Source organism: Achromobacter sp. HZ34, assembly GCF_002209485.1.
Taxonomy (GTDB): Bacteria; Pseudomonadota; Gammaproteobacteria; order Burkholderiales; family Burkholderiaceae_B; genus Bordetella_C.
Genome location: NZ_NJIX01000009.1, coordinates 230,687 through 286,157, shown reverse-complemented (window position 1 = coordinate 286,157; position 55,471 = coordinate 230,687). Strand labels below are relative to the sequence as shown.

The following is a 55,471-nucleotide window of genomic DNA, read 5'->3' as shown; positions in this document are numbered from 1 at the left end:
GCAGGCCGGGCGGGCCGTTGCCGAATGGTTCCAGGGTGCCGACCAAGCATCCAAGGATCTGCTGAAGACCATCGCCCTACTCGCTGCCGGATGGCGCACCTTCAGCCTGCTCGTATCCATGTCGCCCGTCGGGCGCATCCTGGCGCTAGCCGGCGCGCTGGCCCTGCTGTTCGACGACTACCAGGTCTGGAAGAACGGCGGGAAATCGCTTATCGATTGGGGGAACTGGACCAAGGAGATCGACGAGGCCGTCGCTGCGATCGATAAGCTGGCCAGCGCACTTGAGAAGCTGGCGAAGTTCCTTGGGTTCAACGACACGAAGAAGTACGTCGACAGCTCGATCCAGGAAGCGAAGGACATCGCCAACATCGTCGAGCGGTTCCTATCGGGAGATGGGCCCGGCGCGATGCAGATCATCCGCGAGCGTCGTGCCCGAAACGGCGCCGCGCCCGAGGGAGAGAACACTACCGCTCCGGCATCCGGTGACGCGCGGGGCATCCGGAACAACAACCCGGGAAACCTCAATTACATCGGACAGCCTGGCGCCTCGCTGGAGGATCACGACAAAGCCAGGTTTGCCAAGTGGAAGACAGCGCGCGAAGGTCTACAGGCCCTCGCCAACCAGCTTCGCCTGGATGGCTCACGCGGGCTGGACACCATCCGAGGCTTGATGGAAAAGTATGCGCCTCGGAGCGAAAACGACACCGACGGCTATATCCAATTCCTCTCTGGATTTATGGGGATTGACCCGAACGAGCACTTCGACGTCAAGACCGACCCGGCTGCTCTCTCGATGCTGATGCGGGGCATCATCCAGAAGGAGAACGGATACAACCCCTACAGCCGCGGGCAGATCGACGACGCCATCGGCTCCTCAGGCCTGATTGGCGGGGGCGCCGGAGCGCAGATCAGCCAGAAAACCGAGATCAATATCCACGGAGTCGACGACCCGCAGGCAGCCGGCCAGGCGGTGGCGCGCGAGCAAAACACGGTGAATGAGCGCTTGGTGCGCAACCTCAAGGGAGCGGTGCAATGATCGGTGACGTTCTGCTGGTCGGCGATATCCTCTCCGACATTTTCCTGCGCACGCCGCGCGCGCTGGGCCCGGTCATCCCGCAGGTTGCCGTCGAGGAGGTGCATCGCGATCAGGTGGCCATTACGGATCACCCGGTCGAGCAAGGCGCGGCCATCTCGGACCATGCGTTCAAGTTGCCGGCCGAACTGGTCATCCGATACGGGTGGTCCAGTTCCCGCGACATCCTGGATACGGTCCAGGACGCCATCCAGAACGGCACGCTGCTCAGCGTGGATGAGGTGTACCGGCGTCTTCTGGATCTGCAGGCGACGCGCGAGCCCTTCGATGTGATCACGAAGCGGCGGGCCTACAAGAACATGCTGATTCAGTCGATGCAGGTCACGACCGACGAGAAGACCAACGGCTCGCTGATGGTCCAGGCAGCGCTGCGGCAGGTCATCATCGTTCAGGTGACCTCCGTCAAGGTGCCCCCGAAGGTGACGCAGGCCTATCCCGTCGACACGGCGCCGCCGATAGATTCGGGCGTCAAGCAGCCCCAGCCAGCGAACGAGAGCATTCTGTACAAAGCCGGCTCGATCGGCGCAGCGATTGGACTATGACCGCTTACGAGATCCCCCTCTCCTCTGACTCCCAGCGGTTCACCATCACCCTGGCGGGCGTGGTGTACAGCATGGCGCTGACTTGGCGAAGCGGCACGGGCTGGGTGCTGGATATCGCTGATGCGACATCCCTGCCCCTGGTGTCCGGAATTCCCCTGGTCACCGGCGTAGATCTGCTGGGCCAGTACAGCTACTTGGGCATCGGCGGCCGCCTGATCGTCCTTGTAGACGGCGATATTGCGGCGGTGCCTGACTATGACGGCCTCGGCACCGAGGGGAAACTGTATTTCGTGACGGAGTAGCGCATGACCGCTCAGTGGTTGCGCCAAGTGTCGCTGATCGTGGCAGACGACGCTGGTAATGGCTTGGACCTATCCCAAATGCGGGTGCGGTTCACCGTTACCCGAGGCGACATCAGGACGCCCCACAGTGCAGTCATCAGGGTCAACAACCTGGCGGCGAAGACGGCGCAACGGATCGAGAAGGAGTTCACGCGGGTTCAACTGCAGGCTGGATACCCAGGGACGATGAGTTCAATCTTCCAGGGCGAAATCGTGCAGAAGCGAGTGGGCCGGGAAGATCCGTTATCGACATACCTGGATGTGGTAGCCGCGGACGGCGACCAGGCGTTCAATTTCGGCGTGATCAACACCACGCTGGCGGCAGGTTGGACGCAGCAGGATGTCTATCAGGCGCTCCTCAAGGCCATGAAGCCGTATGGCATCGTCGCTGGCTTCGCCCCGCCATTCCCCAGTGTGCAGGGGGCGCGCGGCAAGCCCATGTTTGGCATGGTTCGCGACCAACTGCAGATCCTGGCGCAGGCGCTGAACAGCAGTTGGTATGTGCAGGATGGCAAGCTGAACATCGTGCCGCTGTACGGGTACATCGACGGCGATGCCACCGTCTTGACGTCCAAGACCGGCATGGTCGGCATGCCTCAGAAGAACCTCAATGGCGGCATCGGCGTCCGGTGCCTCCTCAACCCCGCTATCGCGCCGGGCCGGCTCATTCAGTTGGATAACGCATCCATCCAGGACGCGGCGATATCGGTCGACTACACGGCGATCAATTTCGTGCCGGAAACGGACGCCGACGGCTTTTACCGCGTGCTGGCCGTGAACCACATCGGCGACACGCGCGGGCAGGAATGGTATTCGGAGATCGTCTGCCTGGCGCGGGACGACCCCGGGCCGCCGAATGCCGCACTACTGGGATTTGTGAATGGATAGCCGAGAACGGTACGACGATCCGGAAGAAGCGCTGCGCGCGGCGTTCCGGGGCATGCGCGCGGGCGTCTGGACGTCCTTGCCGGCAATCGTGCAGAGCTACGACCCGGCGAACGGGACCGTAACAGTACAGCCCGCAATCCAAGGCGTACAGCAGGCGCCGGACGGCAGCGTGTCGGCAATCGAATACCCGTTGCTGCCCGACGTGCCGGTGTGCTTTCCGCGTGGCGGCGGTTGCACGCTCACCTTCCCCATCGCCGAGGGCGACGAGTGCATCGTCATCTTCTCCGCGCGCGCGATCGATGCTTGGTGGCAGTCCGGGCACGTGCAGGCGCCGACCGAGCCACGCATGCATGACATGGCGGACGGCTTCGCGCTGGTGGGCCCATTCTCCCAGGCAAAGATGATCGGGAGCGTCCGCACCGACGCAGTTCAGCTTCGCGCGGATGATGGCCTGTCATACGTCGAACTGGTCCCGGCCGCCGGCCAAGTCAATATCGTCGCGCCAGGCGGCTTCAACGTCGTGGCGCCGACCATAGGCCTTATCGCCGCAGAAAGCGGAGCTTCGGACGTTTCCATGACGGGGAACTTCAACCTGACCGGCACGTTGACGGCGAACGGCAAACGCATCGATGACACGCACCGCCACGGGGGCGTGCAGACGGGAAGTTCCAATTCCGGCACCGTCGTATAGGAGCGGCAATGCGATATCGAAAACTGACGGCCGACGGAGACTATTCCTTCGGCCAGCAGCAGGCCGACTTCTACCGCGACGTGCCTGAAGCGGTCGCCCAGGCAGTGCTGACGCGCCTGGAATTGTTCACCGGCCAGTGGTTCCTCGATAACACCGAGGGAACGCCCTGGCGCACCGACGTCCTGGGAAAGTACACGCAGGACAGCTATGACAGCGTCATCCAGGCGCGAATCCTGGATACCCCGGGCGTTACCCAGATCGACGCCTATTCGAGCAGCAGGGACGCCGACAAGCGCTCCGTATCCGTCGCTGCCACCATCAGCACCGCCTACGGGCAAACCACCATCACGACGACACTATGATCACCAGCACCGCCGCGGTCATATCCGCCACCGGCATCACGGCGCCGTCGTACCAGGACATCCTGGATTTCTTGAAGGCGCAGTTCCAAGCGATCTACGGGGCGGACGTGTACCTGGAGCCCGACAGTCAGGATGGCCAGTTCCTGTCGATCATCGCGATGGCGATCAACGACACGAACAACGCCGCCATCCAGGTCTTCACGTCGTTCAGCCCGTCCAGCGGCCAGGGGGCGGCGCTTTCCAGCAACGTCAAGATCAACGGCATCGCGCGGGCGGCGGCGTCCTTCTCGACATGCGATGTCGTGATCGTCGGCCAGGCAGGCACCATCATTACCGACGGCGTTATCCAGGACGCGCAGCTCCTAAACCGCTGGAGCCTGCCGGCGTCTGTGCTGGTCCCGCTATCCGGCGAGATCACCGTCACCGCAACGTGCGACACCATCGGCGCCGTCAGCGCAACCGCTGGCACGCTGACCAAGATCGCCACGCCGACGCGCGGCTGGCAGACCGTCACAAACCCGGCGGCGGCCACTCCCGGCCAGCCGGTGGAGACTGACGCGGTGCTGCGGCAGCGGCAGACCGTATCTGTCGCTCTCCCCTCCCGGACGGTGCTGGATGGTACCGTCGGTGCCGTCGCAGCGGTCGATGGCGTGGCGCGGTACCGGGCGTACGAGAACGACACGAACGCAACGGACTCGAACGGTATCCCGTCGCACAGTATTTCCCTGGTCGTGGACGGCGGCGATGCGCAAGAGATCGCTCAGGCTATCGCGGCGAAGAAGACGCCAGGCACTGGCACTTATGGAACGACGACCGAGACCGTGATCGACATCTACGGCATCGCGCACCCGATTAAATTCTTCCGGCCGACGACCGTAACCATCACGGCAGCCGTGACGATCAAGGCGCTGACGGGCTACACCACGGCCGTGGGCGATGCCATCAAACAGGCGATCGCCGATTATGTGAACGGCGTGGAGATCGGTGGCGGCCAAAGCGGTTCCGTGGAGTGGGGCGATGCCATCACTGCAGCCAACTCGATCGGCGGCGGTGTGACGTTCAAGATGGCGTCCCTCACGCTCAACGGGCCAGGCGGTGCCGGCGCTCCTGATGTGCCGCTTGCGTTCAACCAGGCGGCCACCATGACCGTGGCCGGCGTGACCCTCACGGTGACCTGATATGGCGGACGTTGATAAATACCTCGACCTCATCACGGCGGAGCATCGCGACAAGCCCAACTTCTCGGCCATGGTCGGCGCGGTGTCGCAGTGCTTTGTCGACGCCCAGGCTGTCTTTGGTCAGATGGTCACCGCCTACGACCTCGACTCCGCTATCGGGAAACAACTCGATGCTGTGGGCGAATGGGTCGGTATCTCTCGCAATGTGCAGACGCTGCTGACCGGCGTCTATTTCTCGTTCGACATCGACGGCCTCGGCTTTGATCAAGGCGTCTGGCAAGGGCCATTCGACCCAGATAGCGGCGTCACGTCGCTGGACGACGACACGTACCGCCTCCTCATTCGCGCGAAGATCGGGGCAAATCATTGGGACGGGACGCTCGAAGGGTCGGCCCAGATCCTGAACCTGATCTTCGGAGGGACCGGCACCTACGTGTTCATCCAGGACAACGGCGATATGTCGATCGATATCGGAGTAGCCGGCACGCGGCCGACTGCAATCTTCCTGGCGCTGCTCACCGGCGGCTACATCCCAATCAAGCCCGAAGGCGTGCGCGTTAACTATTACATCGTCCCCAACATTGACGGCCCGCTCTTCGGGTTCGACGTCAGCAACGAGTACATCTCAGGCTTCGACACCGGGGTCTGGGGTGGGCTATATGCAAGCTGAAAGGAGCTTCTGTGGCAACCAATGATTATCTCCCCTTCGGCACCGGGGCTGGCTCGAACGTCATCGCTCAGGCGGATTACGTGGCCCTGGCCGCTCGCGTTGCTGGTTTCTCTGCTGGCGTGGCAAAGTCCAACCAGCTGAACAAGACTTGGCGCCAGTCGTCTGTCATTGCAGCGATGATTGCCCAGTTCACGTCCGACACGCTCGCGCAGGATGTGCTGGACGATGGCGATTTAGCGGCCCTGCAGGCCAAGTTCTCCGCGGCCCTGTTGAGCGCTGCGCCAGGCCGGCTTCTGGCGATTCGCACCTTCACCGCGAACGGCACTTACACGCCCACCGCTGGAACCAAGTCGATCATCGTTGAGGTCGTCGGCGGCGGTGGCGCCGGCGCGGGTGCGATAGCAACGACTGCCTCTACGTCGTCCGGCGGCGGTTCTGGTGGTTCTGGTGCGTATGCGAAAGCGCGCTTCACTTCGGGTTTCAGCGGCGTTGCAATTACGATCGGTGCGGGCGGCACGGCCGCAGCTGGGGCACCCGGGGGAGCGGGTGGTACCACATCGTTCGGGGCTTTGGTCACCTGCCCAGGGGGGCGTGGTGGCTCTATCGGGACCCAGATATCGAGCGGGTCCACAAACATTTCTGGCGCCGGCGGCCTTAACTCAACGGCCCCTTCCGGTGGGAATATCCTTGCCACACCTGGCATAAGCGGACAAGCCTGCCTAATTTCGGCTGCAGGTTCATTCATTGGCGCGGGAGGCAGCAACCCAATTGGATCTGGAGGTCAGGGTTACTCCGCCCCTGGAAGCGCCACCGCTGGGACGAACGGTGGTGGTGGAAGCGGCGGCTTGAACGGGGTGTCCAGTGCGGCCACCCCGGGCGGTGCTGGAGGCGCAGGCCTCGTCGTCGTGTTCGAATTTTCTTGATCTGACAGGAGCGAAATATGCACTACTACGCTTACGTCATTGACGGGGTTGTGATCGAAATAATCACGCCGATGACTGACGAAAACGGTGATGAAATTCCAGTCGAACAGCGGTATCACCCCGATTTCGTCAAGGAACTCGTCGACATCACGAATGTGTCGCCCCGTCCGGAGCAGTCCTGGACCTATGACGGCGCGACCTTCCTTCCGCCCATTACGCCCTGATCAGCGGGCAGCAATTAACGGCGACGTTGGCGTTTGCGTCGACCCACGCAAACGCCGATATAGCGGAACCTCAATGTATCGCGCCAGCAGTTGAGATACCACGAGTGCTACTGCGCAAAATAGCGCGAAACGTGGCCAGAACGGAATCCTGTCCAGGCCTGTCATCTTGAGCGCGCCGAGAAGCGGTAGGTGGATCAGGTAGAGGGAATAGCTTACGGATCCAAGCCAGTTCATGGGCTTGGAAGATAGCGCCGTTGCCACTGCGCTGCCAGAGGTTGCGCATAGGTAGATGAGAATCGGCATACAGGACAATGCGATGATTTCCTGATATCCACGACTACCCCAGATAATCGTCACCAAAATCACAACCAGCAGAAAACCTTCAATGGCTGGGGTCCAAGAGCGCCAGCGCGTGTTGATGCCCGCGGGTGAAGCACTGAGCAAGCGGTACACGGCGACGCCGGCAAGGAGGCCTGCGGCCGTGCTGAGCGCTGCGGAGTTGATATGTGGGGCGATGGGATAGAAAGGACGCTCAAAGGTGCCCACGACCAGGAATGTCGCTGCGTAGGCGCCAATGGATAGCGCCAAGGCCGCCATGCCCGACAGCCGCCGTATGGCGAATGGAAGTATCAACAGGCCGATCCAGAACTCCGTCGAAATGGACCAGCTCACGACGTTCCAACTGAAACTCACCGCTTGGAGAAGGAGCAGGTTCGCAACCGTATCGAAGACGAAATTTCCGCTGGATGGGATCGAGCCGTAGATTTTTCCGATGAACAGCCCGGCCGCAGCCATAGATAGCAGGTGCATCGGATAAAGGCGGGCGAAGCGTTGTCGGGCGAAGGCCCAGAACGGCAATTCGCCCGAGATCATACGATTCCCAAGGCCGCAGCCAAGCGCCACACCCGACAAGATGAAGAAGAATTGGACGGCTAGGGCGAGGTTGAGAAAATATCCAGGCCCATACGGGTAATAGATCAGGAAAAAATGGCCACACATCACGACAGCAGCAAAAATTCCACGTAGGCCGTCGAGCGATCGAATCCGTTGGTTTTCCATAGTCAGCTGTAATAGTTTGCGCAAATTCTAAAACCAAACCCGCTCCGGCGGGTTTTTTTACGCCTGGAGAAAGCATGGCTCGCATTTCAGCAGTAGAGGCCGGCGGCCGAAATGTCCTGGCGTTCCTGGACATGCTGGCGTATTCGGAAGGTACCGACAACGGTCGGCAGCCTACCAATGACCATGGCTATGACGTCGTCGTGGGCGGCCAGACGTTCCTGGGCTATGACGACCACCCGCGCATCTTCGTGAGCCTGCCGCAACTCGGCATCAAGTCCAGTGCGGCCGGCCGGTACCAGTTGCTCGCGCGGTATTGGGATGCATACCGGGTGCAGTTGAAGTTGAAAGGCGGCTTCACTCCCGAGAACCAGGACCGCGTGGCGATACAGCAGATCCGTGAATGCCGCGCGATCCCGGACATTCAAGCGGGGCGCTTCGACGCCGCGGTGGTGAAAGTGAAAAGGATCTGGGCGAGCCTGCCCGGGGCCGGCTATGGCCAGCACGAGCAGGACTTGGCGACGCTGCGCGCGATCTATACGCGCGCCGGCGGCGAACTGGGGGCATAAACGGATGGAAACTGGTGCACAGGAGCTGATCGGGGGATACGGCAGCCTGATCGCTGTCATTGGCTTGGTGCTCAGCAGCGCCTGGACGACCTACAAGAACAACAAGCTGGACAGGAGCGCGAACAGCGCGGTGCAGGAGGGATGGACGCGGCTGAGCAGCCTTCTGGAAAAGGCCGAGGCGCGGGCCCGGCTCGCGGAGGAACGTGCGGACATGTTCGCCAAGGAGCGGAATGACCTAGTTCTGGAGCTGGGCGAGCTGCGAGGCGAGGTTGCCCGGCTGCGCGGCCAGGTGGAATTGCTGACGCGCGAGCTCGCGCAACGGGGGTTGACGAATGTCGCTAACCAGCAGGGCTAAGGCCTACCAGTTTTTTGCGAAGCATCGGCCGACGATCGCCGCCTTCACCAATGGCGTCACCAGCACGCTTATCGCCGTGGCCGGTGGCATCACCGGGTACTCCATCGCCCATATTGAGGCAGTGCACCTGCTCCAGGCTCAGGCGGCGCGCCACACGCAGGAGATCCTGCAGGTGCGCGACCAGTACGGCGCCAAGGCGCAGGACACGCGCGACGCCGTGAAGCAAGCGGCCGATGCCACCAGCGATGCTGCCAAGGCCACGGCCAAGATCGCAGAGCAGATGGCCGCGCCGGCGTCGACAGCAAAAAAGGAAGCGGCCAAGGCGCAACAGGCCGCCTCCGACGCAAAGGACGCGGCCGATCGCGCGCGGGCCGCTGAGCAGAAGGTCCAGCAGATATTCCCGCCCGGCTACAAGCCGCCGATACCTGACCGCGACCCGCGCATACCCGCCGATGGCGACGTGCCCGACTGGCTCAACGTCAACTGATTTCCCCTCGCCGCCTCCGGGCGGCTTTTTCTTTTGGAGTTGTCATGTCCGTGAAAGAGAAATTGCTGGCCTGCGTGCTGGCTGCGTTGTTCGTCCTGGCCATCGTGGCCGTCTACGCCGTGCTGGTGATCGAGGGCAAGACCGACGTCAATCCGCTGCTGGTCCTGCTGTCGTCCCTGGTAACGGCGGTGGTGGGCTGGGTCAGCGGTCTGGCCGGCCATGCATCGGCAACCGCGGCAGCGGCCCAGGCGGCGGGTGGCGCGCCGAGTACGCGTGTCGATCTCCAGGCGCCGCTGGTATCCGTGACTACGCCCCCCGCCCCCGGCCCGGAACCAGCGGCGCCGGCCGCCACGACGAGCCTGCAATGATCCGCGCCGCCTGCGCGCTGGCGCTGGCCATCCTGACGGGGTGCGCCAGCCTGACGGACGCCGGCATCGCGCACTACCAGGTCAGCACGTTCTACGACCAGGGCGCCGGCCGGGTGCTGTGCTGCCGCGCGGATATCCGCAACGGCAAGAACATCGACCGCGTCGAGCTGCACGTCCGCCGCACGGCCGATGACGACTGGACCGTCGACCTCACCGAAGTCCGCATCGACGCATCGACCGGCCAGGGCATTGCCGCCCAGGCTGCCAGCGGTGTCGCCGGTGCAGTCACCAGCGCGGCCACGTCGGCCGCATCCATCCTCAAATAGGGAAATTTTCATGAAGCGCTTTATCCTGGCGGCCCTGGTGGCCGCTTTTGCATTGGCCGGCTGCGCGTCGCAGCAGGCATCCAGCCTGCAGGGCAAGATCGCCGCGGCGTGCCCGGTCGTCCAGGTCGCCGTCGCGGATGTTCAGGCGCTGGGCGCGAGCCTGCCGGCCGACGTCCAGGCGAAGATTGCCACCCAGGCGCCGGTCATTGCCGCTGTGTGCGCCGGCAACGCCACCATCGACACGTCCAGCCTGGCAGCCGTGGTGCAGACCGGCCTGCCGGCCCTGATCGCGGACGTGAATGCGACCACGCTGTCCGCCGCCGACAAGGCCAAGGTGGTGACGGCCCTGGCGCTGGCGCAGATTGCGCTGACGGCGGTGGTTCAGGCTCAGCCTCAGCCGACGGCCAGCGTCGCGCCCGCGCCGCAATGAGCCGGTTCCTGACGCAACTATCGGTGCGTCGGGTGGACGAGCGGGATATCGGCAAATGGGTGTTGAATCAGCCGCTCGTCTACGAGTCTGACGTCGCCGGCGAGACCATCACGGTTCCCGAGGACTTTTCGACCGATTTCGCCTCAGTCCCCCGCTGGTTACCGCTGGCGTTCGCGTGGCTGGGCGGCCACGGGGATTCGGCGGCGACGGTGCACGATTGGCTCTACACCACGAAGCCGGTCTCCCGCCGCATGGCCGACATGGTCTTGCGCGAAGCCCTGCGGGCATCCTACGTCGCGCGCTGGCGCATTCCCCTCTTCTATTGGGGCGTTCGCCTATTTGGCTGGACGCACTGGCGCTGACCCTGGCGTGTCAACTTTCGTTTGGCCGGGCGCGCCGCCTGGGTTTCATCAACAGATCGTCTTTCAGCTCGCCCAGCTCAACAACGCAGGGCTCGACGGCCAAGTTATCCAGAAATTCCTGCCACACACCGTCCAGGCAGCTACCCGGCTTTTTCAGGTTGTCGCGCAACTGATGCGCAGTCAGCGCCAGTGCTCGCAAGCGCTTGATCTCGAACAGCAGCGCGAGCACGTCCTCCCATACGACCGTGTCCTGGTATGCACAGGGCGCACGCTGCGAGCACGCCTCATAGCGCGCGCGGATCTTGGCAAGGTCGTCGGCCGTGAGAGGGGCGCGGAATGGCATGAGGCACGCTGAAAAATACTGTATGGATAAACAGTATATCGCGCAGTTCTCAGGCGGGCGCTTCGTCCTTGGTGACGGGTTCCGCCACCAATTTATCGGCGGGGTATGGCGCCATGAAATCGCCGGCCTCGCCAGGCTTGGCCGTCAGCCATGCATCGAAGGCGCCGAAGGGCAAGATCACGACCATGCGCTTTTCGTCGCCAGGCCGGTGATAGTCCTTGAACAGCGGGTGCTGGTCGGCGTTGATGGTCAGCATGGTGAAGCTGTCGACCAGTTCGCCCGCGGCGTTCCGGTAGCTATCCCACAGCCCTGCGATACCCAGAGGCGCGCCGTCGACGCGCGTGAACCTGGTGGGCACCGCCTTGCCGCTGCGCCAGTCCGGCTCGAACACCGATTCGGCCGGGATGATGCAATGCTGGCCGCGGCGCCACGCGTTCCCGAAGGTGAAGGACTTGGCGGCCGTCTCTGAGCGTGCGTTGAAGGTCGAAAGCTTTTCCGCCTTCGCCAGGCCATCGGCCTTCGTCATCCCTGACACCAGCCCCCAGCGCCCGATGACCGCCTCGCGCTCCGGGACAGCCTCATCACCGGATTCCCATTCAGGGGGCCGGCGCACGAAGATGCCCTGGTACTTCGGCCACATGTCCGCCTTCGGCGGCGGTAGCCCCCGCGCGCGGAAGAACTTCTCCATCTGCTCGGCTTTCTTGACGGCTTGGTAGTGGCTGCACATATCCTAGATCCCAGGCAATTTACCGAGTATATTGCCGAAAAATCTAGGGGATAGGCACGATCACGAGGGAAGAATCCGGGGAAGAATGCGGGGATTTAAGGGGAATGATTGATTCACGATTCCTGATAAATCAATGGCTTAGATCCCCTCTAATCCCCTTCATTCCCGTGCTCTATGGGTTCGAGCCCCATCAGCCACCCCACCGAATTCAAGAAAATCAGGCACTTAGGCGCAAGCCCAAGTGCCTTTTTCTTTTCACGTCTCGCGGTGAAGCCGGCCTTGGCCGCCCCGGCAAACAACGCCGCCGATCAACCACCGCTCAGGAACAGCTTGTCGCAGTAGTCGCCCAGCAACTCGGCGTACACGATGTTCTTGTTGGCGTCGGTCTCGAAAAACATGCGGCAGGTTTCGCCTTGCTGGGTGTAATACCCCGTCGGCGCCGTGTTGTCCTGGTAGACCGGACGTTCCCCCTGGCCGCCGCCGGCCGGCAGTACCGTGACCAGCGTCTTGCCGGTCGACTCCGTGCCGGTCTGCACGAAACGCTGGTGCTGGGTGGAGCCGTAGCGGCTCCAGGTGTGCCCATAGCGCGGGTTTTGCGGGGTGCCGATGTTGGGATTGGTGGCCGAGCCGCCTTGATGATCTTCAGGGCCGAACCGGGAGACGACCTCAGCAAGGTTCTTGCCAACCATGCTGTTCGTGTAACGCTCCATCTTGTCGGCAGGCGGGGTATATACGCACCCAGCCAGCAAGACGAAACCCAGGGCGGCGGAACAGGCGCACATGCTGCGGCGGATCATGAGGTTCTTTTTGCGTAGCCCGAAAGCGCAGATTCTATTTCCCGCCCAACCGTCCAGGAAACCGTAAGCGCAAAAAAATGTAACTTCAATAGCTGACGCCATACCGAAACCTGGATTGGCCAAGCGTAAGAGTTACTCACGGACCCACGTTCCAGGACCGTATTCATGTCACACTTCGGTCCTTTCATGTTCGAGTGTGGCGGTTACAAAGCCATTGCGCTTGCGCTAGCAATATTGCCGGAGTGCAATTTGGAATTGAATATCACCGAGATCATGGCGAAGCTGCCGCATCGCTATCCCATGCTCCTCATAGACAGGGTTCTTGAACTGGTCCCCCAAGAACGCATCGTGGCCATCAAGAACGTCTCCGCGGGCGACAGTTTTACCCACGGCATCGAAGGCGGCGCCGCACCCATGCCAGGCACGTTGATCCTGGAAGCCATGGCACAAGGGGCCGGTCTGTTCTCGTTCGCCGAAGAGGGCGCGGGCAAGGACGACCACGAGCGTCCTGAAGAAGCCGGTACCGTCTATTACTTCCTCGGCGTGGACGACGCCACTTTTCACCAGCCGGTGATCGCAGGCGACTGCCTGCGCCTGGACGTGCGGGCTCTGCGCCTGAGCCGCTCCATCTGCAAATACAAAGGACTGGCCTACGTCGGCGACACCCTGGTCGCCGAAGCTACCCTGCTGTGCGCCATCCGGTCGAGATAGCCCACGGCAACCCCATGCTCCAGGTCAACGGTTAACCAGATGCTTCGGCAACCGATAAGCCAGGACCGCACCCACCACGGCGATACCCGCGATGAAGTAGATGCCGCCCGCCGTGGAGTGCGTTGCGTCTTTGACGATCCCCATCAGGTAGGGGCTGACGAAACCGCCCAGGCCGCCAAGCGAGTTGATGACGCCGATCGCCGCCGCCATGCCCACGCCCCCCAAGAACAGGCTGGGCAACATCCACATCATGGTCGTCGCCATGAAGACACCCGCGGTGCCCACCGTCAATGCGGCAAGCGCGGCAACCGGGTTCGCATGCAGCAAAGCGCTGCCCGCCAGCCCGGTGGCGGACACGATGAAACCGAAGATCAAATGCCAGCGGCGCTCCAGCCGGCGGTCCGATGAACGCGCAATCAGATTCAACGCGATGGCACCGGCAAGAAAGGGAATCGCCGACAACAGGCCGATGATCAAGGGATCCTGATAACCAAGATCCTTCACCAACGTCGGCAGCCAGAAGCTCACGCCATAGTTGCCGATCGCCTGGCAGATGCACAGCGCCACCATGGCCCAGACCCGCGCATCCTTGAGCATCACCAGGATGGTGGGATGAAACCCGCCCATCCCGTCCTTGGCCCTGGCATCGGCATCCAGATCCGCATGCACGCGCTTTTTTTCTTCCTCAGTCAGCCACCTGGCCTGCGCCGGCGTATCGGTGAGCAACCAGGGCACCAGCAGCGCCATCAGCACCGACGGGCAGCCCTCCATGAGGAACAGCCACTGCCATCCCGCCAACCCCGATGAATCGTGCATGCCATGCATGATCCAGCCGGACAACGGCGCGCCGACGACACCCGACAAGGGAATCGCCGCCATGAACAAACCCAGCATGCGGCCACGCACCCGCGACGGAAACCAGAACGTCAGGTACAGCACGATGCCAGGAAAGAAGCCCGCCTCGGCCGCGCCCAGCAGGAAACGCAACACATAGAACTGCGTGGGCGTCTGCACGAAGGCGAAGCACATCGACAGCAAGCCCCACAGCAGCATGATGCGCATGATGGTCTTGCGCGCACCCACCTTCATCATCCAGACATTGCTGGGCGCCTCGAAGATCAGGTAGCCGATGAAGAACAGGCCGGCCCCCAGGCCGTATGCGGTCTCTGAAAAGCCCAGGTCCTGCAGCATCTGCAGCTTGGCGAATCCCACGTTCACGCGGTCGAGATACGCGAACAGGTAGCAGATAATGAGAAAAGGTAGAACCTTCCAGGCGATCTTGCGATACACAGCCTGCGCTGCGGGTTCCATCGCATCGGTTCGCGGCACGGTCGCGGCTTGCGCAACGGCTGCTGCATTCGGCATGTCATTCCCCTTGGTGAAGATCCGTGGTTCCCGCGGCACGCCCATGACGGCGTGCCGCATGACCCGGATGTTGATTCGACGCCACCCCGTGTTGCCGGACATGGCGCATAGCTGACGATGCGTGTTTGATTATGCCGTGCAAGGGGACACGGCACCGACTGTCATTTTTTATCGGCAGGATCAAAAACCTGGATCGTCCCGCCACGATGACGCGCCGCCGCGTCTCGCGCCAGGGCACATATTTCCCGCTTCAACGCATTATTGGAGGTACCTTCCAGGTACACGGCGTGATAGTCGAGCTGCGGCAATACCACCGACGTATCCAGCGCCCGCAAAACGCCGGCGTCGATCGCGTCTTTTACCAACACCGATGACAAAGCACCTATGCCCCGGCCCGCATGCACCATATCGATGATGGTCTGCACGGAAGAAACGCCCCAGATCCGGATATCGGACAGGTCAAGCGCTTCACGTATGGACGCAAGAACATTGGTACTGAGCAGCGTATACGCCGGCCAGGTAATGATGGGGTACCGCGTAAACAGCTCGTCGTCCACCCGCGGCGCGTTATTGTCCCGGCCGCTCGCGCCATCGCCCGCGACACCGCACGCGCCCCCGGCGGCATCGGCGGGATCATGCCCTGCGCCGGCCAGTCCCTGCGCCACCACGAAGCACACCTCGTAACTGCACAGCTTCGTTCCGTGCACGCCATCGTTGGAGATGGCTTCCGTCATCAAGGCCAGGTCGATGTCCTGCGCGAGCAAGCGCTGGCGCAGCTCCGGCGAATTGTCGACGGCGATGTCGATGATGAGGTTGGGATAGCGCCCGTTGATATCCTCGATCAGGCTGGACAGCCAGGTCCGCACCAGCGTCTCGGACGTCCCTATCGTGAACTTGCCGCGCAGGGCCGCGGGTTGCGCGACTGCCGCCAGCAATTCGTCACGAACTTTCAGCAGCCGCTCGGCATACTCGACCAGCAGCGCGCCGCGCGCCGTCAGCGTGGCGCGGCGGCGATTGGCATCGAACAGCTCGACACCCAGTTCCTGTTCCAGCTGGGCGATGCGGGCCGAAATGGCGGGCTGGGTCGTATGCAACTTGGTCGCGGCCGCGCGAAAGCCGCCCAGTTTCGCGACCCAGTAGAACGTTTCGAAAGTCCGCAAGTCCCGCATATCGCCCGCCACCCCCCAAATAAGTAGACGCCGCACGCATGCGCATGCGGCGGCGCCGACTCATTCTAGGTGCAATATTCGCGGGCCTACAACACGGCGAAATCCGAATTGCGTAAATCCGTAACCAGCATGTGGGCAGGCGCATGCGTGATGCAGAAATCCAGCCCGGCGGCTTCGACCACCGCCTGCGGCGTCACGCCGCAAGCCCAGAACACGGGCAGTTCGCCAGCTTCCATCGGCACGGCCGTGCCGTAATCCGGCTTGTCGATGTCGGCAATGCCGATGGATTCCGGCAGGCCGATATGCACGGGCGCGCCGTGGACCGCGGGCATGCGCGAGGTGATCTGGATGGCGCGGATGGCTTCGGCCGGCTTGAACGAACGCATGGATACGACCAGGGGTCCGGCAAAGGGACCGGCGGGGATCGTGGGAATCGACGTGCGGTACACGGGCACATCACAGCCGCGTTCGTGATGGTGCAGCGTCAGGCCGGCCCGCAGCAATTCATCCTCGAAGGAAAAGGAGCAACCCAGCAGGAAGGCCACGAGGTCGTCGCGCCAATAGTCCTTGATGTCCGGCACTTCCCGCTCCAGGGCGCCGTTGCGCCAGATCCTGTACTTAGGCAGATCGGTGCGAATGTCGATGTCCTTGCCCAGTTGCGGCAAGCGCCAGTCACCGGCATCGGAACTTCCCAGCAGCGGGCACGGCTTCGGATTCAAGGAGCAGAACCGCAGGAAATCCGTGGCTTGCGCGGACGGCAGGATTGCCAGGTTGGCCTGCACATACCCGGGCGCCAGGTTCGACGTCTGGGTGGTGTGCTGGCGTGAGCGTATCAGTTGGCGCGCTTCGTAGCCTGTATTTGCAGCGGTGCTCACCGTGCTCCCCTTCATATGGATGAAGAAAAGATTATGGACAGCCCCTCGGCCCTGGCGCCAACTCTCATTTTTGATCGCCGCAATTTGAAAAAATGATCAAGGCGCTGTCTATACTCTGGCATCCAACCGGAGCCAGCCATGATGACCCATGACGTCCTGATTGCTGTCTGCATCTTCGTGTTGATCTCTCTCAGCGCCTGCGCGGGCCTGTACCTGCGCAAGGTGCTTCCCCAGCATCACGTCAGTACGGAATCCACGGACGCCATCAAGCTGGCCACCGGACTGGTGGCGACCTTGGCCGCATTGGTGCTGGGTCTGCTGGTGTCGTCGGCCAAGCACACGCTCGACGAAGTGAATGGCGAGCTGGTGCGCAATGCCGCCCACATCATGCAGCTGGACCAGTTGCTGGAGTCCTACGGCGAGGCTGCGCGGCAAGTGCGGCGCGACCTCATCGGCGACTATGCCGAGGCGGTGAACCTGCTATCGGCCAGCAATAGCGCCGACACCGACCTGCTCGCCGGCCAGATCCGGCTGCGGCGCCTGGCCGATTACGAGACCCGGCTGATGGCGCTGCCCGCCGTCGACGATACGCAGCGGCAGATCCGCGCGCAGGCCGTGCAGTTGCAGGGGCAGATCGTCGCCACGCGTTGGCTGGTGCTGCTGCAGCGGGAGGGGGCGGTGTCCGTGCCGCTCATCGTCGTGCTGGTGGCATGGCTGGTCGTTATCTTCATTGCCTTCGGCTTGCTGTCGCCACCCAATGGCGCCGTCATCTGCGGGCTGATCCTGTGCGCGCTATCGGCCGCCGGGGCCATCTTCCTGATCCTGGAAATGGATCGTCCCCTGGACGGGCTGATCCACATCTCCATCACGCCACTGCAAGACGCGATCACGCACCTGCGGGATTGAGGCGCCCGGCCAGGGGCGCCCGGCGAGGGGCCCCGGCCAGGGACGCCCGACCGCGGCGGCGCCGGAGCGTGGCAACTTCTTATTGCGACGCACCAGCGTGGCGCAGGAGCGTGGGCATGGGCGCACCATCCTGTGGCGCTGCGCCGGCCGGAGGCCGGCGCAGCATCCCCATAAACCAAAATACATAAATAAAAACAGCCACTTATAGCAATACCCACCCCTCCAAAAAAGTTGGCATATCGATTGCTTTAACCAGGGTGATGGCCACAGAACCGGCCATCGCCGCGACCAGTGCGCGGCACATGGAACAAAGGCGTTCCGCAGCTCCAGGGCCAGTCCCGGAGCGCGGGACGCCTTTTTTTTCGCCTGGCAGATGACCCACCCCTGGAGCCCTGGAATGAAGCCCCTAGATTCGAAGACGACCCCGACGCCCTCCACCCCGGCCGCCATCGATGCAGGCCGCCGCGACTGGCTGGGCAAAAGCGCCCGCGGCCTGGCCGGCGCCAGCCTGTTGACGCTGGTCGACCCGCTGGTGCGCGCCGGCGCCTGGGCCGCCGGCTCCGATGCCCCGGAAAAAACCGAGGTCAAGATCGGCTTCATTCCCCTCACCGATTGTGCCTCCGTCGTCATGGCCTCGGTGCTGGGCATAGACAAGAAATACGGCGTCAAGATCACCCCCTCCAAGGAAGCTTCCTGGGCCGGCGTGCGCGACAAGCTGGTCAACGGTGAACTGGACTTCTCGCACGTTCTCTACGGCCTGGTCTACGGCGTACACCTGGGCATAGGCGGCCCGAAGAAAGACATGGCCGTCCTCATGGGCCTGAACCGCAACGGCCAGGCCATCACCCTGTCCGAAAAGCTCAAGGAAGCCGGCGCCACCGACGGCGCCTCGCTGGCCAAGGTCATGCAGACGCAGAAGCGTGAATACACCTTCGCCCAGACCTTCCCCACCGGCACGCACGCCATGTGGCTCTATTACTGGCTGGCCGCCGCCGGCATCAACCCCATGCGCGACGCCAAGGTCATCACCGTGCCGCCGCCACAGATGGTCGCCAACATGCGCGTCGGCAATATGGACGGCTTCTGTGTCGGCGAACCGTGGGGCGCGCGCGCCATCGCCGACAAGATCGGCTTCACCGCCATCACCACGCAACAGATCTGGACCGATCACCCCGAAAAGGTGCTGGGCACCACCGCCGACTTCGTCAAGGCCAACCCCAACACGGCCCGCGCCGTCACCGCGGCCATCATCGAAGCGGGTAAATGGATAGACGCCTCGGTCTCCAACCGCCGCCAGACCGCTGAAACCATCGCCGCCAAGTCCTACGTCAACACCGACATGAACACCATCGTCGACCGCATGCTGGGCCGCTACAGCAATGGCCTGGGCAAGACCTGGGACGATCCCGATGCCATGCACTTCTACCAGGACGGCGCGGTCAACTTCCCCTACCTCAGCGACGGCATGTGGTTCCTGACCCAGCACAAGCGCTGGGGCCTGGTGAAAGAGCACCCTGACTACCTGGCCGCCGCCAGGCAGGTCAACCGCATCGATATCTACAAGCAAGCCGCTACCGCCGCCGGCGCCAGCCTGCCCAAGTCCGAGAACCGTTCCTCCAAGCTGTTCGACGGCGTGGTGTGGGACGGCAGCAACCCGGCCGCCTACGCGGACGGCTTCACCGTCAAAGCCTGAGCCCGGAGCACCTATGAACACGCCCGCCACCACGATAGCCTCCGGCACGCCCCTGTTGCCGCGCCTGCGCGAACGCCTGGACGCCTGCGCCAACGCGCTGTTGCGCGCGGCGGTCGGCCCCGCCGCCGGCTTCGCCATCTTCGTCCTGATCTGGCAGGGTATCGCCCTGCTGGTCCCGGAAATTCCCACGCCCGGCAAGACCTGGGACGCGGCGCGTGAACTGTTCGCCCATCCCTTCTACGACAACGGTCCCAACGACAAGGGCATAGGCTGGAACGTCCTGTCGTCCCTGCAGCGCGTGGCCACCGGCTTCGGCCTGGCCGCGCTGATCGGCATCCCCGTGGGCTTCGCCATCGGCCGCTTCAAGGCCCTGAACGCGATGCTCTCGCCCATCATCAACCTGCTGCGCCCGGTCTCGCCGCTGGCCTGGCTGCCCCTGGGCCTGCTGCTGTTCAAGGCGGCCAACCCGGCGGCCATCTGGGCCATCTTCATCTGTTCGATCTGGCCCATGATCATCAATACGGCCGTGGGCGTGTCGCGTGTGCCGCAGGACTACCTGAACGTAGCGCGGGTGCTGGACCTGTCGGAATGGAAAGTCCTGACCCGCGTGCTGCTGCCCGCCGTGCTGCCCTACGTCCTGACCGGCGTGCGCCTGTCCATCGGCACCGCGTGGCTGGTCATCGTCGCCGCCGAAATGCTGACGGGTGGGTCCGGCATCGGCTTCTGGCTGTGGGACGAATGGAACAACCTGAAGGTCGAGCACATCATCATCGCCATTTTCATCATCGGTATCGTCGGGCTGCTGCTCGAAGTCACGCTGGTGCAGATCGCGCGCCGCTTCACCTATACCGAGGAATGAGACCATGCAGAAATTCGTACGCATCGAAAGCGTGGGCCAGGTATTCAGCACCCGCAAGGGCCCCTTCGTGGCGCTGCGCGACATCGACCTGACCGTGGCGCAAGGCGAGTTCATCACGCTGATCGGCCATTCCGGTTGCGGCAAATCCACACTGCTGAACCTGATTGCCGGCCTGACGCAGCCGACTTCCGGCGTGCTGATCTGCGCGGAAAAGGAAATCACCGGCCCCGGACCGGATCGCGCGGTGGTATTCCAGAACCACTCGCTGCTGCCCTGGATGACGTGCTACCAGAATGTCTACCTGGGCGTGGAACGCGTCTTCGCCAAGACTGAAAGCAAGGCGCAACTGCAAGCCCGCACCCACGCAGCGCTGGAACTGGTCGGCCTGGCGCATGCCCAGGGCAAATTGCCGCGCGAAATCTCCGGCGGCATGAAGCAGCGCGTGGGTATCGCCCGCGCCCTGGCCATGGAGCCCAAGGTGCTGTTGATGGACGAACCCTTCGGGGCGCTGGATGCGCTGACCCGCGCCCACCTGCAGGATGAACTGCTGAAGATCGTCGCCAAAACCCAGAGCACCACCATCATGGTCACGCACGATGTCGACGAAGCGGTGTTGCTGTCGGACCGTATCGTCATGCTCAGCAACGGTCCGGCCGCCACCATCGGCGAAGTGCTGGACGTCCCGCTGGCGCGCCCGCGCGATCGCGTTGAGCTGGCCAACGACGCGCAATACCTGGCTTGCCGCGCCGCCGTCGTCGACTTCCTGCATCGACGCCACGGCAATCCAGCCGCCCAGGCAGGCAGCACGGCCCCGGCCAGCAAAGCCGCTGCATCGACTGCTGCCGCTGCTTCCGATACAGCCGCCGTCACCCCGGCCGCGCCCGCTGTCGGGCTGCACGTCGTCAGCAGCAATCCCGCCGCCGAGCCAATGCGCCGCGTCGGCTAGACCCGGTCCCACGCCCACGGAGACAAGCACATGGACAAGCCGAAACTGGTACTGGTCGGCAATGGCATGGCCGGCGTGCGGGCGCTGGAGGAATTGCTGAAGATCGCCCCCGATCTCTACGACATCACGGTGTTCGGCGCCGAACCCCATCCCAACTACAACCGCATCATGCTGTCGCCCGTGCTGATGGGCGAGCAGACGCTGGACGACATTGTGCTCAACGATGCCAACTGGTATGCCACCCGCGGCATCCGCCTGCTGCTGAACCGCACCGTGACGCGGGTCGACCGGGCGCGCCGTCTGGTGCACGCCGACGATGGCACGGTGGTGCCCTACGATCGCCTGCTGCTGGCCACGGGGTCCACGCCTTTCGTGCTGCCGGTTCCCGGCCATGACCTGCACGGGGTCATCAGCTTTCGCGACATCCAGGACGTGCAACGCATGATCACGGCGTCGGCCCATGGCGGCCATGCCGTGGTGATCGGCGGCGGCCTGCTTGGCCTGGAAGCCGCCAGCGGCCTGGCCAAGCGCGGCATGCACGCCAGCGTGGTGCACCTGGGCGCGACCCTGCTGGACCGCCAGCTCGACGTCACGGCCGCCAACCTGTTGCGCGGCAGCCTGGAAACGCGCGGCCTGCAATTCCTGATGGGGCACCAGACGGCCGCCATCCTGGGCGATGACCAGGGCCGGGTGCGCGCCGTGCGTTTCAAGGATGGTTCGGAAACGCCCGCCGACCTGGTGGTGATGGCGGTGGGCATCCGCCCCAATGTCGCGCTGGCCACTTCCTGCGGCCTGCACGTGGACCGCGGCATCGTCGTCAGCGATACGCTGCAGACCTACGATCCCTGTATTTACGCCGTCGGCGAGTGCGTCAGCCATCGTGGCGTGGCGTATGGACTGGTTGCGCCCCTGTATGAGCAAGCGCGTGTGGCCGCCAATCATCTGGCGCAGGTGGGCATCGGCCGCTATCCGGGCAGCGTGCTGTCGACCAAGCTCAAGGTCACCGGCATCGACGTGTTCTCGGCCGGCGATTTCATCGGCGGGGCCGATACCGAGACCATCACCCTGACCGATCCGCTGGCCGGCGTGTACAAGAAACTGGTCCTCAAGGGAGACCGGTTGGTGGGGGCCTGCCTGTACGGCGACACCGCCGACGGCGCCTGGTATTTCCGCCTGATCCGCGAAGGCCGCGACGTGGCGGCGTTGCGCGACCAGCTGATGGGCGGCGAAGAAGCGGAGAATGACGTCTCGGCGAATGACGTCTCGGCCGTGGCAAAGACGGCGACGGTTAATGCCGGCGGCTATCCGCCGAACCCTGCGCTGCGCGCCGCCTGAACATCATGGACAGCCCATTGATCCGTCATCCGGCATTGCCGGCAGCGTCGCCGCCGACAGGCGGGCCAGGCCACGTGGCCACCACCGCCTCGATCTGCTGCTACTGCGGCACCGGTTGCGGTGTGCGGGTTCATACCGAAGCCGGACGCGTCACGGGCGTGAGCGGCGACAACAACCATCCCTCCAGCCTCGGCAAGCTGTGCAGCAAGGGCCGCAGCCTGGCCGACACCGTACGCGACGATGGCGCCCGCGTCCTGCACGCGCAATGGCGTGATCCGAGCGATCGGGGCAATCAGGGCGATCGGAGCGATGCGGGCGGTAGACGTAATGCGCCGCGCCAAAAGATTGCGCTGGACGCCGCCATGGACCTGGCCGCCGACCGCCTGGCCGACATCATCCGCCGCCATGGCCCGGACGCCGTCGCCTTCTATCTGTCCGGCCAGTTGCTGACCGAGGATTATGCGGTTTTCAACAAACTGGCGCGCGCCCTGGTCGGCACCAATAACGTCGACACCAATTCGCGCCTGTGCATGTCCAGCGCCGTGGCCGGCTACAAGCAGACCCTGGGCGCCGATGCCCCACCCGCCTGCTACGACGACCTGGGTCTGGCCGACACGGTGCTGATCGCCGGCTCCAACGCCGCGCATGCCCATCCCATCCTGTTCCGCCGGCTGGAAGCCGCGAAGCAGGCCAGGCCGGACATGAAAATCATCCTGGTCGACCCGCGCCGCACCGATACCGCCGAACTGGCCGACCTGCATCTGCCCATCCTGCCGGGCAGCGACGTGGCCTTGTTCCACGCCATGCTGCACGTCATGCAGGACGAGGGCCTGCTGGACCACGGCTACATCGAGCGCCACACCACAGGCTACGCAGCGCTGCGCGAACGGATCGCCGCCTATCCGCCGGCCGTGGCGCAGGAACTGTGCGGCGTGCCGGCCGCCGACATCGTCCAGGCCGCGCGCTGGTTCGGCCGTGCCGGCGCGGCCCTGTCGCTCTACACGATGGGGCTGAACCAATCCAGCAGCGGTACCGCCAAGAATGCCACCCTGATACACCTGCATCTGGCGACCGGCCAGATCGGCAAGCCCGGCGCCGGACCGTTCTCGCTGACCGGCCAACCCAATGCCATGGGCGGCCGTGAGGCCGGCGGCATGGCCACGCTGCTGCCCGGCCATCGCGACCCCGCCAACGCCGCGCATCGCGCCGAGGTGGCCGCGCTGTGGGGCGTGCCCCAGTTGCCGGAACAGCCCGGCCTGCCCGCGCTGGAAATGTTCGACGCCCTGCTCGACGGGCGCATCAAGGCCATCTGGATCGCGGCCACCAATCCAGCGCAATCGCTGCCTGACCAGGCGCGGGTGCGCGCCGCGCTCGCCAAAGCCGAACTGGTCATCGTGCAGGAGGCCTTCACGGGCGGCGAGACGCTGGACTATGCGGACCTGGTGCTGCCCGCCGCCACCTGGCCGGAAAAGGAAGGCACGGTCACCAACTCCGAACGCCGTATCAGCCGCGTGCGGGCCGCCATTGCCGCGCCGGGCGATGCCCAGCCCGACTGGCGCCTGGCCAGCGCCATCGCGCGACGCCTGGCCGCGCGGATCGCGCCGGAACGCGCCGACCTGTTCGACTATGCCGACGAGGCCGCCGTCTTCGCCGAGCACGCCGCCACCACGGCGGGCCGCGACCTGGACTACAGCGCCCTCACCTATCGCATCCTGGATGAGCAGGGTCCGCAGCAATGGCCCTATCGTCCCGGCCTGGCGCCTTCGCGGCGGCTTTATACCGACGGCGTCTTCGCCACGGCCGACGGCCGCGCGCGATTCGTCGATGTCGGCTACGTGCCGGTGGCCGAGCCGGTGACGGCGGAATTTCCGCTGCGCCTGACCACCGGACGCCTGCGCGACCACTGGCACACGATGGCGCGCACGGCGCTGTCGCCTGCCCTGGTGCGGCATGTCGAAGCACCGTGGCTGTCTTTGCATCCGGACGATATGCGGGAACTGGGCTTGGTGGATAACGACGCGGCCGGATCAGGTGCGGCTGCTTCAGGTGCGACCGCTTCAGGCGCGGCCGGCCTGGGCCTGGCTACCGTGCGATCGAGGCGCGGAGAGATCGTCCTGCCGGTGCGCGCGGACCCGGCCCTGCGCCGGGGCCATGCCTGGCTGCCGATGCATTGGGGTAGCGCCTTCATGGCCGGCGACGGCATCAATGCGCTGACCAATCCGGCGCGTGACCCGGTGTCGCGGCAGCCGGAGTTGAAGCATTGCGCCATCGCGGTGGCACCGGCCGCCCTGCCCTGGCAGGCCGCCGGTTGGGTGCGCGGTGACGCCGCGGCCTTGCGCCGCGCGCTGGCACCCTGGCTGCGCCGCTTTCCCTACGCGGTGCTGCTGCCCAGCGCCAGCGCCGGCGGCGGCCTGAGCGTCGCCTTCGCGGCCGCGCACGCGCCCGCCGTGGACGTCCTGGCGGCATTGTTCGATGAAATGGGCTTGGCGGTGGACCCTGGCCTTGCGACCGCGCATGAACGTGAATCCGCGCCGCGGCTTGCGCCGCAACACGAACGTGAACCTGCCCATGTTCATGGGCCCGAAGTGCCCCCTCGGTCTGGGCGGGGAAACCCGCCAAGCGGCGTCCGGCTGCGCGCCGACGCCGTCTACGATGATCCGGCGCGCGGGAAGTTGCGTCGCGTGGCCTTGGACCAAGGCCGGCCCCGCGCGTTTCTGCTGGCCGGCGATCTGCTTGCCCACGACGCCCTGATCGCCTGGGCCGACGGCGGCGACGCGCCCGCCAGCGTTGCACGGCTGCTGATGGGGCGAAATACGGCCCCGCCGCGCGCCCGCACGATCTGCGTCTGTGTGGGCGTCACCGATCGCGCCATTGAGGCCGGCATCGCCAACGGGCTGGACCTGGAAGGCTTGAAAAAAACCCTGGGCTGCGCCACCGGCTGCGGCTCCTGCGCTCCTGAAATCTCGCGCATGGTCACCTGCGCACGAACCCTCAAGGCTGTCGAACATGATCCGGCAACCATCGCTTGAATCCCGCGCATGCGCTGAATTCCCCGTGTTGGCAGGCTCCCTTGCGCAGAACGAATCCTGTGCGCTGGCGCAATCCTCGGCATCCGCCGAAACCGCTGCACCGGCTCGCCTCTCCGCCCCAGCACAACCGCGCCCGCGCCAGCCGTCCGCCGCCGGCAAGGTCTGGCTGGTAGGCGCCGGGCCTGGCGATCCCGACCTGTTGACCATCAAGGCCGCGCGCATCCTGGGCCAGGCCGATGTGTGGCTGATCGACGATCTGGTGGGCCCCGGCATCCTGGCGCTGGCCGCGCCGGGCACGCGCATGGTCAAGGTGGGCAAGCGCGGTGGCTGCCGGTCGACCCCGCAGGATTTCATCCTGCGCCTGATGGCGCGCTATGCCCGCCAGGGCCGCAGCGTGGCCCGCGTCAAAGGCGGCGACCCCTTCATTTTCGGGCGCGGCGGCGAGGAAATGGCCTGGCTGGCGGCGCGCGGCATCGCAGCCGAAGCGGTGGGTGGGCAGACCGCCGGCCTGGCCGCGGGCGCGGCGCTGGGACTGCCGTTGACCCATCGCGGCGTCAGCCGTGGCGTGGCGCTTGTCACCGCGCACACCATGGATGGCTCGCGCCCCGATTGGCGCGGACTCGCCGCCAGCGGCCTTACCGTCGTCTGCTACATGGGCATGAACGATGCCGACAGCCTGGCACGCGAGTGCATGGCGGCCGGGTTTGCCGCGGATCTGCCGGTGGCCGTGGTGCATCGCGTGTCCTGTCCCGACCAACGCCACGTGGTCACCACGCTGGCCGAGATGGCTACGGCAATCGTATGCGCAGGCCTGCAAAGCCCCGCCGTGATCGTGCTGGGCGAGGTCGTGGCCTTGATGGAAACGACGCGCCTGCCCGCGGCAATACCGTGCCCGCAGGCCGCGGCGCGCGCGGCATGAGTCCACAACGAATTCATATTCGACAGGACTTGCAACGCACGAAGTAGAGAAAAACCCCTTCCACATAGGCTTTTTGCGCACGATCGCACACGCCCCCAGGCAGAATCATGGCGCGTTGAAATTCAACGTGAGACATCACAGATCGTAAAAAAAGCCCTGTTTTCAGGGCTCGCGGAGGGCGGAACCGTTGTTCTTGCGCCTCTCCGCGCGATTTATCGCGTGAACGCCCGCAAATAATGTACATAGTCGCGTGGCATCCGCTATCATCGCGTTCAGCCGGCACATGGCGTGCGGCACGTAAATTTCAACCCTCACTTTCATCGACCATGGCCACTAAAAAAGCTCCTGCTAAGAAAGTTTCCACCGTTGCCAAGAAGGCTCCGGCCAAGGCGCCCGCTAAGGCCCCCGTCAAGGCTCCGGCCAAGAAAGCCGTAGCCACCAAGGCAGCTCCCGCCAAGAAAGCGGCCGCTCCCGTGTCCGTGATCAAGACCGCTCTGAACAAGAGCCAACTGGTGACCCACCTGGTCGAACAGACCGGCGTCGAAGCCAAGTCGGTCAAGCTGATCCTGGCCAGCCTGGAAGGTGCCGTGCTGGCCTCCGTGAACAAGAAGGGCGCTGGCGAATTCGCGCTGCCCGGCCTGTTCAAGGTGTCGGTGCAGAAGGTTGCCGCCAAGCCGAAGCGTTTCGGCAAGGATCCGTTCTCGGGTGAAGAGCGCTGGTTCCCGGCCAAGCCCGCTTCGGTCAAGGTCAAGGTCCGTCCGCTGAAGAAGCTGAAGGACGCCGCTCAGTAATCACTGAAGCGGTCAGACCACCGGCGCGATCCGTTCGCGGAGCGCGCCGCGTCGTCGGTCCTGACGAAAGCCCACCCTCGTGGTGGGCTTTTTGCTTTCCGCCTTCCGCGTTTACTTATCCGGCGTTTGCTGCCGGCGGAGAGGATTTTTTATTGTGGGGGGTAAACCCCCACGCCCCTCTTCCTGGGCTAGCGCCCCATCGGTCCGAATCCTCGGCTGTCCGGCATGAGGCCGGTGCGGGCCGCGTCGCTTTGCTGTGCTGCAAAAGAATTTCTATATAAATCCAGGCCTTAAGCAAATAACCAGACCAGGGGGTTAGCGGTCATCAGGCCGACATGACGCCAAAAGATTCGCTACGATTACCGTTTTGGCCTTTTTGCGGCCGCTGTCTGGCCCTGCCACGCGTATCGAGGCGCAAGCATCATGTATGTGTATGACCCTATAGACCAACGTCTGGTCGAAGAGCGTGTCGCCCAATTCCGCGACCAGACGCAACGCTTCCTGGCCAACCAGTTGTCAGAGGACGACTTCCGCGTCCTGCGCCTGCAAAACGGCCTGTACATCCAGCGCCATGCGCCCATGCTGCGCGTGGCCATCCCCTACGGCATGCTGGCATCGCGCCAGTTGCGCATGCTGGCCCACATCGCCCGCAAATACGACCGCGGCTACGGCCACTTCAGCACCCGCCAGAACATGCAGTTCAACTGGCCCAAGCTGGAAGAAGTGCCCGATATCCTGGCCGACCTGGCCACCGTGCAGATGCACGCCATCCAGACCAGCGGCAACTGTATCCGCAACACCACCACCGACCACTTCGCCGGCGTGGCCGCCGATGAAGTGACCAATCCGCTGGTGTGGTGCGAGATCATCCGCCAGTGGTCCATGCTGCACCCCGAATTCGCCTTCCTGCCCCGCAAGTTCAAGATCGCCGTCAGCGGCGCGCTGGAAGACCGCGCGGCCGTCGGCGTGCATGACATCGGCCTGCAGGCGGTGGAGCAGGACGGCGTCACCGGCTTCCGCGTCTGGGTCGGCGGCGGCATGGGCCGCACGCCCATCGTCGGCAAGCTGATCCGCCCCTTCGTCGCCTGGTACGACCTGCTGACCTACCTGCAGGCCGCGCTGCGGGTCTACAACCTGCATGGCCGCCGCGACAACAAGTACAAGGCGCGCATCAAGATCCTGGTCAAGGACCTGACGCCCGAGGTGTACGCGCAACAGGTCGAAGAAGAATGGGCCTTCATCAAGGACGGTCCTAACCGCCTGAAGCAGGAAGACCTGGACCGCATCGCCAGCCGCTTCACCTGGCCGCAATACGATGCCGACGCCGCCACGGCCGCCGATCCGACCGCCGCGCAGGCTGCCGCCGACCCCGCGTTCGCGCGCTGGCTGCGCAAGAATACGCATGCGCACCGCGTGGCGGGCTATGCGTCGGTCAGCCTTTCCTTGAAGGCCACCGGCACTCCGCCTGGCGACGTCACCGATGCCCAGATGGATGCCATCGCCGACCTGGCCGACGACTATTCGCACGGCGAACTGCGCGTGTCGCACGAACAGAACCTGATCCTGCCCGACGTGCGGCTCGACCGCCTGCACGCCCTGTGGGAAGCGCTCAAGCCGCTGCAACTGGCCACCCCCAATATCGGCCTGCTGACCAACATCATCGCCTGTCCGGGGGGCGATTTCTGCGCCCTGGCCAATGCGGTGTCGATCCCGGTGGCGCAGGCCATCCAGGCCCGCTTCGACGACCTCGACTACCTGTTCGAGATCGGCGAGCTGGATCTCAACATCTCCGGCTGTATCAACGCCTGCGGCCACCATCACGTCGGCCACATCGGCATCCTGGGCGTGGATAAGGCCGGCGAGGAGTGGTACCAGGTCACCATCGGCGGCCGCCAGCACGGCGGTGAAAACGACCTGAACGACGTCGATCCGAAGCGCGCCGGCGGCGCCGCCATCGGCCGCATCATCGGCCCGTCGTTTGCCCGTGACGAAGTGCCGGGCGTGGTCGAGAAGCTGATCCAGACCTACCTGCGCCTGCGCGACAGCGAAGTGGACCGCTTCGTCGACGTGGTCACCCGCGTCGGCATCGACCCGTTCAAGGCCGACGTCTACAACGAGCCCGCCAAAGACCCAGCCGGCGAACCGGCGCACGCCTGATACCCCGACCATCATGAAAAACCTGATCCGCTACGGCGAGCTTATCGACAACACCACCCAGCGCTTCGTCCCGCCCGAGGACGACGCCACCGCGCTGCCGCCCGACGAGCCGGGCTGGGAAGTGCCGCTGGCCACCTGGCTGGCCGGACGCGACACCTTGCGCGCACGCCAGCATCCGGTGGCCGTGCTGCTGGGCCCGGCAGATGATGCTGCTGACCTGGCGCAAGACGGCAAAGGCCGCATCGATCCCACGGGCATCACCTACATCGCCATCGAATTCCCCGCGTACACCGACGGCCGCGGCTATTCCATCGCGCAGCGCTTGCGCTCCCATTACGGTTGGGAAGGCGAATTGCGCGCGGTAGGCGATATCCTCATCGACACCATCCACTACCAGGCCCGCTGCGGCTTCGACAGCTTCGTCGTCAAGGAAGGCCACGATCCGCGCAAGGCCCTGGAAGCGTTGAGCACGTTCACGGTGCATTACCAGCGCGAGTACCCGCGCCCGCTGGCAGCCTGAAGCGCCAGCTCCCCAACGCCGCCCCCTCCGGGCGGCGTTTTGCTTTGGTATCCTTGGTCGCTTGCTTGCCCTCCCCCGACCCGCGTAATCCTATGTCTTTGCTCAAGCAAGAAAAGTTTCTGGTGCTGGCCCTGCTGCTGGCCTTCGTCGCCCATTCGGGCATCACGGAACGTGCCGTCGACAGCGGCTGGCCCGCCGCGCTGGCGGTGTCCGTGCTCGTGGTGCTGGCCATCCTGGCCGCGTCGATGAGCGTGGCGCACCACGCGGAACTGCTCGCCCACAAGATGGGCGATCCCTACGGCAGCATGCTGCTGACGCTGTCAGCGGTGGGCGTCGAGGTCATCGTCCTGGGCATCATCCTGTTCAACCATGGCACGCCCACCCTGGCGCGCGACAGCATCTACGCCGCCGTCATGCTGGACATCAACGGCACGCTGGGCCTGGCCGCGCTGATCGGCGGTTTCAAGCATGGCGAGCAGTCCTATAACGACGACTCCGGGCGCACCTATACCGCCATGATCCTCACCGCCATGGGCATCGCCATGGTGGTGCCGGAATTCGTGCCGACGCATTCGTGGGCCGTCTACAACGTCTTCACGATGGTCGCCCTGGTGCTGCTGTACGGCGTCTTCCTGCGCATGCAGGTGGGGCCGCACAGCTATTTCTTCAGCTACAGCTACCCCGACAAGAAGCGCCGCCCGCCGCCGCCCCTGGACACCGAGGAACCGGCCGAGGACGGCACTGTGGCGTCCATCGTCATCATGCTGGCGGGCGTGGCGATCGTGGGCACGCTGGCGGAAGCGCTGTCGACGTCGATGCCGGCCGCACTGGAAGGCACCCACGCGCCCGTCGCCCTGCTGGCCTTGGTGGTGGCGATCATCTCCGCCGGTCCCGAGATCATCACCGCCCTGCGCGCCGCCTTGCGCAACCGCATGCAGTCCACCGTCAATATCGCCATGGGCGCGTCGCTGTCGACCGTCACGCTGACGATTCCCGTTATCACCCTGCTCGCCATGTGCCTGGGGCAACCCCTGCAGATGGCGATGACGCCGGTGCAGGCGGTGATGACGGTGATCACGCTGGTGGTGGCGGCGATCAATCTCAACGACGGGCAGACCAATGCCATTGAGGGGATGACGCATCTGGTGCTGTTCCTGACCTTCCTGATGCTGACCGCGATCGGGTTGTAGGACTCGCGATGCCCTGCAAGGCCGGTGCGCGGAGCTGCCTGGCTCTTTCAAACCGCGCGTGCCCGGCGCCGCACGCTGCGGAGCCGCGCCACGCCCACCACTGACAATATCCTTACGGAACAAGGATTTGCCCCCAGGCACGCTGATTGCTATCGCTGTCGCATTGCTGCAATGCACAGCGTCGGCGGGCGAGCAGAGCCCGGATCCAAGGAGCAAACATGGAAAGGATTGCGGATATATCCATCGACGGTTATCGGGTTCAGTGCCAGATCCTGGCCCGTGACGGCGACTATCGCGTGCGCGTGACCACCCGCCGCAAGCGGACCAGCGGATCGCTGGAAGATGTCGTGCATGTGCCGTCGCCGTTGATCTTCGAAAGCGAAGAAGAAGCCGAACGCCATGCGCGCAACCTGATGCTGTCGGTACGAGGCATCCGTGCCTCCGGTAAGCCGGTTTACACGATTCTTTAAGGACCACACTGTCTGGCGTCTGCCCGTGGCGGGCGGCGCCACCCACGTGGACGGCGCGACAGCGCGGATAGCGTCGGTAGGGTCGGTGACAAACGACCCCGGCGGACCACTGCGAAAAGGCCCCGCGCTTGCACTGCGATCATGCAGTGCAAGCGCGGGGCCCTTTCCTTTGCGGCCAGCGCCGGCGCTCGAGGCACCGCCGCTCACAGATCCGGCTGCAATCGCGGCGGTAGCCCCCAGGCCATCAGCTCGCGCTGAACGGCTCGTTGTTGGGATCGCCGAAGGCCGTGGCTCCCGGGGTCTCACGGGCTTCAGCGGCGATCTGGGCACGTGTCACACCAGTATCCGGCTTGCTCATGAAGGTCATGTTGTTCGACTCGCTGACGGCCGGCATGCCGTTGGCACGGGCCTCCCGCAATTCGGCCTGGACCTGCGCGCGGGTGACCGTGCTGGACTGCTGGCCGTATACGCCCTGGAAGGGCTCGTTGTTGGTGTCGCCTCGGGGGGTGGCGGCATGCGCGGCGCCGATCATGGCGAACGAAAGGATCAGCGTGGAGGTAAGGAGCTTCATTCGTGGGTTTCCTGGTTTTTGTTGCGGGAGTGTCTCTGTCAGCGGACACGTTGTTTTCCCGATGACGCATTCTGTGGCGCCGGGACCTAGGTAGAAACCCGAATTATCTCAAGTCGTATCAGTTAAGCATGGTTAATTTTCCGAAAGGAATCATGATTTTATGATCCGCGCGCCGGGGCGATTCTGGGGGGAATCAACTCCTACCTCGGCGCTATCGTCGAGGCTGGCATGCGCGGATCCGCAGCCGCCGCGCCGACGACGGGCGCTCCAGCGGACGGATTCACCATGTATTCCGGCTCGCGCTCCGGCGGACGCAGGGGATCGAAGTCGACCCAGTGGCCATCCTGCCAGCGGCCGTTGGCGCGTTCGACATCGACCCCGCCCGCCGCGCGTAACAGGCGACAGGCGTCGGCCTCACGCGTCAGTTCCGTATGCAGCGCCAGCAACACACCCGCATGGCGGGCTTCGGGGTGATCCGGCTGGCCACTGGCGCGCGGCGCCGAGCCCGGCTTGCGCTTGCCCACCACGAACATGGCGCCCATCAAGGACCCGATGTAGGCGCCGACACCGGCGACGGCCAGCACGGCCAGGGACGGCAGCGTCAGCGCCGATGCGATCAGGCCGCCCACGACCGCGCCTATCAGGCCCAGGCCGGCGCCGCCCAACAGCGCGCCATACTGCGCAGGCCCCGCATCCGGATCCGCCGGCCGGTCGCCGCCGATCGGATACGCGCCATGGGCCCCGGCCATATTGACGTAAAAGATATGCACGTCGTCTTCACTGAAGCCGTTGGCGAACAAGTCGCGCGCGGCTGACTGCGCCTCGTCGAAGGTGGTAAAGCGTGCAGCAACGATCAAAGCCATGATGTGTCTCCTCGTTGTGATGCTTGGGCGCCGCGGGGGCGCGGCGCCCTACATGCGGTCCTGCGTCACGCGTCCCTGCCTTGTACGCGATGCGTCATGCATCCATCAGTGCAGACAGCCGGCGCGGCGTATCACACCGCGCCGGGCGCCAAGCGCAGGCGTATCGCCGGGACCGACACGGAATGCAGGGTGGCCTCGTCGGCGACGTCGGTCTGGCTGCGAAACAATCCGTCGATATAGGCAAAGGTGACGTGGCCGGACAGGTCGCGCAGGGCCGCCCCGAGATCTGGAAAGCCATCGCCGCTGATGCCGCCCTCATCCAGTTCGTAGCGGTAGATATGCGCCTCTTCCATCAGGTCACCCAGCCCGATGACCTTGCCCGTGGCGTCCTGGATATAGATCCGGCCCGCGGAGGTATAAATCGCGTATTCATGTTCAGCCGAGACCGGCAATCCCGCGGCAGACGGATAGGTCGTGGGGGCTGCAACCTTGGGCGCCGCGGCAGCCGACGGTGCTCCACCGGACCCGGCTGGAACGCGGGTTGCAGGCACGGGCGCGGAGGCGGCCGAGGAGACGGCGGCCGCGCCGGGCGTAACCGTCGTGCCCTCGTCCAGGGGCGATTCCGCGCCTAGTTCCACGGCCAGGCCATGCAAAGTATCGCTTAGCTTGCTCATCGAGAACTCCCGGAAAACAACATCGGGCGGAGCAATTGCCATTCCCATTGAGACGATTGCAGCAACAGGCACAGAAAAGTGACATGATTGCGCTCTTTGTCTCAAAAATTAAAAAAGTGAGCGAAAGTGTCAATGCTGTCCGGTAGCTACAACACACCGCTGGTGTTGTGCTCGATCCTCGTTGCACTGCTGGCGTCATATACCGCCCTCGACCTCGTCGGCCGCATCAACAGCGCAGGCAGGGTCGCCGCCCGTTGGTGGTTGCTGGGCGGCGGCACCGCGCTGGGCATGGGCATCTGGTCCATGCACTTCATCGGCATGATCGCCTTCAGCCTGCCTATCGAGCTGGCCTACGACCTGCCCCTGACCCTGGCGTCGCTGCTGGTCGCCATCGGCGCGTCCATGTTCGCCTTGTGGATGGCCAGCCGCGACCGGCTGCCCTGGCCGCAACTGATCGCCGGCGCTTTCATCATGGGCGCGGGCATTGCCCTCATGCACTACACCGGCATGGCGTCGATGAAGATGCAGCCTCCCATCATCTACACCCCCGCGCTGGTCACCGCCTCGATCATGATTGCCGTGCTGGCCGCCGGCGCGGCCCTGTGGATCGCCCACCAGTTGCGGCTCTACAGCAAGCGGGTGCGCCAATTACGCATGGGGGCGTCCGTGCTGATGGCACTGGCCATCGTCGCCATGCACTACACCGGCATGGCCGCCGCCAACTTCCCCCCCGGTTCCATCTGCGGCGCCGCCATCAGCGGCGGGCTGAACACTACCGGCCTGTCCTTTCCCATCATCGTGGCCACCGTGGCGGTGCTCAGCGTGGCCCTGATCACGTCCGTGCTGGACTTGCGCATGGAATTGAGCACGGCCCAGCTTTCGCGCTCGCTGGCCGAAGCCAACCTGGAACTGTCGCACCTAGTGCTGCACGACAACCTGACCAAGCTGCCCAACCGGCTGCTGCTGGGCGACCGGCTGAAGCAGGCGGTGGAACACGCCGAGGCGGCCAAGAACCAGGTCGCGGTGATGTTCCTGGACCTGGACGGCTTCAAGGAAGTCAACGATTCCTACGGCCACCAGGCGGGCGACCACTTGCTGGTGCAGATGGCGGGACGCATCCGGCAGAGTGTGCGGGCCCAGGATACGGTGGCCCGGGTGGGCGGCGATGAATTCGTGCTGGTCGCCACCATCAACGACCCGCAGGACGCCGCGACCATTGCCGACGAGCTGGTGCGCCTGATCGGCGAGCCGCTGGCCCTCCAGGGGCAGGACCTGCTGGTGACGGTCAGCGTCGGCATCGCCATCTATCCCGGCGATGCCAACACGCCGGAAGACCTGCTCAAGGCCGCCGACACGGCGATGTATCACGCCAAATCCCTTGGCCGCAACCAGTACTGCTTCTTCGAGACATCGATGAAGAGCAACGGCGCCAGCCATATGGCGCTATTGCAGGACCTGCGGCTGGCGCTCAAGCGCCAGGAATTCGAACTGCACTATCAGCCCAAGTTCCGTGCGCCGGACGGCCCCGTGACCGGCGTCGAAGCGCTGCTGCGCTGGCGCCATCCGACCCGCGGCATGGTCATGCCGGACGACTTCATACCGCTGGCCGAGCGCACCGGACAGATCGTCTCGATAGGCGAATGGGTCATCGACGAAGCCTGCCGCCAACTGGCGGACTGGCGCACGCGCGGCCGCAACGAGCTCTCGATGGCGGTGAATATTTCACCGGTACAGTTTTCCCACGCCAATTTCGTCCCCGCCGTGCGCGGTGCCCTGGAGCGCCATCGCATCGGCACCGACCAGCTGGTGCTGGAAATCACCGAAACCACCGCCATGCGCGACGTCGATGCCAGCCTTGTCACCCTGCACCAGCTACGCGAACTGGGCGTGCGCATTTCCATCGACGACTTCGGCACCGGTTATTCGAGCCTGCTGTACCTGAAGCGCCTGCCCGCCAGCGAGTTGAAGATCGATCGCGGCTTCATCAGCGAACTGAAGGCCGGCAGCGAGGACGCCGCCATCGTGGCGTCCATCATCGCGCTGGGCGAGACCTTGAACCTGAACGTCGTTGCAGAGGGAGTCGAGACCAACGACCAGCAGGCGCTGTTGACGCAGCTGGGCTGCGATTCGCTGCAGGGCTATCTGCTTGGCCGGCCGGTCTCCGCGCAGGATTTGGAAAAAGTGCTGATCGGCGGCGAAGCGCCGAAGCAGTAAGGTGGGGCACTAACGGCGGCAAAGCGCCCGGCAGACAAGGGGCCGGTACACCAGACCGAACACTGGTGACTTGGCGACGCGGCGCTTGCAGCGCGAACCGCCGCGCCCTGGGCACGGCACTTGCTAATTTGCGGATCCACGCCTGGTTCCAGGCGCGTCTGTCACGGATTCCCGCCCATGCCTAATCATCCCCGAATCACCGAAGGTTCGCCGTTCCCCCTGGGCGCCACCCTGACCGAAGACGGCGTGAATTTCGCGCTGTTCTCGGCTCATGCCACCCAAGTCGATCTCTGCCTGTTCGACGAACTTGGCGAGCACCAGGTAGAAAGCATCACCCTGCCGGAATTTACCGATGAGATCTGGCACGTCCACGTCGCCGGCCTGAAGGCCGGCGCGGTCTACGGCTACCGCGTCCACGGTCCCTACGAACCGGAAAACGGCCACCGCTTCAACGCCAACAAACTGCTGCTCGATCCCTACGCCAAGGCCTACGTCGGCGAATTGAAGTGGGACCCGGCCGTTTTCGGCTACACGCTGGGCGACGAACAGGGCGACCTGGTATTCGACGAACGCGACAGCGCCCCCTTCATGCCCAAGTGCCGCGTGGTGGACCAGAGCTTCACCTGGACCCACCCCACGCGCGTCCGCGTCCCCTGGGAACGCACCATCTTCTACGAGACCCACGTGCGTGGCTACACCATGCGCCATCCCGCGGTGCCCGAGGCGCTGCGCGGCAGTTTCGCCGGCATGGCCCGCGACGCGGTCATCGACCACATCAAGAGCCTGGGCGTGACGTCGGTGGAATTGCTGCCCATCCACGCCTTCGTCAATGACAGCCACCTGCTGGACCAGGGCCTGACCAATTACTGGGGCTACAACACCATCGGGTTCTTCGCGCCCGATCCCCGCTATTTTTCCCAGGCACCCGGGGCCATCACCGAACTGAAGGGAATGATAGACCGCTTCCATGAAGCCGGTCTGGAGGTCATCCTGGACGTGGTCTACAACCATACGGCTGAAGGCAGCGAGCTGGGGCCCACCCTGTCATTCCGGGGCATCGACAATGCGTCGTACTACCGCCTGCTGCCCGACCAGAAGCGCTATTACATCAACGACACCGGCACCGGCAACACTCTGAACCTGTCGCACCCCCGCGTGCTGCAGATGGTGATGGACAGCCTGCGCTACTGGGTGACGGAGATGAACGTCGACGGCTTCCGCTTCGACCTGGCCACCATCCTGGCGCGCGAGCCGGACGGCTTCGACTACAACAGCGGCTTCCTCAAAGCCTGCCGCCAGGATCCCATCCTTTCCAGCGTCAAGCTGATCGCCGAACCCTGGGACTGCGGCCCCGGCGGCTATCAAGTGGGTAATTTCCCGCCTGGCTGGGCCGAATGGAACGACCGTTATCGCGATACCACGCGCGCCTTCTGGAAGGGCGACGAGGGCATGGCGCCGGAGCTGGCCACCCGCATCACGGCGTCCGGCGGCGATTTCAACCACGGCGGCCGGCGCCCCTGGGCCAGCGTCAATTTCCTGACCGCGCACGACGGCTTCACCCTGAACGACCTGGTGTCGTACAACGACAAGCACAACGACGCCAACGGCGAAGGCAATCGCGACGGCCACTCCGACAATCGTTCATGGAATTGCGGCGCCGAAGGTCCCACCGATGACGCCGACATCCGCACCCTGCGCGAGCGGCAGAAGCGCAATATGCTGGCCACGCTGCTGTTCTCGCAAGGCACGCCGATGATCGTCGCCGGCGACGAATTCGGCCGTACCCAGCAAGGCAACAACAACGCCTACTGCCAGGACAACGACATCAGCTGGGTCAACTGGGACATCGGCGAAGACGGCCAGGGCCTGATCGACTTCGTGCGCAAGCTCACCACGTTACGCCACACCTTGCCGGTACTGCGGCGGGGCCGTTTCCTGACCGGGGATTACGACGAAGGCATGGACGTGGCCGACGTCAAATGGCTGAGTTCGGCCGGCCAGGTGCTGACGGACGAGCAATGGGCGGATGGCAATATGCGCTGCTTCGGACTCGTCATCGATGGCCGTGCGCGTGCCACCGGCATCCGCCGGCCAGCCTCCGATGCCACCCTGCTGCTGATCTTCAACGCCTATCACGACGTGGTGGACTTCACGTTGCCGGAGATTCCCGGCCCTGACAGCTGGACGTGCCTGATCGACACCAACGCGCCGGTGCGGGCCGAGTTGCCCGAGTTCAGTTCGGGCGACGTCTACCAGGTCACGGGCCGGTCGCTGCTGCTGTTCTCGCTGCTGGCCAAGGGCGCGACGCAACGGGTCTTCGACAAACTGGAGGAAGCCCTGACCGACGAGGAATTGCCGCAACCCGCACGCGAGGCCGCCGCCAAGGTAAAAGAATCCGTGCAGAAAGAGGTAGCGAAGAAAAAGTAGTTGCAGGAACAGGCGTCGACGCAAAGAAGCCCCGCTCGCGGGGCTTCTTTGTAGCCGTCCTGTCAGCCATACGAAAAGGGCATGCGCCTCGCGGCACATGCCCTTATTCACGGAGAGTACGCACCCGTAGACGCGTTACTCACCGCCATGCAGGATCCACAAGAATCAATGCGGCTTACGCGCGTTGTCCTTGGCATCTTCCTTGGCATCGCCCCACGCCTTCTGGGCCTTGCCCACGCCTTGCTGAACGTCACCCTTCAGTTCCTGGGACGTGTTGCCGGTGACCTTGCCGACGGTCTCGTTAACCTTGCCCTTGACCTGTTCGCCAACACCCTTCACTTGGTCCTTGTTCATGATGAACGCTCCTTTCGTTACCGCCGGAGGTCGGCGGCTTCATCAGGAGGATCGCAAGGGCCGTGCCCGAGGGGTTGCCGTACCAGCCTGCGCAGTATCCTGTCCCGTACCAGGCCTAGGGTCCCCCGCAGCGGTGGGCGCCGCGAAGCGGCCGATGTTGAAGGGTGCGATGGGAAAATCGGTGCTCCCTTTGCTGATCAGTTCGGTGATGATCCGTCCCACGATCGGACCCAATTCAAATCCGTGCGCGGAAAAGCCGAAAGCATGAAAGGCGTTCGCATGACGCAAGCTGGGGCCGATCACCGGCAATCCGTCAGGCATGGCCGCCTCGATGCCCGCCCAGCCACGGTTGACGATGGCCGCGCGCATGTGCGGAAACAACTCACACACCGTACGCGCGCCTTCGGCCAGCGAACGAAAATCCAGCTCGGTCCATTCCGCGTCGCGGTCGACCCACGCGCGCCGCCCGCCACCGATCAGCACCGTGCCGTTGGCGCGCTGCTTGAACGACAGGGGCCGCCCCTGGCACAGCACCACCGGATCCAGGAAATGGTCCATCGGCGTGGTGACCAGCATCATCGGCGCGATCGGCAGCAAAGGCACTGGCTCGCCCCATTGTTCGGCGATGCGATCGGCCCAGGCACCGGCACAATTCACCACGACGCGCGCACGATGAACGCCATCATCGGCCTGCACGCGCCAGCCCGCGCCGTCGCGGCTCACGCCGCGCACGGTCACGCCTTCCTGGAAGCGCGCTTTCAGCGCGGCCGCCTTGCGCCGGAACGCGAAGGTGGTGCGGTAGGGATCGGCCGCGCCGTCGCCCCGCGCGATCACCCCCCCACGCACGCCGGGCGCGATGCCGGGAATCATGGCGCGCAATTCGGCGGCATCGATCCAGGTCTCATGACCATGGCCCAAGCGCGCCATCAAGGCCAGGCGTTCGCGGGCGACTGCCACGTCGGCGTCGGTCTCCGACACGCACACCTGGCCATGCTGTTCAAAGCCGCAATCGTCATCGACCAGCTCGCCGATGCGGTACCACAGCTCGCGTGACGCCAGGGCCAGCGGGATCTCGGCAGGATCGCGCCTCAAGGTCCGCACGCCACCGGCATTCACGCCGGAAGCATGGCGGCCGGCGTAGTTCTTCTCCAGCACCAGCACGTCAGCGCCGGCCCGCGCAAGATGCAGCGCGGTCGAACTGCCATGCAGGCCGCCGCCGATCACGATGATGTCCGCATCCATGCGCGGGCCGCCTATTTCTTGAAGCGGATGACCGCCTTGCGGCCGTCATCGGTCTGCGGCAGCGACGCTATCTCGCCCAGCGTCAAGGGCTTGGTGGGGAAGCGCAAGCGGTAATACCCCACGTCCTGCACCGGCACGCCGCGCTCCTCGGCGATCAGTTCCGCCACGGTCAGTCCGCAGAAGCGGCCCTGGCACGGCCCCATTCCGCAACGCAGGAACGATTTCATCTGGTTCGGCCCCTGCACGCCCAGCTTGACGGTCTCGCGCACCTCGGCTGCCGTCACTTCCTCGCAGCGGCACACGATGGTGTCGCCCGTGGGCCGGCGGAACGACGGTGGCGGCTGGTAAAGGGCATCGAAGAAATCGCGCCCACGCACGGCCCGCGCCAGGGCCGCGCGTGGCGCCGCGGCGGCCTCGTCGCGCCGCGCCGCGTCCAGGTAGCCCAGCCGGCACGCGGCCTGCAAGCCGGCCAGCCGGCCCCGATGCTCGGCCGCCACGGCACCGGCGATGCCGGCGCCGTCACCCGCCAGGCCGAGGTCCTGCACATTGGTATCGCCCCAGGCATCGACCTTGGGCTGCCAGCAGGCCAGGGCCTCGTTCCACTCGTGATCGACCCCGGCGGCCTTGGACAGATTGATGTTGGGCACTACGCCCTGATGCAGCAACAGATGCTCGGCCGCCTGCGTATGGGTAGTGCCGCCCACCACATAGCGAACCGCGGTCAGGCGGCCCTGCTCGCCCAGCGCGGCGATGCCTTCGACGTGGCGCACGATATTCACTTTCGCCTTCACCGCGCGCATCAGCGCCAGGCCCTTGCGCAGATAGGGCGAACGCAGGAAGTCCCAGGCATAGGGCAAGGCGCGGCCGATGCGTCCGCGCGGCACCGTTTCCAGCAGCGTGTCGATCTGCACGCCCGCATTCAGGTATTGCCACGCGATCAGGTACAGCAGCGGGCCACAGCCTGCCAGCACGGTCTTGCCGCTGGCCACGATGCCGGCCTGCTTGAGCAGGATTTGCGCCGCCCCGGCCGTCACCACGCCGGGCAGGGTCCAGCCGGGAATGGGAAAGGGCCGCTCCTGCGCACCAGTGGCCAGCAGCACGCGCTTCGCATGCACCAGGCCGGCGGCGCCGCCAACCGAATAGGCGACCTCGAAGCCGGCGGCCTCGGTCGGCGCGGTGTGCCGGCCGACCGCCCATACGGTCGCGCCCGGCAGGTATTGCGCGCCCGACGCCAGGAAAGGCGCGACCAGGCTGGCGCCATGCCAGTAGTCTTCACCCAGGATGCCGCGCTTGGTCAGTGGCGTCGTCGTGACGGCGCGATAGATCTGGCCGCCTGGCGCGGGCTGCTCATCCAGCAGCAGCGTGCGCACGCCCAGCTGCGCGGCCTGCGTCGCCGCGGCCAGGCCGGCCGGCCCGGCGCCGATGACCAGCAGATCGCATTGCTTGATCTCCATGGCCCCGTCGCTGCCCTGCCTCATGTCGATACCTGGCACGAAGTCGCCGCCCTGCCCCATACCGTCCCCCGACGCGGTGGCGCCGCCCTGCGCCGTAATCGCCCGTTCCGTCATGCCGTCACCTTGCGCGCGCCGCGTTGGCGCTCAACGTCCATGCCGGCGCGCGCCAGCGTCATGCAAGCCTGCTGATTGGGCTTGCCATCGATGGTGACCAGGCAGTCGTAGCACACGCCCATCATGCAGTAAGGTCCCCGCGGCACGTCATTGACCACGGTGTCGCGACAGGCTTCCACGCCCGCCGCGAACAGGGCCGCGGCCACCGTATCGCCTTCGCGGCAATGCACGTCCGCGCCGTCCACGCGCAAGATCACCGGCGTGCGCGTCAACGCCGCGGCGGCGTCATCCAGCCTTTTGAACATGGAACCTCCGAGTGGAAAAACTGGCCATCTCGTCATCGAGCCGGCCGGCCGCGACCATGGGCGCATAGGCCAGCGCATGGGCCGCCGCCAGCGTCACACCGCTATGGCAGGTAGCGACATAGGCGCCAGGATGGGTGGCGGATTGTTCGTAGATGGGAAAGCCGTCCTGCGACATCACCCGCAGCGCCGCCCAGGCGCGCACCGCGCGTACCTCGCGCAAGGCCGGCAGGGTACGCACGGCGCGGTCCGCCAGCGTGGCCAGCACCGGCAGGCCGGTCATCTTGTCGTCGTAGCCCATTTCTTCCTGGGAATCGCCGATCAGCCAGCTGCCTTCGTCCATCTGCCGCAGGCTGACCAATGGCGTTTCCAGGATGCGTCGCGTGCGCTCCAGCACGATGATCTGGCCGCGCTGGGGCCGCACCGGAATATCCAGGCCGACCTGCTCGCCGAGTACCTTGTTCGACAGGCCCGAGGCCAGCAGCAGGGTCTTGCCGCGCACGCTGCCCTGCGCGGTCGTCAACTTGAACACGCCGTCCTCGCGCACGATGCTCAGCACGCCGTGTTGCGGCAGGTAGTCGACGCCACGGCGGTCGAACGCCGTGTGCAACGCACGCAGCAGCTTGAGCGGATTGGCGATGCCGTCCACCGGTGTCCACGACGCGCCCAGCACTTCGGGCCCCAGGCCCGGCACCAGCTCGGCCGTTTCCTTGTGGTCCAGCATGCGCCAGGGGTATTGCGCCATGCCGGGCTGCCCTTGCAGGCGCGTCATGTAGGACACGCGCGCGTCGTACTCTTCTTCGCTCAGCACCACGTGCAGGCCGCCGCGCTGTTCCAGCCTGACGTCCACGCCGGTCAGTTCGAGCAGTTCCTCGGCCAGTTGCGGCCATAGCCGCTGCGAACGCATGGTCCATTGCCCGTACTGCGGCATGCCCATGCCCTTGCTCTGCACCCAGACCAGGCCGAAATTGCCGCGCGATGCGCGATAGGCCACATCGCCCTCGTCCAGCACGGCCACGTGGTCCAGGTGCTGACGCAGCCCGTAGGCAATGGCAGCACCGACCAGGCCGCCGCCGACCACCACCGCGTCATAGATGCCCTGGTGGCGGCGCGGCCGCGGCGGCCCGGAAGTGGGAGTATTGGTTTGCTCTGACATAGGAATCAACGCCCCTTCCCTACAAACAATTTTTCCAGGCCCACGACGCGATCCAGGATGAACACGCCGATGATGGTCAGGTAGATCAGCACCGCCGAGACCGCCGTCACCAGCGGGTCGATGGTGTCCTCGATATGCAGGAAGATGCGCACCGGCAAGGTGGTGGTCGACGGGGCGGCGATGAAGATGGACATGGTCAGTTCATCGAAGCTGGTGATGAAGGCGATGACCCAGCCGCTGACCACGCCAGGCAGGATGAGCGGCAGCACCACGCGGCGAAACGCCGTCAGCGGCGATGCGCCCAGCGACAGCGCGGCGCGCTCCATGGACGGATCCATGCCGGTTGCCGAGGACAGCACCAGCCGCAAGGCGTACGGCATGATCAGGATCACATGGGCGATGACCAGGCCCACATACGTGCCCGCCAGCCCGACGGAGGTGAAGAACTTGAGGAAGGCCAGGCCCAGCACCACATGGGGAATCATCAGCGGCGACAGGAAGAACGCCATCAACGCCTCGCGTCCGCGAAACCGGTAGCGCGCCAGCGCCAGGGCGCCCGGGACGGCTAGCAGGATGGCGATGGTGGCGGACAGCGCGCCCAGTCCCAGGCTGAAGAAGAACCCTTCGATGAAGCGCGGATTGTCCAGGATGGCCTTGAACCAGCGCAGCGACAGGCCGTGCGAAGGCAGCGAGATGAAGCCTTCGGACGTGAAGGCCACCGCGCACACCATCACCAGCGGCGCCAGGATGAAGAGGATGAACAGCGTATGGAAGATCAGCCCGATATAACCGTTGTGGCGTTGCATGGCGTCTCCCCTCAGGTATTGAACACCGCGCCGTAGCGCCGTTCGATAAGGCGATTGGCCGCGATCAGCGCCACCACCGTGACCACCAGCAGCACGGCGGCCAGGGCCGAACCCAGGGGCCAGTCCAGGGTGTTGAGGAATTCGTCATAGGCAGCCGTCGCCACCGTCTTCAGCCGGCGTCCACCGATGATGGCCGGCGTGGCGAAGGCGCTGACCGACAAGGCGAACACCATGATGCTGCCGGACAGCACGCCGGGCATGGCTTGCGGCAGGATGACGCGCCGCATGACGGTGAAGGGATGCGCGCCCAGCGACAGCGCCGCCGCCTCGGTGGCGGGGTTGATGCGTTGCAGTGACGCCCACACGGAAATCACCAGGAAAGGCACCAGCACGTGGGTCAAGGCGATGCCCACGCCCAGGTTGGTATACATCAGGCTTACCGGCGCCGACGTCAGGCCCAGCGCCAGCAGGCTCTTGCTGATCAGGCCGGTGGAGCCGAACAGCAGGGCCCAGCCCAGGGTGCGTACCACCACCGACACCAGCAGCGGCCCCAGCACCACCATCAGGAACAGGCCCTTCCAGGGATTGCGCATACGCGACAGCACATAGGCCTCGGCGGTGCCCAGGATCACACAGGCCAGCGTCACCAGCAGCGACACGCCAAAGGTGCGGGCGTAGATCTCGTAGTAATAGCCGTCAGTGAAGATGGCCAGATAGTTCTTGGCGGTGAAGGAGTCCTGGATGCCGCCGTAGAACTGGAAGTTGTAGAAGCTGATGAGGAGCACCAGCACCAGGGGGGTCACGAGAAACAAGGCATAGAGCAACAGCGCGGGCGCGCTGAGCAGCCAGGGTGCGGCGCGGCGGCTGGACATGGCGGCGCCGATGGTGCCTGGGGTGGCGGGGGTGGCAGGGGTGGCGGCGACCATGGCGGCTTCAATGCCCCGCGCCGGCGGTCACCGGGCGCATATCGACGGCACGCCAGCCCAGGTGCACTGCCTCGCCTTCCGCCGGCACGGCAACGCCGTCGTTCTGGCGTATCACCAGCACGTCGCCTACCTCGGTCTGCACCTGGCACAGCCAGTGGTTGCCCTGGAAGATGCGCGCCTTGACCCGGCCCGGCAAGGCTGCCGGACCTGCAGCCAGGAACTGCACCTTTTCCGGCCGCACGATGACCGTGGCCGTGGGCGGCGCCGCGCCGTCCAGCGGCATACAGGCCGTGCCGATGCGGGCGTGAGGCCGGCCGTCGACCTCGCACACCAGCGGCTGGAACAGATTCGCCTTGCCCAGGAAACCGCCGACGAAAGGCGTATGCGGATGCTCATACGCCGCATAAGGGTCGGCCACCTGCTCGGCCCGTCCCTGGTTCATCACCACCACGCGATCCGACAGCGCCAGCGCTTCGGACTGGTCATGCGTGACCATGATGGTGGTGGTGCCTACCGTGCGCTGGATGCTGCGCAGCTCGATCTGCATGTCCTCGCGCAACTTGGCGTCCAGGTTGGACAGCGGCTCGTCCAGCAGCAGCAGGTTGGGCCGTATCACCAGCGCGCGCGCCAGGGCCACACGCTGCTGCTGCCCGCCCGACATGCGCGCGGGATGGCGGTCGGCCAGGTGGCCCAGGCCCACCAGTGCCAGCGCCTCCCCCACCCGGGTGACGCGCTCGCGCTTGTCGACGCCGCGCATCTCCAGGCCGAAAGCGACGTTCTGCGCGGCCGTCATGTGCGGGAACAGGGCGTAGTTCTGGAACACGATGCCCATGGCCCGCTTCTGCGGCGGCGTGCGGCCCAGGTCGTGGCCGTCCAGGATCACCGCGCCCGCGGTCGGTTCGATGAAGCCCGCGATCATCTGCAGGGTGGTCGTCTTGCCGCAGCCCGAGGGCCCCAGCAGCGACACGAATTCCCCGCGCGCGATCTCCAGGCTGAGCGCATCGACCGCGGTGCTGTCGCCGTAGACCTTGGTCAACTGCTTGAGGACGAGAAAGCCCATGGACCGCCTCAGCGCTCGATCTCGCGCGTCCAGCGCTTGTTCCAGTCGTCGCGATTCTGGTTGACGGTGTCCCAGTCGACCACGATCAGGTCCTGCGCCACCTTGCCGGCCGGCAACTGGACGGCGGCATTGGGGTCTTCCTTGTAGGTGGCTTTCTTGTTGACGGGGCCATAGCCGTAGGCGTCGCCCAGCTTGGTCTGCACTTCAGGCGTCATCATGTACGTGACGAAAGCCTGGGCCAGCGGATTGGCCTTGGGCTTGGCGATGGGGCAGATGGACGACAGCAAGGCGTAGGCCCCTTCCCGCGGATAGGCGAAACCGACGGGGAAGCCGGTGTCGGCGAAGGACTTCGCGCGGCCGCTGCCCCATACGGCGATCAGGGCCTGCCCGCTGGAGAACAGCTCGGTCATCTTGCCGGGCGACGGCTCATAGACCAGCACGTTGGGACCGACGTGGTCCTTGAAGACCTTGAAGCCGGGATCGATCTTCTTTTCGCCGCCGCCGTTGGCGCGGGCGTATTGCACCAGGGCGTGCAGGCCGTAGGTGTTGTTCAAGGGCGGAATCACCAGCGTACCCTTGTACTTGGGATCCTTCAGGTCGTCCCAGGAAGTGGGCGCCGCCCATTTCTTTTCCGCGAACACCTTCTTGTTGTACATGATGCCGGTGGCGACGATGCCGATGGCCACGGCCTTGTCGTCCTTGTAGCGCGCGGCCGGATACAGGTCGTCCTTGGGCAGGTCGGCGATGGGAGCACAGAAGCCCAGGGCGATGGCTTGATACATCGGCCCGTCGTCAATGATGGCGACGTCGATCTCCTGGTTGCTCTTCTGCGCCTGCAAGCGCGCCAGGGTATTGGTGGAGTTGCCCGCGACGTAGTCGATCTTGACGTTGTGCTGCTTCTCGAACACCGGGAACAGGTCCTTGCGCAGAATGTCCTCGAACGAGCCGCCGTAGCCGGCGATGACCAGCCGGTCCTCGGCGTGGGCGGCGGTGGTGATGGCTGCGCCGGCGAGGGCGACAGACAGGGCCAGATACAGCGGATGCTTCTTCATGATCCCTCCGGTGATTCGGAAAAGCACTACAAAGAAGAACGTCCGTGCCATGGTGCGCGGACGTCGGCATTAGGGGCTGCCACCCGGAGGCCGCCAACCCGTTCAGGCCAGCCACCCCGGCAAATAAAGTCGCTGTCTCGGACCTGGACCTGGCTCGATTTCCCGCATCGGCCTACCCTGTTTTTTGAGGATTATGGGAATGGCCCCGCAGGCCGTCAAATACCAATAAACCCCATCCCTATGCAGATTTGATATGTCCGGGGGTTAGTACGGAACGGGTTTTTACCTACAAGAAGCGGGACGCCGGCGCCCTCATCGTTCCCGCACCGCCTCTTTCATGCAGCGCATGAATACCTGCGCCAGGTTCGATTCCACATGCTGCTGTGCATGCAGCACGTAGCTGCGAAAGGGAATGGCCGGCTCGAAGGGAATCGCCTTCACGCCGGGCGGCTGCAGATTGCGCACCACCAGGGGATTGACCACGCTGACGCCCAGGCCCATGCCCACCATGCTGCATATCGTCGCCGCATAAGGCGTTTCCAGCGTCAGGCGGCGCGACCCGGGTTCGAACGCCGCGTCGATGGCCGTGCGCGTGCCATCGCCCAGGGTCAGGGAGATGAAGTCTTCCCCGCGCAGATCGGCGGCGACGATACGCCGCTTGCGCGCCAGCCGGTGCGACTCCGGCACGATGCACACGCCCTTCTCGTCTCGCCATACCGCGCTGGTCACGCCCGGCACGCCGACCAGGTAAGCCACCAGGCCCAGGTCGCAATAGCGGGTCGCCGTCCATTTGGCGACGGTGGGCGAATCGCTGGTGTAGACGGAGATCGGCACTTCGGCGTAGTAGCGGCGAAACTTGGCGATGGCCGGCGCCATCAGCGTCATGGCGATGGACGGCACCACGCCGATGCGCAGCGCGCCCGCGCCGAGCTGCAGGATGGAACGGGCCGAGTCCTGCAGGCTGTCCAGGCCGACGAAGGCCCGCTCGACGTCCTTGAACAAGGCTTCCGCCTCGTCCGTCGGCAACAGGCGGCCGCCGACGCGCTGGAATAATTTGAACCCTGTCAGCCGTTCCAGCTGGCCGATCACGCGGCTGATATTGGGCTGCGAGGTGTGCAACTGGATCGCCGCCTGGGTCATGGAGCGTGTCAGCATCACGGCACGGAACGTCTCCACCTGCTTGAAGTTCATTTCGAGGACTCCTGGCCGCGGGCGCGGTATATCAAAAGCGCATGATGCGCTTTCGGGACCGCCACTTTGGCGTTTGGGCATGCTGCTGCCTATCCTGAATAACCCGGCTGGCGGCCCGCGCAGTTGCTGCGGGCGCGGCGCGGCGGCGGTAGCGGCGGTAGCGGCGGTAGCGGCGGTGGCGGCGGTGGCGGCGGTGGCGGTGGCGGCGGCGGCGGCGGTGGCGGTGGCGGTGGCGGTGGCGGTGGCGGTGGCGGTGGCGGTGGCGGTGGCGGTGGCACGGGCGTTGTGAGACAAGCAATACAATCCAGGTTCCCGGATTTCTTCACCGCGCCGCCCGGCCCTTGCCGCGGCGGCTGCCACACGCGCAGGACACCATGAGCCAGATCTTCCATTTCGAACGCGGCACCGCCCCGCTGCTGATTTCCATTCCTCACCTGGGCAGCCTGATTGCCGACGAGCAAAAGCCCCACATGACCGAAGCCGGCCTGCGTTCGGGCGATACCGACTGGCACCTGGACACCCTCTATTCCTTCGCCCGCAGCATCGGCGCATCCTTCCTGTGGGCGCGCTATTCGCGCTACGTGGTCGACCTGAACCGCTCGCCCGACGACGGCAACCTCTACCCCGGCCAGACCAAGACCGGCCTGTGCCCCACCCTCACCTTCGACGGCATTCCCTTGTACAAGGACGAATCGGTGCTGACCGATGCCGAGCGCGCACGCCGGGTGCAGACCTACTGGCAGCCTTACCACGACCAGTTGCGCGCCGAGATCGACCATCTGCGCGCCCAGCACGGCAAGGTCATGCTGTGGGAAGGCCACTCCATCGCCAGCGTGCTGCCGCGGCTGTTCGAGGGCAAACTGCCGGACCTGAACATCGGCACCGCCGCCGGCGGCAGCTGCGCGCCGGCCATGGAACAGGCCATCCGCGCGCGCCTGGAACAGGGCTGCCCGTACACCTGGGCCATCAACGGCCGCTTCAAGGGCGGCTACATCACGCGTGAGTACGGCAATCCCGCCCAGAACGTGCACGCCATCCAGCTGGAGATGTGCCAGTCCACGTACATGGACGAGACCTACCCCTACGCCTTGCGCGATGACCTGGCCAGCGGCGTGACGCCGGTGGTGGAAAGCCTGGTGCGCGCGGCCTACGACTGCCTGTGAAGCCGCCCTCGGGTAGTTCACCCTCGGCGGGTGCGTCCCCACGGGGAGCTGCATCGGGTAGCGCCCTGGCGAGCGCCGCCCCGGCCGCCAGTGCCCTGGCGCGCCGGCTACCGGAACTGTCGCTGGTCGGCGTGACCATGATCTGGGGCCTGACCTTCCTGACGGTCCAGCATGCCCTGGCCTACAGTTCGCCGCTGTTCTTCGTTGGCTGCCGCTTCGCGGCGGCGGCTCTGGCGGTGGGCGTGGTGTCGCGCGGCGCGCTGCGCAACATCCAGTGGCGCGATATCCGCGCCGGTGCCGTCATCGGCGCCTGCATCGTCATGGGCTACGGTTTACAGACGATGGGGCTGCAGCATGTGGCGAGCAGCGAATCGGGATTCCTCACCGCGCTGTATGTGCCGCTGGTGCCCTTGCTGCAGTGGGTGTTCTGGCGCCGCCAGCCCCACTTCATGTGCCTGGTGGGCGTGGCGTGCGCCTTCGCCGGCATGCTGTGCTTCGGGCTGCCCGCGGCCGGCGGCGGCCGGGGAATGGCGCTGTCGTTCACGCTGGGACAGACGCTGACGCTGGTGGCCGCCGTGGCCTTCGCGCTGGAAATCAGCGCCATCAGCCATTACGCCTCGCGCGTGAATGTGCGCTGCGTGACGGTGGCGCAACTGGCTTTCACCGCGCTCTTTGCCTTCGCGCTGCGGCCCTTGCTGGGCGAGCACGAGACGCCGGCACTGTCTTGGCAGTTGCTGGCGTTCGCCGGTGGGCTGGGTTGCGCCAGCGCGTTGATCCAGGTGGCGATGAACTGGGCGCAGAAAACGGTGGACGCCTCGCGCGCCGCCATCATCTATGCTGGCGAACCCATCTGGGCCGGCCTGTTCGGCCGCCTCGCCGGCGAGCGCCTGCCAGGACTGGCCCTGGTCGGCGGCGCCTTGATCGTACTGGCCATCATCGTCAGCGAATGGCGACCCCGGTGGCTCCGCACTCAAGGGAAGTGATGCGCAGCGCCGCTCAGGCGCTTTCCCGCGCCACTTGAGACGACCGCGGGGCCGGTTGCGAGGCCGGCTGCGGCTGGCGCTTCTCTTCCCAACTGGCGATGACCGCCGTGGCGATGCTGTTGCCGATCACATTGGTCATCGTGCGGCCCATGTCCAGCAGCTGGTCGATGGCCAGGACCAGCGCCACGCCGGCGGCCGGCAGGCCGAACATCGGCGCGATGGCGGCGACCACCACCACTGAACCGCGCGGCACGCTGGCCATGCCCTTGCTGCTCAGCATGAGGATCAGCAGCATCACCACCTGCTGCGACACCGGCATGTCGATGCCGAAAGCCTGGGCGATGAAGATCGCGGCAAAGGCCTGGTACACCATCGAACCGTCAAGGTTGAAGGCATAGCCCAGCGGCAGCGTGAAACCGACCACTTTCTTGTCGACGCCGAACGCTTCCAGCTTTTCCGTCAGGCGCGGGAACGCCGCTTCGCTGCTGGCGGTGGAGAAGGCGATCATCGCCGGTTCGCGCACCGCCTTGAGCAGCGCGACGATGCGGCGCCCCAGGAAGGCATAGCCCACGGCCACGAGCACGATCCACAGGATCACCAGCGCAAGATAGAAGGAACCCAGCAACTTGCCGTAGGTGAACAGCACGTCCAGGCCGCGCAGGGTGACGACGGACGCGATCGCGCCGAACACGCCCAGCGGCGCGAAACGCATCACATAGTCCGTGAGACGCAGCATCACCGGCACCAGGCCGTCCACCGCCTGGATCACGAAGGCCACCTTGGGATCACGCTTGAGCGCGCTCAAGGCCAGGCCGAAGAACACCGAGAACACGAGGATTTGCAAGATGTCGTTGCGAGCCATCGCGTCCAGCACGCTGGTGGGGAAGGCATGGGTAAGGACATCGCGCACGTTCAAGCCGGCGGTGTTCAGGCCGGTATTCACTTCACCGGCACCCGCCGTCAGGTGCAGCGAGGAACCCGGATCGGTCAGGTTGGCCATCACCAGGCCGATGGCCAGGGAGATCAGCGACGCACAAAGGAACCACGCCACCGAACGCAGGCCGATGCGTCCCACATCCTTGCCGCTGTCCAGGCCCGACAGACCGGAGACCAGCGTGGCGAACACCAGCGGCGCCAGGACCATCTTGATCAGCCGCAGGAAGATGTCCGTGATGATGGAGAAATAACCTGCCACGTTCTTGAGTTCCGTGGCGTCTGAAATGTTCGCGTGGCAGGCATAGCCTACGACGACCCCGAGGAGCATGGCGATCGCGATGCTCAGGGTTAACCGATTTTTCATATCTGTCCTTCTTTTTTGCCCATTCAGCTGACTTGATGCTGAATAAATGTGGCGTGCTGCTGCGATGAAAGTGCTGCGAGAAGTTCGCCTTCCGAGGGAAAACTGGAAGGGAAAAGGCAGGCGCTGCCCAGGCGAAAAGACCTATCCGGACTTTACGCAGGCAGCATGATACGGGAAAACCCGAAATATCTTATGTGCCCACCCGCCAAGCGCCGGCCTGCTCGTTAACGGTAGAGCAGGCGCTCCACCGTCGACACTTCCTGCTGCAGCGCCGGCAGGATCTCCAGTTGGCGCTTCGCGGTCATGCGGTTGGAGGTCGCCGCGATCGTCAATGCGGCCGAAGGTGCACCGTAGGTATTGCGTATGGGCAGCCCGATGGCCGTGACGCCCGGCACCGCCTTTTCGCCGATGGCCGCATAGCCCCGCCGGCGCGACTCGGTCACGGCCCGGCGTAGATCCAGTTCGTCGAATTCGCCATAGGCGCCCAGGCGTACCGCCACCGCGCTCACCACCTCGGCCACTTCTTCGTCGCCCAGGGCTTGCAGCATCGCCAGCCCGCCGGCGTTGACGCCCAGGGGTTGGCGGCTGCCCACGATGACCACCGGCGTCTGGATCGGATAGTGGCCCTGGATGCGGTCTATGCACACCGCATCGTGGCCGCGCCGGATGAACAGGAAGGCGGTGTCACCGGTAGCTTCGGCCAGGCGCTGCAGCGACGGCCGGCAGACGTCGACCAGGTTGAAATCCCCGGCCGCCGCGATGCCCAGCTCGAAGACCAGGGGTCCCAGGCGATAACGCCGCGTCACGGGGTCGCGCGCCACCATCTCTTCACGCTCGAGCGCCTTCAGCATGCGATGCGCGGTGGGCTGCTCCAGGCCGCACAGGCGTGCGACATCGACAAAGCGCAAGCCGGGGTCGCGATGCTCGGCCAACAGCTTGAGCAAGCCCACGACACGGGCCACGCTCTGGGTTCCGCCGGGCGAGGCGGCGGATCGTGCCGGTGATTTCATATCCATATATTGGATATTCCAGATACCGGCGTTGACGCTGTTTTAGGCGATATGTAGATTGAAAACCAGTACTCCACGATGAATTGTCTCCTTTAGGGTTTTCACTATATGGATATTATGACACCGCGCGAACGCCTGCCTTATTCGGCAATCGTCGACCGCCCCAAGCTGCCCGCACCCGACGGTGCGCGCATCATCGTCTGGCCTATCGTGAACGTGGAGGACTGGGACATCGGCCGGCCGATGGCGCGCCAGGTGCTGCCCGCGCCCACGGGCGTCAGCGTCACGCCGGACATCCCCAACTGGGCCTGGCACGAATACGGCATGCGGGTCGGCTTCTGGCGCCTGCTGCAAGCGCTTGAAGGTTTCGGCATCCGTGCCACGCTGTCGATCAATGGCCGCGTCTGCACCAGCTATCCCCGTGTCGCCGAAGCCGCGCGTGACGCCGGCTGGGAATTCATGGGGCACGGCTACATCCAGATGCCCATCCACCAGGTCGACGATGCCCAGGCCATGATCGCGCGCACGGTCGACTCGATCCGCGAATTCACCGGTCGCGCGCCGGTGGGCTGGTTGGGCCCCGGATTGACGCAGAAGATGGACACCGTCGACCTGCTGCATGACGCCGGCATCCGCTACATCGGCGACTGGGTGCTGGACGACCAGCCCTGCCGCTTGCGCACGCAGGGCGGCGACATGGTCGCCATGCCTTATTCCGTGGAACTGAACGACATCCCCATGATGGCCGTGCAGCACCACAGCTCGGATGAATTCTTCAAGCGCGTCACCGACAGTTTCGATCGCCTGTATGCGGAAGGCGGCGACCAGGTGCGCGTGATGGGTATCGCCGTCCATCCTTTCCTGAGCGGCGTGCCGCATCGCATCAAGTACTTCGAACAGGCCTTCGAGTACATGCGCAAATTCGAGGGCGTGCGCTTCATGACCGGGGAGGAAATACTGGCCTGGTACGACCGGGTTGCGCCGGGGGCTGCATCGACGGCCACAGCCGCATCGGCCGCTGCGCCGCGGAGCTGACACGATGATCAAGGCACATTACCCGCAGCAATCCAATATGCGCCTGCTGGCCCGGCACGACCTGGGCGGCTTCGGCGGCGTTGGCGAAGGCATTGCCATGCAGATCGCGCCCGACGGACGCCGCATCCTGTGGCTGGCGCATGAAAGCGCGCCAAAGAACTTCACCGGCGTGGACGTTTCCGATCCGCGCCAGCCGCGCGTCATCGTGCAGACCGACCTGCCGCACGCGGCCGTGCGCTCGAACTCGCTGGAGGTGTCCGGCAACCTGATGGCGGTGGCCTACCAGGTCAGCAAGCCCGGACTGGCGCCGGCCGGCTTCGACCTGTTCGATATCAGCAAGCCCGAGCAGCCGCGCCTGCTGTCGCATTTCGACGCGTCCGCGCCCCATTCGCGCGGCGCGCACTGCCTGTGGTTCGTCGATGGCCAGACCGTGCACATGGCGTGCAGCGATCCGGACCGCGTGCCGCGCAATCCCAAGGATGACCAGGTCTACCGTATCGTCGACGTCAGCGCGCCGACCCAGCCGCGCGCCGTGGGCGCCTGGCATCTGCCGGGCACCATGGAAGGCGACGACGCCGAACCGCCCAAACGGCTGGCGCCCGCTTTCGATTCCGGCTTTCGCGCCCACAACACCAATGTGTTCCCGCAACGTCCGGATCGCTGCTACCTGGGCTATCTGGATGCCGGCGCCTTCATCATGGACATCTCCGACCTGTCCAATCCCCGCCCGGTCTCGCGCTTCATGAACTCGCCGCCGTTCAAGGGGTTCACGCACACGGCACTGCCCCTGTTCGAACGCAATCTGCTCGTCGTCAGCGACGAAACCGTGCAGGACGATGCCGGCGACTGGCCCAAGCTGGTGTGGCTGGTCGATATGAGCGACGAATCCAACCTGGTCTCGATCTCCACGCTGCCCATGCCGCCGGTGGACGTGCATCGCCTGCGCGGCGGACGGTTCGGCGCCCATAACGTGCACGAGAACCCGCCCGTGCCCGGCGCCTGGAAGTCGGAGGATTACCTGGTCTGCACGTTCTTCAACGGCGGCGTGCGCGTCTACGACATCCGCGACCCGTATGCGCCGACCGAGGCAGCCTACTTCGTGCCGGAGGCGCCCACCGGATCGCCGGCGGGTTCGATCCAGTTCAACGATGTGTTCGTCGATGACCGCGGCATCGTGTTCGCGGTGGACCGCCACACCGGTGGCTTGTACGCACTGGAAATGAAGCTATGAGCATGGAGGTTGTGACCGGTTCCGATACCCGGCTTCCGGTCATCGTGGTGTCCGGCTTCCTGGGCAGCGGCAAGACCACGCTGCTCAAGCGCGTGCTGGCGACGCCCGCGCTGGCGGGGTCGATGCTGATCGTCAACGAGTTCGGCGAGGTCGGCATCGATCATCACCTGCTGGAACGTTCCGACGAGGAAACCGTGCTGCTGGACAACGGCTGCATGTGCTGCCAGTTGCGCAGCGATCTGCAGACGCTGCTGGTGGACCTGTCCATGCGGCGGCGCCGCGGCGAGATTCCCAGCTTCGAGCGGGTCATCATCGAGACCAGCGGCCTGGCGGATCCCGGGCCGATCGCGCAGACCCTGTATGGCGACGCGCCGCTGGCCCGGCAATACCGGTTGGCGCATGTCGTCACGTTGGTGGATGCGGCCCATCCGGAAGCGCGCGGCGCGGCGCTGCAGACCGCCGAGCGGCAGGCAGCGGCGGCGGACCTGATCCTCATCACCAAGACCGATCGCGCCACGCCCGCGCAGCGCGACGCGGCGCTGGACTGGGTGCAGGCCGTCAACGCCCACGCGCGCCGCGAGACGCCGATACTGGGCGACCTGGACATAAGCCTGCTGACGGCGCCCTCGCCCTTCGGGCAACTGGGCCAGACGGGCGGAGCCGGAGCCGCAACGAT

58 protein-coding genes and 2 pseudogenes (2 of these 60 cut by a window edge) are annotated in these 55,471 nt (G+C 65.1%); 38 read left to right on the top strand and 22 right to left on the bottom strand.

Going from position 1 to position 55,471, the window contains the following annotated elements; genetic code table 11:
- The 10 genes in view from CEY05_RS28690 to CEY05_RS28650 are tightly spaced (at most 17 nt apart) and all read left to right on the top strand, a layout consistent with a single transcriptional unit that may run on beyond the window.
- On the top strand, window positions 1-1,036 hold the 3' portion of the coding sequence (locus CEY05_RS28690) for a hypothetical protein (RefSeq protein ID WP_088600677.1). It extends 809 nt beyond the left edge of the window; 1,036 of the gene's 1,845 nt are visible here — the last part of the coding sequence; its start codon lies off the left edge, out of view; it ends in the stop codon at window positions 1,034-1,036.
- Window positions 1,033-1,635 (top strand): phage baseplate protein, encoded by a 603-nt coding sequence (locus CEY05_RS28685; protein ID WP_088600676.1) that lies wholly within the window; start codon window positions 1,033-1,035, stop codon window positions 1,633-1,635. The genes CEY05_RS28690 and CEY05_RS28685 overlap by 4 nt, the downstream gene beginning before the upstream one ends.
- On the top strand, window positions 1,632-1,937 hold the full coding sequence (locus CEY05_RS28680; protein WP_088600675.1) for a hypothetical protein: 306 nt from the start codon (window positions 1,632-1,634) through the stop codon (window positions 1,935-1,937). Before CEY05_RS28685 ends, CEY05_RS28680 begins: the two co-directional genes overlap by 4 nt.
- Window positions 1,938-1,940: 3 nt before the next feature.
- Window positions 1,941-2,864, top strand: coding sequence for a hypothetical protein (locus tag CEY05_RS28675; RefSeq protein WP_088600674.1), 924 nt, complete (start codon window positions 1,941-1,943; stop codon window positions 2,862-2,864).
- Window positions 2,857-3,555, top strand: coding sequence for a Gp138 family membrane-puncturing spike protein (locus tag CEY05_RS28670; protein ID WP_088600673.1), 699 nt, complete (start codon window positions 2,857-2,859; stop codon window positions 3,553-3,555). The genes CEY05_RS28675 and CEY05_RS28670 overlap by 8 nt, the downstream gene beginning before the upstream one ends.
- Before the next feature lie 8 nt (window positions 3,556-3,563).
- On the top strand, window positions 3,564-3,917 hold the full coding sequence (locus CEY05_RS28665) for a hypothetical protein (RefSeq protein ID WP_088600672.1): 354 nt from the start codon (window positions 3,564-3,566) through the stop codon (window positions 3,915-3,917).
- Window positions 3,914-5,095 (top strand): baseplate J/gp47 family protein, encoded by a 1,182-nt coding sequence (locus CEY05_RS28660; RefSeq protein WP_088600671.1) that lies wholly within the window; start codon window positions 3,914-3,916, stop codon window positions 5,093-5,095. The genes CEY05_RS28665 and CEY05_RS28660 overlap by 4 nt, the downstream gene beginning before the upstream one ends.
- 1 nt (window position 5,096) lies before the next feature.
- On the top strand, window positions 5,097-5,765 hold the full coding sequence (locus CEY05_RS28655) for a DUF2612 domain-containing protein (RefSeq protein WP_088600670.1): 669 nt from the start codon (window positions 5,097-5,099) through the stop codon (window positions 5,763-5,765).
- Window positions 5,766-5,776: 11 nt separating this feature from the next.
- Window positions 5,777-6,688 (top strand): hypothetical protein, encoded by a 912-nt coding sequence (locus CEY05_RS31140; RefSeq protein ID WP_143220679.1) that lies wholly within the window; start codon window positions 5,777-5,779, stop codon window positions 6,686-6,688.
- Window positions 6,689-6,705: 17 nt separating this feature from the next.
- A complete protein-coding gene (locus tag CEY05_RS28650) occupies window positions 6,706-6,912 on the top strand; it encodes a hypothetical protein (protein ID WP_088600669.1) in 207 nt (68 codons plus the stop codon).
- Here the strand turns inward: CEY05_RS28650 and CEY05_RS28645 are convergent, their stop codons facing one another.
- The gene (locus CEY05_RS28645; RefSeq protein ID WP_088600668.1) at window positions 6,913-7,971 is read right to left on the bottom strand and encodes an acyltransferase; all 1,059 of its coding nucleotides are present in this window, start codon (window positions 7,969-7,971) and stop codon (window positions 6,913-6,915) included.
- 74 nt (window positions 7,972-8,045) lie between these two features.
- Between CEY05_RS28645 and CEY05_RS28640 the strand changes: the two genes are divergently transcribed.
- From CEY05_RS28640 to CEY05_RS28610, 7 genes are read left to right on the top strand one after another with little or no spacing between them, the layout of a single operon-like run.
- A complete protein-coding gene (locus tag CEY05_RS28640; protein ID WP_088600667.1) occupies window positions 8,046-8,537 on the top strand; it encodes a glycoside hydrolase family protein in 492 nt (163 codons plus the stop codon).
- A gap of 4 nt (window positions 8,538-8,541) precedes the next feature.
- Window positions 8,542-8,892: a hypothetical protein gene (locus tag CEY05_RS28635; RefSeq protein ID WP_088600666.1), complete on the top strand. Its 351-nt coding sequence runs from the start codon at window positions 8,542-8,544 to the stop codon at window positions 8,890-8,892.
- Complete coding sequence (locus CEY05_RS28630; protein ID WP_088600665.1) at window positions 8,870-9,379, top strand: hypothetical protein; 510 nt, start codon at window positions 8,870-8,872, stop codon at window positions 9,377-9,379. The genes CEY05_RS28635 and CEY05_RS28630 overlap by 23 nt, the downstream gene beginning before the upstream one ends.
- Before the next feature lie 44 nt (window positions 9,380-9,423).
- Window positions 9,424-9,747: a hypothetical protein gene (locus CEY05_RS28625; RefSeq protein WP_088600664.1), complete on the top strand. Its 324-nt coding sequence runs from the start codon at window positions 9,424-9,426 to the stop codon at window positions 9,745-9,747.
- The gene (locus CEY05_RS28620; RefSeq protein ID WP_088600663.1) at window positions 9,744-10,073 is read left to right on the top strand and encodes a hypothetical protein; all 330 of its coding nucleotides are present in this window, start codon (window positions 9,744-9,746) and stop codon (window positions 10,071-10,073) included. The genes CEY05_RS28625 and CEY05_RS28620 overlap by 4 nt, the downstream gene beginning before the upstream one ends.
- 10 nt (window positions 10,074-10,083) lie before the next feature.
- Window positions 10,084-10,503 (top strand): hypothetical protein, encoded by a 420-nt coding sequence (locus tag CEY05_RS28615; protein ID WP_088600662.1) that lies wholly within the window; start codon window positions 10,084-10,086, stop codon window positions 10,501-10,503.
- Window positions 10,500-10,865, top strand: coding sequence for a DUF1353 domain-containing protein (locus tag CEY05_RS28610; protein WP_088600661.1), 366 nt, complete (start codon window positions 10,500-10,502; stop codon window positions 10,863-10,865). The genes CEY05_RS28615 and CEY05_RS28610 overlap by 4 nt, the downstream gene beginning before the upstream one ends.
- Before the next feature lie 10 nt (window positions 10,866-10,875).
- On the opposite strand, the gene CEY05_RS28605 is transcribed toward CEY05_RS28610, so the two are convergent.
- The 3 genes from CEY05_RS28605 to CEY05_RS28595 all read right to left on the bottom strand — a co-directional run bounded on the left by CEY05_RS28605 (window position 10,876) and on the right by CEY05_RS28595 (window position 12,732).
- Window positions 10,876-11,208, bottom strand: coding sequence for a hypothetical protein (locus CEY05_RS28605; protein ID WP_233161759.1), 333 nt, complete (start codon window positions 11,206-11,208; stop codon window positions 10,876-10,878).
- A 49-nt stretch (window positions 11,209-11,257) separates the two neighbouring features.
- On the bottom strand, window positions 11,258-11,935 hold the full coding sequence (locus tag CEY05_RS28600; RefSeq protein WP_088600660.1) for an SOS response-associated peptidase: 678 nt from the start codon (window positions 11,933-11,935) through the stop codon (window positions 11,258-11,260).
- Between the two features lie 308 nt (window positions 11,936-12,243).
- Entirely contained in the window at window positions 12,244-12,732 is a 489-nt protein-coding gene (locus tag CEY05_RS28595) for a hypothetical protein (RefSeq protein WP_088600659.1), read from the bottom strand.
- Between the two features lie 249 nt (window positions 12,733-12,981).
- Between CEY05_RS28595 and fabZ the strand changes: the two genes are divergently transcribed.
- Window positions 12,982-13,443 carry a 3-hydroxyacyl-ACP dehydratase FabZ gene (gene fabZ, locus CEY05_RS28590; protein WP_088600658.1) on the top strand — a complete coding sequence of 154 codons (462 nt, stop codon included), beginning with the start codon at window positions 12,982-12,984 and terminating at the stop codon, window positions 13,441-13,443.
- A 24-nt stretch (window positions 13,444-13,467) separates the two neighbouring features.
- On the opposite strand, the gene CEY05_RS28585 is transcribed toward fabZ, so the two are convergent.
- From CEY05_RS28585 to CEY05_RS28575, 3 genes are all read right to left on the bottom strand, one after another.
- Window positions 13,468-14,808, bottom strand: coding sequence for an MFS transporter (locus tag CEY05_RS28585; protein WP_088600737.1), 1,341 nt, complete (start codon window positions 14,806-14,808; stop codon window positions 13,468-13,470).
- A gap of 161 nt (window positions 14,809-14,969) precedes the next feature.
- A complete protein-coding gene (locus CEY05_RS28580; protein ID WP_158219448.1) occupies window positions 14,970-15,968 on the bottom strand; it encodes a LysR family transcriptional regulator in 999 nt (332 codons plus the stop codon).
- 95 nt (window positions 15,969-16,063) lie between these two features.
- Window positions 16,064-16,867, bottom strand: coding sequence for a putative hydro-lyase (locus CEY05_RS28575; RefSeq protein WP_088600656.1), 804 nt, complete (start codon window positions 16,865-16,867; stop codon window positions 16,064-16,066).
- A 123-nt stretch (window positions 16,868-16,990) separates the two neighbouring features.
- Between CEY05_RS28575 and CEY05_RS28570 the strand changes: the two genes are divergently transcribed.
- The 12 genes and pseudogenes from CEY05_RS28570 (at window position 16,991) to CEY05_RS28515 (ending at window position 31,667) form a co-directional block, all read left to right on the top strand.
- Window positions 16,991-17,758 (top strand): hypothetical protein, encoded by a 768-nt coding sequence (locus tag CEY05_RS28570; protein WP_088600655.1) that lies wholly within the window; start codon window positions 16,991-16,993, stop codon window positions 17,756-17,758.
- 397 nt (window positions 17,759-18,155) lie between these two features.
- Window positions 18,156-19,451, top strand: a complete 1,296-nt coding sequence (locus CEY05_RS28565) for a CmpA/NrtA family ABC transporter substrate-binding protein (RefSeq protein WP_088600654.1) — start codon at window positions 18,156-18,158, stop codon at window positions 19,449-19,451.
- Between the two features lie 13 nt (window positions 19,452-19,464).
- A complete protein-coding gene (ntrB, locus tag CEY05_RS28560; protein WP_088600653.1) occupies window positions 19,465-20,310 on the top strand; it encodes a nitrate ABC transporter permease in 846 nt (281 codons plus the stop codon).
- Between the two features lie 4 nt (window positions 20,311-20,314).
- Window positions 20,315-21,106: pseudogene (locus CEY05_RS28555) on the top strand (ABC transporter ATP-binding protein); the annotation flags it as partial.
- 180 nt (window positions 21,107-21,286) lie between these two features.
- A pseudogene (locus tag CEY05_RS28550) lies at window positions 21,287-22,501 on the top strand (NAD(P)/FAD-dependent oxidoreductase); the annotation flags it as partial.
- Between the two features lie 95 nt (window positions 22,502-22,596).
- A complete protein-coding gene (locus tag CEY05_RS28545) occupies window positions 22,597-25,620 on the top strand; it encodes a nitrate reductase (protein WP_088600650.1) in 3,024 nt (1,007 codons plus the stop codon).
- A gap of 25 nt (window positions 25,621-25,645) precedes the next feature.
- Entirely contained in the window at window positions 25,646-26,539 is an 894-nt protein-coding gene (gene cobA, locus CEY05_RS28540; RefSeq protein ID WP_255407791.1) for a uroporphyrinogen-III C-methyltransferase, read from the top strand.
- 326 nt (window positions 26,540-26,865) lie between these two features.
- On the top strand, window positions 26,866-27,330 hold the full coding sequence (locus CEY05_RS28535) for an HU family DNA-binding protein (protein WP_088600648.1): 465 nt from the start codon (window positions 26,866-26,868) through the stop codon (window positions 27,328-27,330).
- A 423-nt stretch (window positions 27,331-27,753) separates the two neighbouring features.
- Window positions 27,754-29,487 carry a nitrite/sulfite reductase gene (locus CEY05_RS28530; RefSeq protein ID WP_088600647.1) on the top strand — a complete coding sequence of 578 codons (1,734 nt, stop codon included), beginning with the start codon at window positions 27,754-27,756 and terminating at the stop codon, window positions 29,485-29,487.
- A 13-nt stretch (window positions 29,488-29,500) separates the two neighbouring features.
- On the top strand, window positions 29,501-30,007 hold the full coding sequence (locus tag CEY05_RS28525; RefSeq protein WP_088600646.1) for a DUF934 domain-containing protein: 507 nt from the start codon (window positions 29,501-29,503) through the stop codon (window positions 30,005-30,007).
- Between the two features lie 92 nt (window positions 30,008-30,099).
- The gene (locus CEY05_RS28520; protein ID WP_088600645.1) at window positions 30,100-31,197 is read left to right on the top strand and encodes a calcium:proton antiporter; all 1,098 of its coding nucleotides are present in this window, start codon (window positions 30,100-30,102) and stop codon (window positions 31,195-31,197) included.
- A gap of 218 nt (window positions 31,198-31,415) precedes the next feature.
- Window positions 31,416-31,667, top strand: a complete 252-nt coding sequence (locus CEY05_RS28515) for a hypothetical protein (RefSeq protein ID WP_088600644.1) — start codon at window positions 31,416-31,418, stop codon at window positions 31,665-31,667.
- Between the two features lie 244 nt (window positions 31,668-31,911).
- Here CEY05_RS28515 and CEY05_RS28510 read toward each other — a convergent pair whose 3' ends face one another.
- The 3 genes from CEY05_RS28510 to CEY05_RS28500 all read right to left on the bottom strand — a co-directional run bounded on the left by CEY05_RS28510 (window position 31,912) and on the right by CEY05_RS28500 (window position 33,775).
- Window positions 31,912-32,238, bottom strand: coding sequence for a DUF4148 domain-containing protein (locus tag CEY05_RS28510; protein WP_088600643.1), 327 nt, complete (start codon window positions 32,236-32,238; stop codon window positions 31,912-31,914).
- Window positions 32,239-32,438: 200 nt separating this feature from the next.
- Window positions 32,439-33,101 (bottom strand): hypothetical protein, encoded by a 663-nt coding sequence (locus CEY05_RS28505; RefSeq protein WP_233161757.1) that lies wholly within the window; start codon window positions 33,099-33,101, stop codon window positions 32,439-32,441.
- Window positions 33,102-33,232: 131 nt separating this feature from the next.
- Entirely contained in the window at window positions 33,233-33,775 is a 543-nt protein-coding gene (locus CEY05_RS28500; RefSeq protein ID WP_088600642.1) for a hypothetical protein, read from the bottom strand.
- Between the two features lie 132 nt (window positions 33,776-33,907).
- Here CEY05_RS28500 and CEY05_RS28495 point away from each other — a divergent pair, with 132 nt between their 5' ends.
- Window positions 33,908-35,989, top strand: coding sequence for a bifunctional diguanylate cyclase/phosphodiesterase (locus tag CEY05_RS28495; protein WP_088600641.1), 2,082 nt, complete (start codon window positions 33,908-33,910; stop codon window positions 35,987-35,989).
- 177 nt (window positions 35,990-36,166) lie between these two features.
- Window positions 36,167-38,416: a glycogen debranching protein GlgX gene (glgX, locus tag CEY05_RS28490; RefSeq protein ID WP_088600640.1), complete on the top strand. Its 2,250-nt coding sequence runs from the start codon at window positions 36,167-36,169 to the stop codon at window positions 38,414-38,416.
- A gap of 165 nt (window positions 38,417-38,581) precedes the next feature.
- Here the strand turns inward: glgX and CEY05_RS28485 are convergent, their stop codons facing one another.
- The 10 genes from CEY05_RS28485 to CEY05_RS28440 form a co-directional block, all read right to left on the bottom strand.
- Entirely contained in the window at window positions 38,582-38,770 is a 189-nt protein-coding gene (locus CEY05_RS28485; RefSeq protein ID WP_088600639.1) for a CsbD family protein, read from the bottom strand.
- Between the two features lie 42 nt (window positions 38,771-38,812).
- Window positions 38,813-40,012 (bottom strand): FAD-binding oxidoreductase, encoded by a 1,200-nt coding sequence (locus CEY05_RS28480; protein ID WP_088600638.1) that lies wholly within the window; start codon window positions 40,010-40,012, stop codon window positions 38,813-38,815.
- A gap of 11 nt (window positions 40,013-40,023) precedes the next feature.
- A complete protein-coding gene (locus CEY05_RS28475) occupies window positions 40,024-41,466 on the bottom strand; it encodes an NAD(P)/FAD-dependent oxidoreductase (protein ID WP_088600736.1) in 1,443 nt (480 codons plus the stop codon).
- A gap of 110 nt (window positions 41,467-41,576) precedes the next feature.
- Window positions 41,577-41,885, bottom strand: a complete 309-nt coding sequence (locus CEY05_RS28470; RefSeq protein ID WP_088600637.1) for a (2Fe-2S)-binding protein — start codon at window positions 41,883-41,885, stop codon at window positions 41,577-41,579.
- The gene (locus CEY05_RS28465) at window positions 41,866-43,038 is read right to left on the bottom strand and encodes an FAD-binding oxidoreductase (RefSeq protein ID WP_088600636.1); all 1,173 of its coding nucleotides are present in this window, start codon (window positions 43,036-43,038) and stop codon (window positions 41,866-41,868) included. Before CEY05_RS28465 ends, CEY05_RS28470 begins: the two co-directional genes overlap by 20 nt.
- 5 nt (window positions 43,039-43,043) lie before the next feature.
- Window positions 43,044-43,844 carry an ABC transporter permease gene (locus CEY05_RS28460; protein ID WP_088600635.1) on the bottom strand — a complete coding sequence of 267 codons (801 nt, stop codon included), beginning with the start codon at window positions 43,842-43,844 and terminating at the stop codon, window positions 43,044-43,046.
- A gap of 11 nt (window positions 43,845-43,855) precedes the next feature.
- Window positions 43,856-44,770, bottom strand: a complete 915-nt coding sequence (locus CEY05_RS28455; RefSeq protein WP_233161756.1) for an ABC transporter permease — start codon at window positions 44,768-44,770, stop codon at window positions 43,856-43,858.
- Between the two features lie 7 nt (window positions 44,771-44,777).
- Window positions 44,778-45,830 (bottom strand): ABC transporter ATP-binding protein, encoded by a 1,053-nt coding sequence (locus CEY05_RS28450; protein WP_088600634.1) that lies wholly within the window; start codon window positions 45,828-45,830, stop codon window positions 44,778-44,780.
- A gap of 8 nt (window positions 45,831-45,838) precedes the next feature.
- Window positions 45,839-46,882 (bottom strand): ABC transporter substrate-binding protein, encoded by a 1,044-nt coding sequence (locus CEY05_RS28445; RefSeq protein WP_088600633.1) that lies wholly within the window; start codon window positions 46,880-46,882, stop codon window positions 45,839-45,841.
- A 312-nt stretch (window positions 46,883-47,194) separates the two neighbouring features.
- Window positions 47,195-48,073: a LysR family transcriptional regulator gene (locus CEY05_RS28440; RefSeq protein ID WP_088600632.1), complete on the bottom strand. Its 879-nt coding sequence runs from the start codon at window positions 48,071-48,073 to the stop codon at window positions 47,195-47,197.
- A 79-nt stretch (window positions 48,074-48,152) separates the two neighbouring features.
- Here CEY05_RS28440 and CEY05_RS28435 point away from each other — a divergent pair, with 79 nt between their 5' ends.
- The 3 genes from CEY05_RS28435 to CEY05_RS28425 all read left to right on the top strand — a co-directional run bounded on the left by CEY05_RS28435 (window position 48,153) and on the right by CEY05_RS28425 (window position 50,219).
- Window positions 48,153-48,362 (top strand): hypothetical protein, encoded by a 210-nt coding sequence (locus CEY05_RS28435; protein ID WP_198952932.1) that lies wholly within the window; start codon window positions 48,153-48,155, stop codon window positions 48,360-48,362.
- 85 nt (window positions 48,363-48,447) lie between these two features.
- Window positions 48,448-49,236: an N-formylglutamate deformylase gene (gene hutG, locus CEY05_RS28430; RefSeq protein WP_088600630.1), complete on the top strand. Its 789-nt coding sequence runs from the start codon at window positions 48,448-48,450 to the stop codon at window positions 49,234-49,236.
- Complete coding sequence (locus CEY05_RS28425) at window positions 49,233-50,219, top strand: DMT family transporter (protein ID WP_369826008.1); 987 nt, start codon at window positions 49,233-49,235, stop codon at window positions 50,217-50,219. The genes hutG and CEY05_RS28425 overlap by 4 nt, the downstream gene beginning before the upstream one ends.
- Window positions 50,220-50,232: 13 nt before the next feature.
- On the opposite strand, the gene CEY05_RS28420 is transcribed toward CEY05_RS28425, so the two are convergent.
- Together CEY05_RS28420 and CEY05_RS28415 are read right to left on the bottom strand one after the other, a co-directional pair.
- Window positions 50,233-51,519, bottom strand: a complete 1,287-nt coding sequence (locus CEY05_RS28420; protein WP_088600629.1) for a dicarboxylate/amino acid:cation symporter — start codon at window positions 51,517-51,519, stop codon at window positions 50,233-50,235.
- Between the two features lie 224 nt (window positions 51,520-51,743).
- On the bottom strand, window positions 51,744-52,535 hold the full coding sequence (locus CEY05_RS28415; RefSeq protein ID WP_233161755.1) for an IclR family transcriptional regulator: 792 nt from the start codon (window positions 52,533-52,535) through the stop codon (window positions 51,744-51,746).
- Between the two features lie 102 nt (window positions 52,536-52,637).
- Between CEY05_RS28415 and CEY05_RS28410 the strand changes: the two genes are divergently transcribed.
- The 3 genes in view from CEY05_RS28410 to CEY05_RS28400 are tightly spaced (at most 4 nt apart) and all read left to right on the top strand, a layout consistent with a single transcriptional unit that may run on beyond the window.
- Window positions 52,638-53,564: a polysaccharide deacetylase family protein gene (locus CEY05_RS28410; protein WP_233161754.1), complete on the top strand. Its 927-nt coding sequence runs from the start codon at window positions 52,638-52,640 to the stop codon at window positions 53,562-53,564.
- A gap of 4 nt (window positions 53,565-53,568) precedes the next feature.
- Window positions 53,569-54,795, top strand: coding sequence for an LVIVD repeat-containing protein (locus CEY05_RS28405; protein ID WP_198952931.1), 1,227 nt, complete (start codon window positions 53,569-53,571; stop codon window positions 54,793-54,795).
- A protein-coding gene (locus CEY05_RS28400) for a GTP-binding protein (RefSeq protein WP_088600628.1) crosses the window boundary here: on the top strand, window positions 54,792-55,471 show its 5' portion. Its footprint extends 418 nt past the window's final position; 680 of the gene's 1,098 nt are visible here — the first part of the coding sequence; the start codon lies at window positions 54,792-54,794; its stop codon lies off the right edge, out of view. The genes CEY05_RS28405 and CEY05_RS28400 overlap by 4 nt, the downstream gene beginning before the upstream one ends.

Bases quoted from the DNA above. Each gene is read 5' to 3' on its own strand.
- CEY05_RS28630 (WP_088600665.1), top strand. From the start codon at position 8,870: ATGTCGCTAACCAGCAGGGCTAAGGCCTACCAGTTTTTTGCGAAGCAT.
- CEY05_RS28500 (WP_088600642.1), bottom strand. From the start codon at position 33,775: ATGAGCAAGCTAAGCGATACTTTGCATGGCCTGGCCGTGGAACTAGGC.
- CEY05_RS28615 (WP_088600662.1), top strand. From the start codon at position 10,084: ATGAAGCGCTTTATCCTGGCGGCCCTGGTGGCCGCTTTTGCATTGGCC.
- CEY05_RS28585 (WP_088600737.1), bottom strand. From the start codon at position 14,808: ATGCCGAATGCAGCAGCCGTTGCGCAAGCCGCGACCGTGCCGCGAACC.
- CEY05_RS28470 (WP_088600637.1), bottom strand. From the start codon at position 41,885: ATGTTCAAAAGGCTGGATGACGCCGCCGCGGCGTTGACGCGCACGCCG.
- CEY05_RS28680 (WP_088600675.1), top strand. From the start codon at position 1,632: ATGACCGCTTACGAGATCCCCCTCTCCTCTGACTCCCAGCGGTTCACC.
- CEY05_RS28570 (WP_088600655.1), top strand. From the start codon at position 16,991: ATGATGACCCATGACGTCCTGATTGCTGTCTGCATCTTCGTGTTGATC.
- CEY05_RS28515 (WP_088600644.1), top strand. From the start codon at position 31,416: ATGGAAAGGATTGCGGATATATCCATCGACGGTTATCGGGTTCAGTGC.
- CEY05_RS28405 (WP_198952931.1), top strand. From the start codon at position 53,569: ATGATCAAGGCACATTACCCGCAGCAATCCAATATGCGCCTGCTGGCC.
- CEY05_RS28605 (WP_233161759.1), bottom strand. From the start codon at position 11,208: ATGCCATTCCGCGCCCCTCTCACGGCCGACGACCTTGCCAAGATCCGC.
- CEY05_RS28445 (WP_088600633.1), bottom strand. From the start codon at position 46,882: ATGAAGAAGCATCCGCTGTATCTGGCCCTGTCTGTCGCCCTCGCCGGC.
- CEY05_RS28440 (WP_088600632.1), bottom strand. From the start codon at position 48,073: ATGAACTTCAAGCAGGTGGAGACGTTCCGTGCCGTGATGCTGACACGC.
- CEY05_RS28505 (WP_233161757.1), bottom strand. From the start codon at position 33,101: ATGGCTTTGATCGTTGCTGCACGCTTTACCACCTTCGACGAGGCGCAG.
- CEY05_RS28485 (WP_088600639.1), bottom strand. From the start codon at position 38,770: ATGAACAAGGACCAAGTGAAGGGTGTTGGCGAACAGGTCAAGGGCAAG.
- CEY05_RS28595 (WP_088600659.1), bottom strand. From the start codon at position 12,732: ATGATCCGCCGCAGCATGTGCGCCTGTTCCGCCGCCCTGGGTTTCGTC.
- CEY05_RS28650 (WP_088600669.1), top strand. From the start codon at position 6,706: ATGCACTACTACGCTTACGTCATTGACGGGGTTGTGATCGAAATAATC.
- CEY05_RS28535 (WP_088600648.1), top strand. From the start codon at position 26,866: ATGGCCACTAAAAAAGCTCCTGCTAAGAAAGTTTCCACCGTTGCCAAG.
- CEY05_RS28670 (WP_088600673.1), top strand. From the start codon at position 2,857: ATGGATAGCCGAGAACGGTACGACGATCCGGAAGAAGCGCTGCGCGCG.
- CEY05_RS28675 (WP_088600674.1), top strand. From the start codon at position 1,941: ATGACCGCTCAGTGGTTGCGCCAAGTGTCGCTGATCGTGGCAGACGAC.
- CEY05_RS28495 (WP_088600641.1), top strand. From the start codon at position 33,908: ATGCTGTCCGGTAGCTACAACACACCGCTGGTGTTGTGCTCGATCCTC.
- CEY05_RS28460 (WP_088600635.1), bottom strand. From the start codon at position 43,844: ATGCAACGCCACAACGGTTATATCGGGCTGATCTTCCATACGCTGTTC.
- CEY05_RS28455 (WP_233161756.1), bottom strand. From the start codon at position 44,770: ATGGTCGCCGCCACCCCTGCCACCCCCGCCACCCCAGGCACCATCGGC.
- CEY05_RS28665 (WP_088600672.1), top strand. From the start codon at position 3,564: ATGCGATATCGAAAACTGACGGCCGACGGAGACTATTCCTTCGGCCAG.
- CEY05_RS28525 (WP_088600646.1), top strand. From the start codon at position 29,501: ATGAAAAACCTGATCCGCTACGGCGAGCTTATCGACAACACCACCCAG.
- CEY05_RS28530 (WP_088600647.1), top strand. From the start codon at position 27,754: ATGTATGTGTATGACCCTATAGACCAACGTCTGGTCGAAGAGCGTGTC.
- CEY05_RS28435 (WP_198952932.1), top strand. From the start codon at position 48,153: ATGCTGCTGCCTATCCTGAATAACCCGGCTGGCGGCCCGCGCAGTTGC.
- CEY05_RS28645 (WP_088600668.1), bottom strand. From the start codon at position 7,971: ATGGAAAACCAACGGATTCGATCGCTCGACGGCCTACGTGGAATTTTT.
- CEY05_RS28610 (WP_088600661.1), top strand. From the start codon at position 10,500: ATGAGCCGGTTCCTGACGCAACTATCGGTGCGTCGGGTGGACGAGCGG.
- CEY05_RS28625 (WP_088600664.1), top strand. From the start codon at position 9,424: ATGTCCGTGAAAGAGAAATTGCTGGCCTGCGTGCTGGCTGCGTTGTTC.
- CEY05_RS28660 (WP_088600671.1), top strand. From the start codon at position 3,914: ATGATCACCAGCACCGCCGCGGTCATATCCGCCACCGGCATCACGGCG.
- CEY05_RS28635 (WP_088600666.1), top strand. From the start codon at position 8,542: ATGGAAACTGGTGCACAGGAGCTGATCGGGGGATACGGCAGCCTGATC.
- CEY05_RS28475 (WP_088600736.1), bottom strand. From the start codon at position 41,466: ATGGAGATCAAGCAATGCGATCTGCTGGTCATCGGCGCCGGGCCGGCC.
- CEY05_RS28480 (WP_088600638.1), bottom strand. From the start codon at position 40,012: ATGGATGCGGACATCATCGTGATCGGCGGCGGCCTGCATGGCAGTTCG.
- hutG (WP_088600630.1), top strand. From the start codon at position 48,448: ATGAGCCAGATCTTCCATTTCGAACGCGGCACCGCCCCGCTGCTGATT.
- CEY05_RS28575 (WP_088600656.1), bottom strand. From the start codon at position 16,867: ATGAAGGGGAGCACGGTGAGCACCGCTGCAAATACAGGCTACGAAGCG.
- glgX (WP_088600640.1), top strand. From the start codon at position 36,167: ATGCCTAATCATCCCCGAATCACCGAAGGTTCGCCGTTCCCCCTGGGC.
- CEY05_RS28655 (WP_088600670.1), top strand. From the start codon at position 5,097: ATGGCGGACGTTGATAAATACCTCGACCTCATCACGGCGGAGCATCGC.
- CEY05_RS28565 (WP_088600654.1), top strand. From the start codon at position 18,156: ATGAAGCCCCTAGATTCGAAGACGACCCCGACGCCCTCCACCCCGGCC.
- CEY05_RS28520 (WP_088600645.1), top strand. From the start codon at position 30,100: ATGTCTTTGCTCAAGCAAGAAAAGTTTCTGGTGCTGGCCCTGCTGCTG.
- CEY05_RS28600 (WP_088600660.1), bottom strand. From the start codon at position 11,935: ATGTGCAGCCACTACCAAGCCGTCAAGAAAGCCGAGCAGATGGAGAAG.
- CEY05_RS28620 (WP_088600663.1), top strand. From the start codon at position 9,744: ATGATCCGCGCCGCCTGCGCGCTGGCGCTGGCCATCCTGACGGGGTGC.
- ntrB (WP_088600653.1), top strand. From the start codon at position 19,465: ATGAACACGCCCGCCACCACGATAGCCTCCGGCACGCCCCTGTTGCCG.
- CEY05_RS28640 (WP_088600667.1), top strand. From the start codon at position 8,046: ATGGCTCGCATTTCAGCAGTAGAGGCCGGCGGCCGAAATGTCCTGGCG.
- CEY05_RS28450 (WP_088600634.1), bottom strand. From the start codon at position 45,830: ATGGGCTTTCTCGTCCTCAAGCAGTTGACCAAGGTCTACGGCGACAGC.
- CEY05_RS28510 (WP_088600643.1), bottom strand. From the start codon at position 32,238: ATGAAGCTCCTTACCTCCACGCTGATCCTTTCGTTCGCCATGATCGGC.
- CEY05_RS28415 (WP_233161755.1), bottom strand. From the start codon at position 52,535: ATGGATATGAAATCACCGGCACGATCCGCCGCCTCGCCCGGCGGAACC.
- CEY05_RS28465 (WP_088600636.1), bottom strand. From the start codon at position 43,038: ATGTCAGAGCAAACCAATACTCCCACTTCCGGGCCGCCGCGGCCGCGC.
- CEY05_RS28685 (WP_088600676.1), top strand. From the start codon at position 1,033: ATGATCGGTGACGTTCTGCTGGTCGGCGATATCCTCTCCGACATTTTC.
- CEY05_RS28420 (WP_088600629.1), bottom strand. From the start codon at position 51,519: ATGAAAAATCGGTTAACCCTGAGCATCGCGATCGCCATGCTCCTCGGG.
- CEY05_RS28410 (WP_233161754.1), top strand. From the start codon at position 52,638: ATGGATATTATGACACCGCGCGAACGCCTGCCTTATTCGGCAATCGTC.
- CEY05_RS28545 (WP_088600650.1), top strand. From the start codon at position 22,597: ATGGACAGCCCATTGATCCGTCATCCGGCATTGCCGGCAGCGTCGCCG.